The following is a 48,697-nucleotide window of genomic DNA, read 5'->3' as shown; positions in this document are numbered from 1 at the left end:
CCGGATATTTCTCGGAGGCTTTTTGCTTGGGCTATTTGGCAAAAAAGCATGGAAACAAAATGATCCCAGCACTTGAAGCCCTTCGAGTTTCTTTCTGCGTCGTGCTTGGAGACTAAACGGGCAAACTGGTTACGGTCAAAAAAACCTACGATTTGACTGAAAAGGCTGGAATGACGTACCATTGATATGCTCCTTGTTTGGCGAGGTCTTTGTTTGCAAACTTAACCATGCCTTATAAGGAGCATCTTTTCAAATTCTCACCGGTTTACTTCCGGTCAAATCCTATTTTGGACAACAGTGACGTCCGTTCTTTTTTCGAGTAAGATCATTAAGGGCATGGTCCGCATCCAGCGAATTATGCCCTTTTATGTTTTGGTCTTCGCATCCCAATGTATCGTGAGTGATTCCAATATTTGGTGGCCTGCTGAGAGTCGACATGCTAAAAGTAAAGGATCAAGCATCGTAGAGTAAAAGCCTTTTTATAAATTCATATCTATACTTCGGCAAGCTTTTCGCCGTCTATAAATCCTTAGCACATCTTAGTTTGAGGCAATCACATTTCCTTGAGTGGCTCATTTCCATCCCTTCTCATCGGATGGCGTATTCTTTCGTATTGTGGTTACGTTTTATTCTTGGTGAGAGGGCCCTTCGATGCGGTTTTGCCTTGAAAAAGACGTGGCTCGTCGAAAAGGAAAAATCGATATGCGCCGTTCTCCTTCGCTTATGCGTTTCATATTTGGGTTGGTCATTATCATAGTGGCCCCCGCCGATTTGCGCGGGGAGGAACCCGTCGGCACCTATAATTTCGAATTCGTGGCAGCCCCCATGGTCGTGTCCAACCCCAATTTCGGCAACGGGGGCGGAGCCACCCTTATGGGCCTCTTTGATCTGGCTCCGAAAGATGAGAACGTGCAGTCGTCGTCCCTGGGGTTGACGGGCCTCTATACAGATCGCGGGAGCCACTTGCTGGCCCTCGGGGGAAACCTGCTGCCAAACGACAGGTGGCGCATCAAGACAGCTGTTGCCGACATCGGAGTGAAAAGCGAGTTGAATGTGGATGAACTGCCGGAGCGGGCGGATTTTACGACAACTGTCCGTGCGTTTCACCTGAATGTGCTGCATCGTTTCGGTGAGCACTTTTTTGTCGGGATGCGGGGGGTGGTCAAAGACATCGGCTACTCTCCGGACAACGAGTCTGGGAATCAGTACCTTGAAGCGGTTAACGCCACCGATAACCTCAGCGCCTCCCTGGGGCCTGTGTTCTCGTACGACACCCGGGACAATCGGTTTTTTCCTTATGAAGGGGTCTACGCCGAGGCCGCTCTCATGACCAACCCGACACAACTGGGCAATGACGAGTCGTACGGCGTGTTGGACGGATTCATCAACGGGTACAACCAATATCGGCCCGGGCATGTCATTGCCTGGCGTGCGTACGGCCGTTTTACACCAAGCGACACACCCTATTCGGATTTGTCGACCCTTGGGCGAAAAGCTGACCTTCGCGGCTATATTGCCGGTGAGAATATCGCCCAGCATCTGATCAGCACTCAGGTGGAGTATCGCTGGCAGTGGAGACCAAAGTGGGCCGTGGTGGGGTTTGTGGGGGAGGCGGTGCTTTTTGACCCAGGGGACCTGAGCCGGGACAGTTTTTATTCCAGCGCAGGGACAGGGCTGCGTTATCTGCTGAGCGAAGAGCGGCGGCTTAATTTTCGGGTTGATTATGCCGTGGGCGAAGATTATTCGGACGGGCTCTACGTCGGGATTTCAGAAGCGTTTTAAGACCGCCCCAAAACAAAGCACAGAGCGCCGCCTTCCATGGCTTTTTTGGGTGAAAAAGCAGTCTCCGGAGCTAAGGTGGGCCACCGTGGAAGCTCGTAGCTCACAGACAGAGTGCGTAATATTTTGCCATGGAACCACTCATTTTTTCTTTTAGATATGGTATAATCGGGGCCTTGAAATGAGGGGCGGGATGATCACGGAATCATGATTTTTCGATGCTTTGTCGGGCTCCTCATTTTTGTTGTTGCAGGGCGGTCGGCGTGCCCATCCCGGGAATGCTTTCCGCACCATGGTCACCCCAAGAAGAGGAGCCACAAGACCATGTCACGATATTTTATCGATTGCCGCAACCATCCGAGCGATACGAAGTGTTCAGTCGCCCTTGCGGCAGACACCAAAGAAGAGCTGCTCGAAGCCGTTGTGCAGCACGGAACACAGTGCCACGGCTATCAGGATACACCGGAGTTCAGGGAGAAAATCATGAGAGAGTTCAAAGAAGGGTCCCCTCCGATAAAGGTGTGAACCACAAACGGTGCCGGTTTTCCTTTTGCTGCGATTATCCATTGGGTTGGTTGGCAGTGGGGAGCCGGGGAACAGCGTAACCATCACGGAAGGGAGATCCCTTTCACAGGATAAACCAAGGGGGGCGTGGTCTGGATTGGGCCACGGCCCCCGCTTGTTTTTCGGGCTGTTCTTTTGCACAGGGAGTGGCCTGAAGGAGGCTCGGCAGATGACTATTCTAAGTTGGGTGACCATGGTTGTCATGGCGCAATCGGCAGGAGACGTTATCCGGCTTCCCCGACCGGATACTGCGGGCGGGGCCACCCTGGCCATGAGCCTTGCCAGCCGACGTTCTGTCCGCTCCTTTGGCGAAGAGCCGCTCACCGTGGCTCAGATCGGCCAGTTGCTCTGGGCTGCTCAGGGCATGACGGATGCGGTAAAGGGCCTGCGCACCGCCCCGTCGTCCGGGGCGTTGTACCCTTTGGAAACCTTTGTTGTCCTGCCGGAAGGGGCCTACCGGTACAACCCGCAGCACCATGAACTGTCCCTGAAGATACAGGGGGATCTGCGACACGCCCTCCAAAAAGCTGCCCTGAACCAGAGGGCCGTGGGGGATGCCCCGGCCGTGGTTGTGTTTGCCGCCGTGTATGAACGGGTGGCGGTTAAATACAAAGGAAGGGCCACTCGTTATGTGGACATGGAGGCCGGGCATGCCTGCCAGAATCTTTTGCTGCAGGCAGCGGCGCTTAAGTTGGGGGCCGTTCCCGTGGGGGCCTTCCATGACGACCGCATCGGAGAGCTCCTCAAACTGCCGAAGGAAGCAAGCCCCCTTTATCTTGTTCCCGTAGGATACCCGAAGCGATAAACGAAACACCGTGGCTTGTGTGGGCAAAGTGCATTTACGTTAAGTTTTTACGATGTTTTGGCTGAGGGCCGTGGTTGCACAGAAAAGTCAAGAACACAATTTTACGAAAAATGCCGCTGTGCTTTAACCCGAGGAACGAGGGTTAAAGCACAGCGGCAATAAGCTTTCAAGGTGGCTCACCTTGCCGCCGGAGGCTTGTTTTTAACAGTCTGTAATAATACCTTGTTGCTCTGATTTGGTCGTTTTTTTATGAAATATCCGGGTTGAGGCTCTTCCCGAACGGAATACCCAGCTTTTTCATTTTGTTTCTCAAGGTGCTGGGGTTGACGCCCAGAAGGGCAGCGGCTCCGTTGTCGCCTTTGACCCTTCCACCGGTAGCCTCAAGGGCTCTGTGGATCTGATGACGGATGGCATCGTCCAGGTTGAGGGAGGTGTCTCCGGGAAGCGGTGGGGGCGTTGCGGGAGCGGTCGGTTCCGGTGAGTCGAGGTCGGGAAACCGCAACGGGGTTCCGGCAGGGGAGGTGATGTGGAGGATCAGGGCCCGTTCGATGAGGTTTTCAAGTTCCCGCACATTGCCGGGCCAGTCGTGTCGGGACAGGTCCGCCAGGGCCCCGGGGGCAGGAACCGGAACGGGGTGGATGTTCATCTCCTTTGCCTTTCGCTCGATGAAATAGGCGGTGAGTTCAGGCAGGTCCACGGGCCTGTCGCGAAGGGCCGGGATCAGGATGGGGAAGACATTGAGCCTGAACCAGAGGTCCTGTCGGAATTCTCCCCGTTCAACCATCTCTTCCAAGTCCCTGTTGGTGGCCGCGATGATCCGGATGTCCAGGGCAATGGGGGCCGTACCGCCTACTCGTTCGATCTCGCGGGATTGCAGGACCCGAAGGAGGCGTACCTGTGCCTGTGGGGGCAACTCTCCGATTTCATCCAGGAATATCGTTCCCGTGTCAGCCCGCTCAAACCGCCCCCTTTTTTTCTGGAGCGCCCCGGTGAAGGCCCCGCGTTCGTGCCCAAACAGTTCGCTGTCGATGAGCTCGTCCGGGATGGCCCCGCAGTTGACTTTGATAAAGGGCTTGTTTGCCCGGGGGGAGGCGCAGTGGATGGCGTTTGCGATGACCTCCTTGCCGACCCCGGTTTCTCCCAGGAGCAGCACCTGGGAGGAGAGGGGGGCGACCTGCCGAACCATCTCCGTTACGTGTTTGAGTCCTTGACGGCTTCCTATGATTTTATCACCGGCCAGGTGGTGGAGTTCACGGGTCAGGTATCGGTTGTCGTCGGCCAGCATTTCCGTGAGCCTGACCACTTCCCGGTGCTTGAGGGTGTTTGAAAAGGCCATGGCAAAGGGGTCGTGCAGGAGGGTCAGGAGCCGGGAGTGTTCGGGCTCGTAGCGATCAAACCCTTCTGCAAAGATAAAGACCACCCCCAGCCTGACCTCATCCACAATGGGGTGAAGCAGCAGCAGGGAGATCTCCGGTTTGCCCATGGCTTTCCAGACGAGGTCTGCGACAACCTGTTGGTTGGGGACGTTGAGGATAAGGGCAGGGCCGGGCGTCGGGGGAAAATTTTCAATGAATGATATGGCCTCCGGTGTGAGCTTTACCGGGTCAAAGGAGAGGATTCGGTTGTTGTCGAGATCGGAGACAATGGCGATGTTCCCGACCTCTTTTTTCTCAGGGTCGTAGGTGTTCATGGCGATGCCGTTGATGGGCATGTGGTCCTTGAGATAGTGAAAACACCGATCCAGTGCCGTGTGGATGTCCAGGCTTCCGCAGATCCTGTTGGTGGCCTCCCCAAAGAAGGTCATGTCATATAAATCCATCTGTCTCTCCCCTTAGTGCTCGTTTTTTCGATGAAGCACTACATCTCTTATACGATTCCGTTTCGTCGTTCAAATGCAATGTTGCGATGTGCTTTGTTGGAACGAAGCCACGGCTATTTCCCACCCGTTTCCTTTGCGGTTCGAAGGTGCCGTATCAGGGCTTTTTTTGTCTGAGGTGGCATATCAGGCACCTTAAGGGCGTCGTATGCGACACACTATCCGAGGATTTTTTTCAATGGCTTGAATTTATGGCTGAAAGAATATTGGCATGCTCTGTGGAACATAATCGGTGTGAGGCATCCATGGGTCACGCCTCGCAACGGGTCGAAGCCCCGACAGAAAAATTGTTCGGCAAAGGGGGCCTTTGTGGAGAAAATCGAAAAAGGAGCGATGCCAATGGGTTCAGTACATCAGAACAGAACGGATGCAACAGCGGTGCCCATGGCCCGGGGTCAGGCCTCGGGGTGGGTTACCTTAAGCATTGTCTGTACGGTTCAGTTTTTGACGCCTTTTATGATGTCCGCGGTGGGGGTGGCTCTTCCCGTTCTCGGTGGGGAATTCGGTGCAAGCGGTGTGCAGTTGGGGCTGGTGGAGACGGTGTTCATCCTTGCTGTCTCCCTGTTCCTTCTGCCTTGCGGGCGCCTGGGGGATATCTACGGTCGCAGGCGGGTGTTTGTTTTGGGTATCCTCCTGTTTACCTCTGCTACCCTGGCAGCGTCCCTGGCAGGTGAGGTGGCGTTGTTTATCCTGTTTCGTTTTATCCAGGGCAGCGGTGCCGCCATGATTACAGGCACGAGCCTGGCCATTCTCTCCTCGGTGTTTCCGCCTGAGAAGAGGGCCAAGGCCATGGGGGCGGTGGTGGGCTGCGTCTACCTCGGGGTGTCTGCGGGACCTGTGGTGGGGGGCTTTCTCATCACGCACCTGGGCTGGCGATGGATCTTTTATGTGGGGGCAGGGGCCGGGAGTGTGGCATGGCTCCTCACCGTTTTAAAGCTTAAGGGCGAGTGGGCGGAGGCTTCGGGGACGCGGTTCGATACCACGGGCAGCTTTTTGTATATGGGGGCCTTGTTCCTGCTGATCGTGGGCGTGGTGAACCAGGCCGCCGGTCTTCGGTTCCAGGCCATGGCAGCCCTGGGCATTACCGGGTTGGTTCTGTTTTTTCTCTATGAATACAAAAAGGAGGCACCCCTTCTGGATGTCCGCCTGCTGCTCTCCCGGCGCGTGTTTGCCTTCAGCAACCTGGCGACCCTCATCAACTACGCCGCCTCCTTTGGCCTCACCTTTTTTTTCAGCCTCTACCTTCAAGTCGTTAAAGGCGTCGCTCCGCACACCGCAGGGCTGATCCTTGTGAACCAGCCCCTGCTCCAGGCGGCCCTGTCTCCGGTGGCCGGGGCCCTGGCCACGCGGGTTCAGACGGCGACCCTTGCCACCACGGGCATGGTGATCTGCGTTGCGGGCCTGGCCCTTGCCGCCACCGTGGATGGCGACACCGGCTTCGGGAGGATCGTTGCCGTCCTTGCCGTCATGGGGGTCGGCTTTGCCCTGTTTTCCACCCCCAACATGCTGACGGTCATGGGGAGCGTGGAGCCCGTACATTACGGCCTGGCATCGAGTCTGGTCTCCACCATGCGCACCCTGGGCATGCTCGTGAGCATGACGGTTGCCACACTGGTTGTTTCAGGTCACCTGGGGGACAGGGCCGTCGAGCAGGCCACCCGGGAGTCGTTCCTGCTTGCCATGCACGATGCGTTTCTGGTGTTCGCAGCCTTGAGCATTCTGGGGATCCTCCTTTCCATGGCGCGACTGAACAGCCCCGCCCACTGTGTTGTTGAAACGCCCTCGGCGTGATGGCGGCGTTTACATGTCGATGGTGATGCCCACATAAAAGGTGTTGCACGTCCCGCCGAAGCTGTAGTCGGGATTGACGCCCGTGGGCTCGGTTTTCGTGACCTCCCGGTCGTCGAAGATCTGATGCTGGTAGGCGGCGTAAAAATTGATGTCGCGTTTCATGCGGCCGAAGCTTGGAAGGCGGTAGCTTGTCCCCACGGAGAGGATGTGCTTGTCGTTGTCGAGGAAGTTGATGGTGTCGGTGAGGCCTTCGTCCGGGATAAAGCTGGGCTCGAAGCAGTATCCTCCCTGAAAAGCCAGCCGTCGGGTGAGGCGGTATTCGATGCCCAGTTTGGGAACGACGATGTCGTCCAGCTCGGGGAGCACGTCCCCGAAGTTTTCTTCGTGGTTGAGGGAGACTTCAAACCCGGACCACTTCTGGAGCTCCGCCTCAAGGGAGACAATGAGCCTGTCACTGAGGGCGTAGGAGGTGCCAAAGGTGTAGATGTCCGGCTGAAAGTAATCCAGCAGGGCCAGCCTCAGGTTGAGAAGGACATTGCCCGTTTCGAGGACGGCCACGGTCTGCAGGGGGGAGATGTCGAGCTTGGACTTCTGCCTGTAGGAAAAACCGAGCTCCAGCCCCTCAAGGGCGTCGAATTTTTTTCCGGGGCTGATGTAAAAACCGGCCACCACCGTGGGTTCCAGGGAGATGTCCATGATGGCGTTGTCCACGGGGATCTGTTCATCCTCGGTGATCTGGAGGTCGGACAGGTCGATGGTGCCGGAACCGCCGAAGGAGATGTTGAGCCCCAGGCCCAGGCCGAAGAGGTCTTCCATGAACCCGAATCCCGCCCCAGTCATAATCAACGCCCGCTGGGCTTCCCGTCCGTACCGCATGAAGTTGTGGGTGCGCGGGTCGATGTCGTTGATCTTGACTACGGTGAGATCATCGTTGATGCCCATGGAGAGGCCCATACGGGCCGACGAGATGCATTCCGGCATCTCATAGATGATGTTGAGGTCCATGGCCATGCCCATGACATAGGTTCCGAAGTCGAGGTCGTCGGCACCGTGGGTGGGCAGGGGGCTTCCCGTGTCCGGGTCGAAGCGGTTGATGTTGAGGTCAAAGGACGGCACCGTGTGGAGGTAGTTCACCGAGAGCTGGTTGATGCCGCTTTTTTCACCGGTCTCGGCGGCTCGTTCGATGCGGGCGAGGGTTCGCCCCAAACCGGCCATGTTGTAGTAGACTGCAGACCAGTCGTCCACATGGGCGGTCATGGCGTTGCCCATGGCCATGCCCCGTGGAGAAAAACCGTACGTGGTGCCGAAGCTGCTCCCAAAGGCGGACCGGCTGAAGGTGATCATCAACAGAATCGTTCCCATGCATGCAATCAGTTTTTTCATTGTCGCTCCAGAGTCGTTGTAAGGGTGGGGTGGAATTAAAAAGCAAGGGCATGCCTCCGGTGGCCGTGCCGGGGGCCAAACTTTTGCCAATTTAGATGCCTTGGGTTTGACAAACAGGTTTTGATAACGGTTTTGGCTTGTTTGAAAGCAGAAGATAATAAAGACGTTACGGCAACGTATCCTGCTGCTTCGAGGTGTGTGGATCAGCCCGCGCAAACCATCCGCTTTTCTACCGGGCGAAGCCCGAGTCGAAGGCCCTTGCGCTTAGGCCCGAGGAACGAGGGACGAAGCGCAAGGGCAATCAGCTTTCGAGGTGGCTCACCTCGCCGCCGGAGGCCGTTTTTTCACCAAAACCTGCTCCTATTCGTTTACCTGAAGGCCATATTTTTCATACACATCCCACAGGAGCGTGACGTCCCGGGCCAGGTCCACTGCATGGGCCAGGTCGCCCAAAAGAGAGGCCAGGGTGGACCAGAGGGGATCGTGCTCCGTGATGACGGGTTTGCCCAAGAAGGCGTACAGGTCAGTGAGGACCTTGTCCCAGCCCGAGGGGATGGTGACATCGTCCACAAGGCACTCCACCAGCCCCTTTTCCTTGAGCAGGTCGGCAAGGATCACCAGAAAGGCGTGGTAGGTTGTTCCGGTGTCGTCGTCCAAAATGGCGTGGATCTCGGGGAACCTGTGTTTGAGGAGGTTGTAGAGATCGTCGAATCCTTCGTCGCCCTGGTGGACCCATTGGTCCTTTTCGGCATCGTAGCGTGCAAACAGGCGCCCCAGGGCGTAGAGGGTCCCGGTCAGCTGGAAGCTGTCGCAGGGGGTGGGCTTTGCCATGACGGAGTCAAGGAGCCCCAGAAGGTTGTCGGTGATGCTGTGGGGGCTGCTGGGGTGGAGGATCCCTTCCAGCAGGTGGACGGTGTCGTAGAGTTCATCCCAGTCCGCGTCGGTGAGTTTGTCGTCCGGGTAGTCGGCCAGGCCCCGGCCCTCCTCTTCCTCTGTTTCGTCCTCCCCCACAATGAGGTCGATGCCCCAGTCCAGGAGAAGGTCCTCTTCCCGAAGGTGGGTCGGGGCATCTAAGTCCCCCTGGGCAAAGAGCCAGGACGGAAAGACAATGGGAATGTTTTTGGTTTCGTTCAATGCCGTGGCCGGTGCTTTGGTCATGCGGACGGCGCTGACGATCTGCTCCAGGCCGAAAAGGATATCCCGCCTCGGGCCCCATTGCTCGCAGGCGGCGTTTGTTTCGTCGGCGCATGCGGGAGAGGAGGCGTCGTCAAAGGCGGGATCGCCCAGGCGCTGGAGAAAGGCAAAAAGCCCGGTGAGGAGGCGAGAGCGGGCAGGTCCGTTATCCAGATCGTATTCTGTCATCCGGGCAAGGAGCCCATCGCACCGCAGAGGCGTGCCGTCCGGGTTTATCTCTCCGTAAGGGTCGCTGTCCGTGAGCAGGGTGATGAGGGTTTGTACCTTTGCCGGGCGGTAGTAACCGCGCTCTTCTTCGCTTCCGTACCATGTGGCCATGGGCTGATCGTCGTAAAAGTCCGCACTGGGATAAAGAAAATCACGGCCTTCAATAAGTCGCGGTTTCCAGCATTCACGCGGCCACTGGCCGGCGTTTTTCTGGTAGTAGAACAGGGGTTTCAGCAGGTAGGCCATCATGTCGAAGAAGGAGAGCATCCCGCCCCGTGTGGACTCGTACCCCACCTCGGTGTGGCGGTGCAGGCTGCCCCACAGGGCCTGGAGGATCACCAGCACCGCGTTGCGGTTTTGCCAGATCTCGTCGCCCACCTCGAACTCCCGGGAGCCCACCAGGGCGTCGGTGACCGGGTTGCCCTCCGCATCGGTGCCGTGGCAGATCAGGGGCGCCCGGGGAAAGCCCATGCGGTAGATAACCGGTGAGTTGTGGGGAAAGATGGCGTTGAAGGCCACCCCGCAGTCGATGGTGTCGTTGTAGACCGACTCTTCGGTGACGGCGATGCTCCCGATGAGCCCCTCGCTGATCACCCGGATGCACATGCGGTAGTCCCCGGGCAGCTCGGATGGGCCGTCTGCTCGTTTTTTGGCCCACATCTGGTTGTCCAGGTATTTGCGCCCGTTCATGAACCCTGTGTACCCGTTGGCCTCCATCACCTGAAAGATAAAGGCCGCTTCAGATCCCAGGACGGTGACGTGAATGGGCATGACCAACACGAATTTTCGCTCGGCAAAAAAGAACTGGTAGTTTCGGAAGAGGGCCTCTTCATGGCTGGCGCACTCACGCACGGGGTCGTTGTCGCCGATGAGCTCGTTTACGATGAGGGACCCCGCCTCCTCACCCGATTGCACCTCGGGCATGGCAAGGTTCCCCGAGGCGTCGTAGCCCACGGTGTAGTAGGTGCCGCCCAGTTTCCCCAGGTAGTAGTCGGAACGCCACGCGTCCTTGTAATGCTCCATGCGATGGATGTAGCCGGTTACAGTGGATGAGGCGCCCCCGAAAAAATCGATGACGCCTTGTCCCGACACATCGGTGATGTCAATGCGGCCGACGTCGGGGTCGGGGCTGGCACCGAGGATCTCGATGCCGGTTCCAAAGGGGCGGACCGTGAGCCCTTGGCCACGCAGTCGCTCTATGATCATGTGAGCGGTCCAGGTCCGGGAGGGGCTTTCAAAGGCAACAGGCACGGGCGGGGCGTTGTCCACGGCTATGGATACGGTGGCGTCCCCGGAGACCCGAAACGCTTCCACGGCGACGTCGACGTCGTCTAAAAGCCCCGCACTATGTTTAAAGTAAGCCCCCAGGGGGTTGTAGGCGGCGTTGTCCAGGTGGATGGGGCCGCAGTCGCTGACAATATGAAGGTATTCCCCGTCGCCCTCGTTGTGGGGAAAGCAGACAGCTTCGCCAAAGGCCTCGTTGATCATGGAGACAATGTCGTCCCGGAAGTATTTCTGGTTTTTATCGAAGTCTATGGTGGCCCTGCGGTCGGGGCCCAGCAGGATCTCCAGTTTTCTTCCCGTCCAGATGCTGTTGTCCACGCCGTCTTTCAGGTCGATGTCCGAGGTGAAGAGGGCGTGGGTGGGAACACCGTACTGCACGGCAAGGCTTGCCTGCTCTTCCATGGCCTGGCCTTCAAACTGGGCAGGGTAGAGGTACTCCCAGGTGGCCGGGTCAGCAGAGGGTTTGTTGATCCAGGCATACACAAGGCCCCCGGGGGTGTGGGTGATCTGCCAGGTTCGGTTGCGGAAGGTGACGGTTTGCGGGGCCTTCGGGGCATAGTAGTAGGGGCCTTCCGCGTGCCATGCCGCGCGAACCGAGGCGCTCATGGTGTTGAGGGCGATGTTGTCGTCTTCCACTCCGGTGGCTCCGTAGGGGCGATAACCGTTGAGAACCGGGGTGCCGTCTTCCTCCAGCCTGGGACTGCCCCCTTGTGGAGAGCCCATGTCCCCCGGGGTTCCCGCCACCATGAGGCCGATGGGGTAGTTCTGGTCGTAGCGGAAACGATAATCGTCCATCTCCGGCCCGTCCGCATAAAAGGGCGCACGCCCACGGAACATGTACTTGTAATCCTTGGATTGCAGGGCGATGTCGTACATGCCCATGCCCAGGGTTTTGTGGGTGGTCATGGCAAAGAGGGTGTCGTTGACGGTGAGGGTGCCGCACCCTTTTCCGTGACCGTGGTTGAAGTTGGGGTTGCCGCTGTCCGTTATTTCCCCTGTTTTGCCCCCGTCGTCGTATCCTGTGTGGGCCCCCAGGGCCGCGAAGAACATCAGGTTCTCAAGGAACGAGGTGTGAAAGGCCTCGGGGTCGGTGAGGCGATCCCTGCCCCAGAGGTCGTGTCGTAGCATGTCGTAGAGAGACTCTTCGATGCGAGCGTTCGGGATGTCCCACTGCATGGTATGGAAGTTTTGGGAGAGGATCCCGAGGGGGTAGGGGGTGTTGCCGAACACATCAGAAATCATGCCCATCTCCCTGTCGGCTCGCAGGAAATATTGCATGAGATAGGGGAACACCTCCCGCAGGCCCAGGCCGATTTCCGCATCGGAGTAGATCTCCCCGTCATGCCGGTGATACGTGGCGTCGGCCTCGTACACTTCGCCCCCCAGGGTGAGGCGATCCTCCATGCCGCAGAGTAGGTCCCGGATCATCCGGGGGGTGTCGATGCCCGGGTCAAAAATCTCCCCCAACCCGTTGATCATTTGGTGGATCGAAAGGCGCGCCTGCTCGTCGCTCATGACTTCGTCAAGGCCCATGAGCAGGGCGTGGACCCCGGCCACGACATTGCCCAGCCCCATGTTTTCGTGGACCAGCGGGTCGATTTCCCGGCTGTTGAGGAGGGTGCCGTCGGCATCCTTCCACATGGGGTAGTCGGACCTGATGAGGAGTTTTCCCATGATCCGTGAAAAATCATGGAAGTCCTCGTCGAAGTCCGGATCGGTGAGGGTGTCGACCATGTCCCGGAGATCGTCGAGAAACTCTTCCGGGGTGTCGGTATCCCACCAGTAGCACAGGATGCTGGCGAGCATCTGGTTGGTATACCCTTCGTCCCGGAGAGGGACGTCCGTTGCAAGATCGTCCAGGTAGGCGTAAAAGGCCCGCGTGTAATCGGTGGCTTGCGCTCCCGAATAAAAGGTCTCCAGCCCTTCGACGGCCCTGTGGTCGGGGGAGGGGGCCATGAGGACCCCGAGGAGCCCCCGTGTGTCTTTGCCGCACATGTCGGGCATGAGGGACGGGTTCACGGTCAAAAGGTCGTCGACCCCTGAGGCAAAGGTGACGAAGGCCTCGGGGTTGTCGTTCACCGTGTCGGCAAAGAGGTCGTTGACCATCTCTCCGTCGATGGCATCCCATGCCTCCTCAAGGGCGCCTTCGCCCTCGAAGATATCCATGAGGGTAAAGCCGGATGCCTCGTTCTTCTGGATGTTTACCCCTTCCATTTCATCTTCGGTACCACAGCCCGCGGCCCACAGGAGAAACAGGGCCCCTGCCACGGCAAACCACCGATTTGTTCGCATGCGGATGGCTCCTCATGATTTTGTGTTTGTTTGTAAGAACGATGTTTTCTGTATAGATGAGTCGTTTATATGTGGCGGGAGGTTACAAACATTCAGGTGGCGTGGAACATTTTCGGGATGGGAGAGGCAGGGGAAAGGGTACTACTCAGCCAATGCCTCCGGCAGCACTGCCGGAGGCTAAGCTTTTAAAAAAACATAAACAGGTCTTGATAGCCCTTCTTGAATGGCGTTTGGACTTTGGTTATCGCTTGGGCCGCGAGCTTCAAAAAAATCGAAAAAGATCGAACGAAACGGAGCGCCGCACTCCGGTGCGGCTTTTTAGTCCGTCGTTACCTGTGCCGCACAGGAGTGCGGCGCTCCAGGAGACAAGGGAGGTCGGGGGAGGATGTAAATACGCCGATGGCCCAAACGCATCCGCAACCTGCTTTCAAGGTGGCTCAGGGCCATGAAAAGAATAAAATAGACACGCATTGGCCCGTGCAACAGCACTCACCGATCAAACGGCCAACATGAGATAGTGTATGATTCTTTTTCGGCCGAGCCCTCACCTTGCCGCCGGAGGCCTTTTTTAGTTAAAGGCGTTGGGGTCGGCCACCACGTGGTACCTGGGGTCTTCGATTTTTTCCAGGATGATGGACCGGTATTTGGCGTCGGCTTTGTTGAGGAGCTTTTTGCAGTCCGTGCTCAGGTGCTTGAGGCGGACCTGTTTGCCCGCCTTGTCGTATTTTTCAACGATTCCGGAGATGGCCTCGATGCCCGAGTAATCCGATACCCGGGATTCGATGAAATCGATCTCTACCTGGTCGGGGTCGTTTTTGATGTCAAACTTGGAGACAAACATCTTGGTGGAGCCGAAGAAGAGGGGGCCCCAGATTTCATACACCTTGGTGCCGTCTTCTTTTATGCGTTTCCTGGCCCGGATTCTCAAGGCGCTTTCCCAGGAGAAGACCAGGGCGGACATGATGATGCCCACAAAGACGGCCACGGCCAGGTCGAACATCACCGTAAGCACCGACACCGAGATGAGCACCAGGGCATCTGATTTGGGGATTTTATGCATGATGCGAAGGCTTGACCAGGCAAAGGTGCCGATGACCACCATGAACATGATGCCGGTGAGGGCTGCAATGGGTACCTGCTCAATGTAGGCCGACCCGAAGAGGATGAAACAGAGCAGGGCAAGGGCCGCCGTGATGCCGGAGAGTCGACCCCTGCCGCCGGCGTTTACGTTGATGATGGACTGGCCGATCATGGCGCATCCCCCCATGCCTCCGAACAGGGCGGTGACGATGTTTGCCGCGCCCTGGGCCACGCATTCCCGGTTGCTGTTGCCCCTGGATTCCGTGATTTCGTCCAGGAGGTTGAGGGTGAGAAGGGACTCGATGAGACCGATGCCGGCCAGGATGATGGCATAGGGGAGAATAAAGCGCAGGGTCTCCATGTTCCGGGGGATGAGGCTGAAGAGCTGGGTCTGGAAGACGGGAAGTCCACCCTTGAGGCCCTCGCCGCCGCCGTCGCGGATAAAGGAGCCCACGGTGGCCACATCCAGATCCAGGGAGATGGTGATGGCGGTGATCACCAGGATGGCGGTAAGGGCCGCCGGGATCTTTCGGGTGATCTTGGGCAGGAGGACCATGATGGCCATGGTGGCCATCACCAGGGCTGCCATGGTGATGAGGTCCTGACCCCGCATCCAGTGGGCCACACCGGCATCAGCGGTCTTGAACATGTTGAGCTGGGAGAGGAAAATCACGATGGCCAGGCCGTTGACAAAGCCGAGCATCACCGGGTGGGGGATGAGGCGGATGAATTTTCCCAGCTTGAAGGCCCCTGCCGCCACCTGGATCAGTCCCATGAGGATGACCGTGGCAAAGAGGTAGTTCAGCCCCATGTTGGCCACGGGGTGCGCCATGGCAAGGCCCATGGCGTTGCCCTCCCTGACAAGGGAGACCATGACCACGGCCAGGGCGCCTGTTGCCCCTGAGATCATGCCCGGCCGACCGCCGAAAATGGAGGTGACAAGGCCCACCATAAAGGCGGCATAGAGCCCCACCAGGGGATCGACTCCGGCCACAAAGGAAAAAGCCACCGCTTCGGGTACCAGGGCCAGGGCCACGGTGAGTCCGGAGGTGACGTCGTTTTTTACGCTGCTCGTGCTTCGTTTGATCAGGTCAACCATCAATCTCTCTTTAATCTTATGCAATCTTAACCATAGCGGAACAAAAAAACGGGCACGGCCCTCCCGGTGAGGACCATGCCCGTGGTGATCGTTTGTTTTTTTCGGAAAAGAGCCTGGTTATTTATGGGTTGAGGGGAGAAAAAGCAAGGGAAAAGCGCTGTGGCGCTGATTGAAATAACGACATGTGTCTAACGGCCTGATATTAAAGATGTTGAAACAATAAATCGGACTGATGGATTTCTTCAGTCTTAGGGTGTTTTAATCAAGGAGATGAGTGTTTGCACCGGAAACATCAATGCCGGCGTCAGCCATTTTGCGCAGCATGCGCCTGACGTGTGGGCCGTGCCAGTAGAGCCTTTGGCAGGACGGGCAAGAGGAAAAGGCCGAGACGTATCGGCAGGTTTCCGGCTTCAGGCGGTGGGAAACGGTCTCTTTTTCGATGGGCTTAAGGGGGCAGTTGCAGAGAAAACAGCGTGAGAAAAAGGCATAGGGGCCGTTAATGCCGAAGACGGAAAGGACCTCTTTGAGCTGCCGATAGGGATCGCTCTCCCGGATGTAGCGGCCAAAAAGGATTTGCTTGCGTTTCAACAGCCCCAGGTCTCGGGTGAGAAGGATGAGGTGCTCGGCCTCGCAGCGGGCGGCAAGGTCGAAATCCGTTGTTCCGCGGGTATGCAGGGCATCCACGCCAACGGCGCGCAGGAGGCCCGCGAGCCTTCCTACGTTGTCGTCCACGAGAAAGCGGATTTTGTCCCAGGCCTCGGGCCGCAACACGGTGGGCCGGGTGACGTCAAAGGGCGAGTTAACGGGATGGACGTCGACGCGGCAGTCATGCACCGGTACATGGTTGAACCCCACCTCCATCCCGTCTGCAAGAAGGCGGCCCACCTCGGTGTGGGGCAGGCCAAGGGATTCCAGGATGTCCTTGATGGAGGCCCGCCTGTCCCGCACCAGGCAAAGATCCGCCTTCCGGTTTTTACGCGCGAAAAACCAGCCGATCTCTCCATGGACAACAAGGTGGATTTCGAAAGGGGGCATCATGGTGCCTGTTCCGGTTGGCCCGAAGGGTGAGAAAATCGAGCAGAAAACCGTGAATTACATTTTGTATTTTGAAATGTCTAATTTTTTCACAGTAACAACCTGTAATGATGTTCTATTATTGCATACGGGTCGTTCTCTCATGAAATATCCGGGTTAGGGCGTGAGTTTACGAATCACCGCCTCGTGTTCGGGCCATTGGGAGAGGAGGTCGTCTCGTTCGGCCATTTCAAAGTCTTCGAATTCAAAGCCGGGATGGGTGGTGCAGCCCACCAGGGCGTGGCCGTCTCCCTCAAGGGAGGCGCCGAACCAGCATCCTGCCTTCACAAGGGCCTGAAAGGTTTCGCCCCGAGCGATGTCGGAGCCTAAGCGAATGTCTTCCAGGGTGCCGTCGGGGTGAATGACGTGGACGGTGAGGGGCGTTCCTTCGTAAAAGTGCCAGAGTTCGTCGGCCTTGATGCGGTGCATCCGGGAGATGTCCCGGCCTTCCAGGAGAAAGTAGATGGCGGCCCCCGTGCTGCGCCGCCCCGGAAAGGACGGGTTTTCGGCCATGGCGTCAAAGCAAAGGCCCGATTTATAGGTTTCCCGGTAGTAGCCCCCTTCGGGGTGGGGGGTGAGATCCAGGGCGGCAATCAGTTCGTGAACGCGTGGTTCCATGCAGGGCTCCTTCTAACCCGGATATTTCATGAGAAAACGACCAAGTTAAAGTAATGATGTGTGATTATAGTGGATTACTGAATAGGGTTCAGCTATTTAAAAAATGCAAAATGTAATACACGGTTTTCTGCTCGATTTTCTCACCCTTCGGGCGAGCCGGGTGCACTCATCTGCTGCGTTATCAGAGCTTTGAGGTAAACCACTACATCTGCAGCTCTGATGCCTTGCATATAAGCGCACCCGACTCGTGAAACATCCGGGCTAAGGCAAGGGATGGCGAGGCGCCCGGGAAGATGGCGACTGTCGAGGGCGGTGCGGGTGCCTCATGGTTTGGTACGCCCGTGTGGTTATACTCTTGAGGCAGCCCGGGGTTCAACCGCAAAGTGCGGGTGAGAGAAAGGCGCCATGGGGGGGGCATATGCAGGGGAAACCCATCACATGAAATGGTTTCAATTGCCTCCGGCGGCCCTGCCGGGGGCCAACCTTTTGAAAAGTTTGACAAACAGGTCTTTAAAAAAAATTTTAAATGAATGCCGTTTTAAAGGCGGATGTGATTTGACCCGAGGGACGAGGGTCAAAGCGCATCCGCAACCTGCTTTCAAGGTGGCACACCTTGCCGCCGGAGGCGTTTTTTAAGCCCTTCATTCAAGGTTGATGTGCTGCGTGGCATTGCCCGCAGGTGATGGGGCCGGATTTAACGGAGAGGTGGCAGCTTTTGCATCGGTTGTGAAAGGCGGCCTCGGTTTTGGGGACGCCCTTGGCTGCGTTATCGTGGCACTCCCGGCAGGCCGTCTCTTCCGAGCTTTCGTCCGGGAGAAGCTCTCCCTCGTCATCAAAGAGGTGGTGGCAGAGGGCGCAGGACTCCTCAAGGTCGGCGGTTTCGTTGTGGGTGTCGTGATCGAACCGGGAGAGGGGGCGGGTGCGTGGGGCGTCCATGCTCTCTTCCAGGACAGAGGCAAAGGCCCCTCCGGTGACGGCAAGGGCCAGGGTGAGTGCCAGCAGGCAGGTCCGGGTAAATCGGGTCATCTTCAGATCTCCATGGTTTCGTAGATGATATCGCTGAGGAATTTGATCTTCATATCGATGCCGAAGTGGTGAATGATGTCCTCCAGGCCTCCGTGGCAGTTGTGGCAGGGGGTGATGACGGTGTCGGCACCTTTTGCCTTTGCCGCCATGAGTTGCTCGGCTTTCACTCGGTTGCCCAGGACCCGTTCGTTTTTGAAGTTGGGGCCGCAGTTGATGACCCCGCCCCCTGCACCGCAGCAGAAGTTGTGTTCGCGGTTGGGCTCCATTTCGATGAGGGTGGTACAGCACATGCGGGTCACCTCACGGGCGATCTCGTGGAGCCCTCTGCCCCGGACGATGTTGCACGGGTCGTGGAAGGTGACGGGCGTGTCCAGTTTTTTTTTGATGGTGATTCGTTTGTCGGTGAGGATCTCGTGGTAGAACTCCACGGCGTGCACCACGGGGACCGGCGGGGTTTTCCAGCCCAGGTAGCGGTTGCCGGTGTCGTAGACGCTGCGGAAGGCATGGCCGCATTCGCCCATGACGATCCGGTTGACTTTGAGGCGCATGGCCGTGTCGAAGTGGGCTTTCTTGAGCCTGCCCATCATCTCGTAATCCCCGGTGTACATGCACATGTCGCTGTTGTCCCAGCCCCGGGTGCCCGGATAGGTCCAGCTGATGCCCGCCCTGTCCATGATCACCGCCGCCTGGTAGATGAGCTGAGCGCGGAATTTGGGCTCCGGGCCGATGACCGAGTACATGATCTCCGCCCCTTCGCGTTCCACGGGAATGGTCAGGTCGGGCAACTCTTCCCTTGCCTCTTCTTCCTGCCAGTAGAGGCTGTCCAGCCATTCGTCGTTTTTGATCCACATCTGGTTGAAGGTGGCTGAGTGGCTGTTGGCCGTGTCCTGGATGTAGTGGGGTACTACCCCGCAGAGAAAACAGATGCGCCGGACCATGGCGATGAGGTAGGCGATGTCCACGCCCAGGGGGCAGTAGAGGGTGCATCGGCGGCAGAGGTTGCAGTGGGTGAAGGCAACGATGGCCGCTTCTTTAAGAATTTCTGGGGTTATTTTTCTGCTTCGGGTCAGGGCCAGCAGACTCTTTTTGACTTTGCCTGCCGGGGAGTAGGCGGGGTCTTTGTCCCGGGAGAGGTAGTAGTGGCAGCTGTCGCTGCAGAGCCCGCAGTGAACGCAAGTGGAAAGGTAGGCCTCCAGGCGCGGGCTCGCCTCCTTGTGGATGACGGTGTGGATGATCTCCCTGACTTTTTTCTCATCGAAGCGGGCCAGGCCGGATTCGATGCCGTCGTCCATGATTGTCAACAGGCGTTGGGTCGTCTCGGTCATGTTACCAGTCCTTTGCCATGCGCACCCCGCCGAACTCGGATCCGGCGTAGCCGCGGGTGATCAGCATGTAGAAGATGTGGCTGAGTCGGGTGAAGGGGATGGCGGCGATGATGAGGTTGCCTGCCGTCATGTGGATGAGGGACGCCCAGAGGAATCCCGGCCATTGAAAGCGGGCCCAGAGGCCGGAGAGCACCAGGGCAATCAGTGAGGCCAGGAGCATGTGGTCTGCAGGCGTTGTGATGTACCGCACCGCCCGCATAAAGAGGCGGCGGCCGAGGAAGAAAAGAAGGGCGCAAAGGCCGATGGCAGCCAGGATGTCCGAAACCCGGTCCGGATAGCGTGGAAGGCGGAAAAAACCGCTGTCCGAAAGGAGCACCCCGTGGGCCGAATAGAAAAAGGGGAGGGTAAGGATGGCTCCGTGGAAGGCCGTGGTGGCAACGGTCATCACCGGGTGTGTTCGGGTGGTTCGGCTGACGTAGGGAATCAGGTGAAAGAGGATGGATCGACCGGCGTATTTCCATGAGTAAAAGGCGAAAAACGCTTTGTCTTTTTGTGCCGCGCGCTTGAAAAAAAGAATGAGCTTGAGGGCGGTTCCGCCCAGGCAGACCATGAGCGCCGCTTTAAATCCGATGCCGGTCATGAAAGCGTACAGGGTGTAATGCATGGCGATCACTCCGATTTTATGTAAGGGCGATGAACTCCCGTGTGTAGCGATAGTCGGGGCCTTTTTTTTCAATCCCGCAGAGCATCAGGTGCTTGCTGTCCGGGGTGAAGGCCGGAGGCGCCATCCAGATGTAGGGGCGTTTGATCTCCATGCCGTCTAAGATAACGGAAAAGAGACCGCCCCGCTTGACCTTGGCGGCGATATGGTTTCCGTGGTGGCTGAAGATGGGGTCCCAGGCGGTCTCAAAGCCGTTGCCCATGGGGTGGTCGTCCACCAGTACCACGGCTTTTCCTTTGTGGAGTCCGCAGCAGCCGAGGCGACTTCCGCAGGGGCTGAAGACGGGTTTTGAGAGGTAACCGTCCACCTGTGTTTTCCAGGGGGTACCATCCTGGGCTATGGCCCATTTGCCGAAATCCGGGGCGATGACGGCGGCAACACGCTCCCCGCCGGGGGAGAAGGCCACCTCCCACAACTGATAATAGGCATTCGGCCAGGCAGGTTCGCCATCACAGGCCAGTATCCACCCTTTGGGCCCTTTCACCGGCGCCCATACAGAGGTCCCTTCCGGGTGGACCACCGGGGCCCAGACCGCAGGCCAGGAGGCACCCCAGCATTGATCATCGACGGCGATGGTGTAGTCGTATTGTGTGAGGCGTGTATCCACTGCCGCTACGGTACCGTCGCTGGAAAGGGATGGGCTGAAGGCACCCACATAGCGACCGGACCAGGCTCCTTGGTCCGTGCCCAGGGTGAAGCACCCGGACAGGAACGTGTCTAAGTCTCCCTCGGCGATGGGGGTGGTCTGGACCACGGCGACGGACCTTGTTCCTGTGGCGGCAAGGGTGAGGCCGAAGGTGTTCTCGTAGGAATCGGGCCAGGGGGTATCGTCGATGACCGGGGTGTAGCGCCTTTGGTCCTGGGTTTCACAGGCCGTGGTGTCCTGGTCGGTGACCATGAGGTTCCAGGCAATTTCGGTGGTGAGTTCCCAGGGCGTTGAGGCTGCAATGGCTGTCCAGCCCTCATCTCCCTGGCAGAGGAAGGTAAAGTCGCGGGGCCCTGAGGGCCGAAGGTCTGTAATGGAGATAAAAGGGTCTGAGATGTGGGGCTCTGTTTCATCGAACCCCAGGGTGTAGAGGCGGCACTCTTCCGGAGAGATGCCCATGGGAACGGCAAGCCGGGTCCCGTCCCGGGAGGCGACGGCTTTCCAGAAGGGAAATCGATCTGCAGGAATATCGGGGGGGCAGGGGATCGCGAAACTTAAGGAATCGGTGGGGCTGTCAAAGGGGTCTGGTGTTACTCCACGGGGTGTTGACATCAACGTGCTCCTTTCCAAAGGGGTGGTCAGGAATCGCAGGCAGATAAAGACACTGGTCGCAGTCATGGCGTTGTGGCACCGGTGGGCTCGTTGTTCTGCTTATCATACATTTTCAGATTAAAAATTCAACACTTGTTGTTTTAAAAAAGTAGAAAACGGCGGGCCTTTTTTCTTTGTACTTCACGTGTGAGACCCAAGGTGAAAGGCTTTCGGGTGTGCCTTTTGCCTTGTGCGTAAACATTGTTTGTGTAATAGATTTACTGTTCGGTATACGGTGGAAGCGTTTGTCTGGACGGCTTTACTGACCCCGCACCCCTGGAGATGACCATGACTCCCTCCATACGCATCATTGTATTGACCCTGATACCCCTTGTGCTGACGGCTTGCGGCAGCAGCGGCGGATCCTCATCGTCTCCGGAATCCGTCGTGAACCAGGACAAGGTGGCCCTTGAATCACCTGCCCACGGAGCCACGCTTCTCAACAAAGACTTCGCCCTGGCCTGGAGCCCCAGCAAATCGAAGGGCGAGTCCCAGTGGGGCGTCACGGTGTATACCGACGTTGAAGGGACAAACCAGGCCGTGATGACCCTCACCACCAGGGCACGGTCCTATCGCCCCTTGCAGCTGGCTGATAACACAACCTACACGTGGACGGTGGAGGCACTTGACGAGAATGGGGAGACCGTTGCCAAGTCCGATACCTGGTCGTTCCACACCTTCCCCACCCGGATGCTTCCTTTTGAGGGTGCCCTGGACCTTCACAGCTATCCCAACGAGTTTACGGCATTTGACGGCGCTGTCTACTTTTCGGCGTATTCGCCGGAGCACGGACGAGAGCTGTGGCGGAAACAAGGGGATACACCGGCCGAGCAGGTTGCCGATATCCATGACGGGGACGGGGACAGCGCCCCGGGGGAGTTGACGGTGTGTGGCGACTGCCTCTATTTTTCGGCCGATGACGGGACAAACGGCAGGGCGTTGTGGGTGATGAGGCCCGATCAGCCTCCTCGCATGGCTGGACCCGAAGCGCCTGTTCCCGATGGTGATGACGATGAAGCTGACGAAGGTGACGAGGCGGTTCCGGGGCGGGACCCTGCCGGGTTGACGGCGGTGGGCGAGGTTCTCTATTTTTCAGCCAACGGTACCGTGGACGGAGACATCACCCTGTGGGTACAGGGGGACGATGTGAACGCTGCTGTGGAGGTAGCCCGTGACGGAGGCGAAGGGGCGCTTCAGCACCCCGAGATCGGTGTGGCATACAACGGTCAGCTCTATGTCTCAGCATTCGCCCCCGATGCCGGGCGAGAACTCTGGCGCGTGGAGGGTGAAAGCGCCGGGTTGCTCGATGTAAACATGGGGGAAGCCTCCGGGACTCCCAAAGGTCTGACGGTGTACAGTGGGCGCCTTTTTTTCCGTGCCACCCGTGCAGGGCAAGGGTCGGAGTTGTGGGTGGTGGACGGGGACACCGGTCCTGCCCTGTTCATGGAGATTGCTCCGGGAGAATCTTCCAGTGCACCCGGTGGGTTTACCGTCTCCGATGACCTCCTGTTTTTTGCTGCGTTTACCCGGGAACACGGCCGGGAGCTCTGGCGATGTGACGGCACCCCGGAGGGTACCTGGCGCGTGAAGGACATCTTGACGGATCCAGGGCTGGGGAGTCAGGTCGCACACCTGACAGGGGCCGGTGGCGTGCTCTATTTTACTGCAAAAACCGCGGATGAAGGGTTTGAACTCTGGAAGAGCGACGGTACCGAAGCAGGCACCGTTCTTGTTCGGGATATCCTGCCCGGGACGTCGGGCAGTGCCATTGATGAGATGGTCCCGTTTCGCGACGGGGTTATGTTCAGTGCCGACGGAGGGGAGGCTGGCACAGAGCTCTGGTACAGCGGGGGGGATGCCAACACGACCTTCAGGCTCAAGGATATCCGGCTTGGTGAAAAGGGGAGCTACCCCCATGGCCTGAAAGCCTATGACGACACCCTGTGGCTGCGCGCCGATGACGGAATCCGTGGCATTGAGCTCTGGCAGAGCGACGGCACCGATGAAGGGACCCGTCTGACGGATAACATAAACCCCTATGTGGATCCAGACGTGGACCGTGCCGTGCGGGTGGGGGGCTATGTCGTCATGGTCGCCACCTCCGGAGAGTACGGCCGGGAACTTTTTACGTTCAATACCAACGGCGGTGTGGAGGTTCTGGCCGATATCTTCCCGGGGTATGAGGGCAGTCACCCCGAGGGCCTCTTTGTCCATGGGGATCGCCTCTTTTTTTCGGCCGAAGACAAGGAAAACGGGCGATCCCTCTGGGTGTCCCGGGGAACCCTGGACGCCACAGGTCTCCTGAAGGCCAGTGACGGGGAACCGGTTTCTTGCCCGAGGTTGTTTACCGTGTGCCATGACACGGTCTATTTTCTCGCCGTCGCCGACAATGTGTGGCAGCTCTGGGAGACATCCGGTTCCATTACCGGTACCAAGGCCGTTACCGACGAAAACAATCAGATTGTGGTGGTTGGGCCCCATGTCGAAGGCCTGGACCCGGACCCCGGTCTTGCCCTTGCCGCGGGGGGAGACCGTGTTTATTTCAGGGGCGGGAGTGACCTCTGGACGCGGAACATCGATGGTGAGATAGCTCAAATAACCGGAGTCCAAAACCCATCAGATTTTTTTCCCGTTGGAGGGTCCCTTCTTTTTGCAGCAGAGACCCCAGACGAATCAGGTCCTGCAAGCCTTCGGCTGCTGCCTGCAGGATCAAACCAGGCCGACGCTCCCCTGGAGTGCGCTAACCGCATCCTCACCACGCCAAAGGATTTCCATCGCACGGGTGATATGATCTATTTCTCAGCCGTCCCCGAGGGCGACACGGTGCGCCGGCTCTTTCGCTTTACCGTCTCAGGCAGCACCAGCATCGTGTCTTTTCCCACAGATGCGCAGGGTCGTGGCCTGTCAGACCCCGAGGCGTTGTGCGGTGAGGGTGGGGTGCTGTGGCTTTCAGCGGACTCCCAAGGGACTCGGGGTGTATGGCAGATTGCGGCCGGAAGCCTGACGGCAAAGTCTCTTTCATCTGTGGCAAACGGACAGGTTGCTGGAATTCCAGCTTATCTTCGTACGGTGGGTGACGCTCTGTATTTTCTGTCGGACCATCCCGTGAACGGGGACCGATGCCTATACAAGGCCCATGGGGGCGCTGTTTCACCGGTGCTTGATTTTAACGATCGCCCTTTACTTAAAGCCAAAAATCCCTTTGTGCTGAGCGGCTTCCTATTCCTTACGGCGATGAACCCCGATGTGACGTCAGTAGAAGTTTTTCAGGGGTTTTGGGTGACGTCACCCTGATTGGTTTTGTAATAATACAAGCGAGTAAAAGGCTCCCTGTAAGGTTTTCCTTACAGGGAGCCTTTTTTCGTTTCCGGGTGCACAAAAAAAAGTGTTGTCAAACGACTTATTACGAGATAGGGGTAGTTTTAGAAATATAGAAATATGATTCAATGCAAAATCGGTTGTGCCCCGTTTTTGTGGCAACAACAAATCAACCCGGGCGCAGCAGATCGCCATGCACGTGAGTCGTTAGTTGAGTTAAAAAAGTCAATGATCCTCTCTGCTTCAAGCCGTTGGGTCCGGCCGGTCACTAAGTAAATTTGGAAACTTTCCAGCTTTGGCCGTCGGTTGCTCGGAATCTCAGGGTCGATTCGGCCGAGGAAACACGTATGAACAACGATAAGGGGTTTACCCTTCTGGAATTGATGGTGGCCGTGGGGCTCATAACGATCCTTGTGGGCATAGCTGCGCCGGAGTTCAAGCAATGGACCGCGTCCCAAAGACTCTCGGCATCCGTCCGGAGCATTCATTCAGCCTTTCAGCTGGCTCGGCTGGAGGCGATCAAGGGAGGGGGCAATGTGGTTGTCGCTTTTTCCGAGGGTACGGGGTCTGGCGGGACCTATTCTGCCTTTGTGGATGAAGACGGAGACCGGGACCGGGACACCGGGGAAAAGATCATCGCCTCCGGGAGCCTCTCGAATCAAGTCACCATCGGCAGTGCTCGCTTTGATCTGGGTGGGACAGGAACCAAGGACAAACTGAAAACCCACTTTGACAGCCGAGGGCTCACCACCGGACGAAACGGTGAAGTGCGATTGACGAACGTTTACGGCAAAGCGGTGCGCGTGGTTCTCAACAGTGCCGGCAGCAGCCGGGTTGACATGATGTAAGGATGTGCAAGATGAACGCGATGACCTGCCGGAAGGGGTTTACACTTCTCGAATTACTTGTGGCCATGGCGATTTCCGTGATTATCGTGGCAGCGGCGTATTTTTTTTACAACACTCAGGTTCAAACCAAGATGACCCAGGAACGGGTCCTCGACATTCAGCAGAACCTGAGGGCGTCTATGGTCATGGTGGGGGCTGATATCCGCATGGCAGGCTACGACCCCGAAGGGACGACCGATGCGGGAATCACAGTTGCAACGGCCTCCACGCTGACCTTCACCACCTCGGTTGAGGCCGAGGCCAACGGCCTGGACGACGATGGAGACAGTACCACAGATGAAGCGGACGAAGCGTCACAGCCCATGACCCTCGAGACTATTACGTATACCTTGAACGATGAAGACGGGGACGGCGATTTGGATTTGGTGCGTGTGGTCGGAACGAGCCGGGTTGTTGTGGGCGAAAACATGGAGGCCCTGGAGTTCAATTATGTGCTTGACGACGGAAGCACCGTTTCCGTTCCAACGGATCGAACCCGTGTCATTGCCGTGCGCATGGCGCTTTTGGCGCGCAGCCGTACCGAGGATTCGGGCTTCTCCAACAGTGTGACGTACAGGGGCTATACCAGTGCGTGGGGGCCATACAACGACGGGTATCGGCGTCGCCTTCTGAGGCGAACGGTGCGCTGCAGAAATCGGGGGATAGACCAATGACGAAACCGGTGCGCTGCACTTCCATTGGACACGACGAGGCGGGCATGACCCTCATTGAGGTGATGGTGGCTTCTGTGATTCTGCTGGTGGGGCTCTTGGGGCTTGCCCTGATGCAGGTTCATGCCATGAAGGCAAATGCGAGTGCACGTTCCATGACGGAAGCCGCGAATTTTGCAAGTGACCGCGTAGAACAGATCATGAGCGCCGTGTGGACGGAAGAGACCGTTGACAGCGTCCTGTCGGAGAACGACCCGGATACGCCGGAGGATATACACACCGCTACGTCCGACGGGTATACGGTTAACTGGGTCGTCAGGGATGCTTCCGATAAGCAGAGCAAGACCGTGAACCTTTCGGTCCTCTGGACGGAAGAAGGGAAAACACACCGGGTATCTCAAGTGGTGGTGAGGACAATGCATTGAAACCGATTGGCATCGACAGGCCTTTGCGCGGGAAAGGAGGATGCATGACGCTGGACAGGAAACGGGGCGTTCCCACCTCGGGAGAGGAGGGCAGTGCCCTGCTTGTGGTTCTGGTGCTTCTTGTGCTGGTGACCGTAATTTGCATTTCGGCCATGAACAACTCTGTTACGGAATTGAAGATCGCCGGCAACGACAGGGTGAACAAACGCAATTTCTACAATGCGGAAGCGGGTCTCTTTGACGCCGTGGCCATGTTTGACCGGATCTATGCCAACGAGGCGGACTCGGAGGGGAACCGGCTTTACCTGAAGGATTCCACCCATCTCCCTTTGAGGGACCGTGATCCGAGGAACACCGGGGTCGAGTTTGCCTCTCCGGTGACAAACGATGCCGGGATTCCCGTGGCCTGGATCGAGGTGCGTGCCATTGTGCTTCTGGCCAACAAGCAGGGAAGCTCGTTGTCGGTGTCTGCAGACGACATTCCCTCTCTGGCCCACATCGGCCCGGCTCCCAAGGGGTCTGAAAAGGGCGTGTACCGTACGCGACGGTATGCCGTCACCGCCACCGCCATTGATCCCACGGTCTACAGTGCCGCCAATCCCAAGGCGTCGCTGACGGGCGTGGTTCTTCAGTGCGGCGTGGATATGCAGGAAGAGCTGGTTAAAGTGGAACATTTGCAGGGAATATGATCCCACGGAGGAAACAATGAAATTCAGGCATGCTCTTGTGTTGTGTTGGCTGGCTCTTACCTGCCCCCTGACCGCCCTGGCCGATGATGTCGCCATCTATGGCACCCAGTCCGTGACCATTGAGCCCAACGTGCTGATCATTTTTGACACGTCGGGAAGTATGTCTGAAACCGTCGAAGGCAGTGCCCCCTCCGACGGCGTCAGCGATACGTATGACCCGGACACGGTCTACTCGGGTTCGCACCCGACCAGGGCCGTGTATTACAAGTCCGGTTCTCGCTGGAAGTTGTACAGCAATGATGTGGACGACATCGGTAACGACGCCATCGAGGCAACCCTGTTGAGCGTCGGGTACGCAGAGGTGACCATGCGCTCGGGCCGGCGAACGTGGAGAACATGGATGCGCATCGGTAACTACAGGAATTTTCTGAGTCGTCCTGTGGCATCGGACAGAACCCGATTGGAGATCGCCCAGGATGTGGTCAGGGAACTCCTCGCCGAGACGACGGGGGTCCGATTCGGTCTGATGAAGCTGAACAGCTGCAACGGCGGACGCCTTATCTCTCCCTGCGGTACGGCAAACTCTATCATCTCCTCCAAAGTTGACGAGCTCACTGCCAATGGCGGCACCCCCCTTGCCGAAGCCCTTGCCGAGGCCGGGCTCTATTTCGCAGGAAAGACAGGCTACTTTAGTCACACGAGTTCAAATTACGTCAGCCCCATCGAGTACTCCTGTCAGAAGAACTACGTGATCCTTTTTACCGATGGAGAGGCCACCTGCGACGAATCCAGCCTCCTCTACGGAAACAACAAATACATGGGCAAGACCATCGGGGACTACGACAACGACGACCGGGATCTCAACGCCGACGGAAGTGTCCACCGCTATCCATCAGACGATTCGTCTAACGGCACTACCGATTTCCTGGATGATGTGGCCATGTTCCTTTACAACGAGGACCTGGTGAGTTCTATGGGGACGGGAACCTCTTTTGCCAAGCAGAACATCATCACCCACACCATCGGGTTTACCCTGGATCACGACCTGCTCAACCGGGCGGCCATCGACGGAGGAGGAACCTACCATACGGCCTCCAGGGCTTCGGATTTGAAAGAAGCTTTTCAGCAGATCATGAGCACCATCGCCGAGGAATCGTCCACCTTCGTGGCCCCGGTGGTTCCCGTCAACCGAGAGTATCGAACGGCCGAGGCTGATTCCATTTATCTTGCCTTTTTCAAGCCCGTCCAGGCGGGAGACTGGAAGGGCAACCTGAAGAAGTACACACTCTCCGAGTCGGGTGATGTACTGGATGCCCTTGGCAACAACGCCGTCAATACCGACGGCACCATGAAGGAGAACAGCAAATCCCTCTGGACAGAAGCGACCAGCGACGGTGCCGATGTATTGAAAGGAGGGGCAGGTGAAAGAATTCTGGAACAGACCACACGTAATTATTATACCTATACGGGGGGCAGTGAGAAGAATCTGACGGGCACGGTCAATCGGTTTGACGCATCCAATGCCGATTTGCTGGGGCTTGGGGTGACCACCGACTCCATTGCCGCGGTGAAAGAGGGGGTTGGAGGGTGGCCTATCGGCTCCGTTATTCATTCTGAACCGGTGGTGGTGCACTACTCCACCAACTCGTCAGTGATCTATTTTGGTTCCAACGACGGGTTGTTCCGGGCCATCGACGATGCCACGGGTGAAGAACTTTGGGCTTTTGTCCCTCCGGGGCAGCTGGATCGGCTGGACCGGCTTTCGGACAACAATTACGATTACTACGTGGACGGGTCTCCTTCCGTCTCCTACGGCAACCTTATGAGCGGTACCACCCTGTTCTCACCGGATACCCTTCTGGTGGGGGAACGTAGGGGCGGGTACAGGTATTACGCCCTGGACATCTCATCGTCTGTTGAGCCCAGATGGAAATACGAGGTGACAACGGCAGGAGGCGAGGCCCTGGGTCAGACCTGGGGGCGACCGGCCTATTGCCGTATCAAGCTGAGTTCCACCACAGATACCAAGGTGTTTGTTCTGCCCGGGGGCTACAATCAGATCAAACAGGAGGCGAGTTCCGGAGTCGGCACCGTCCCGGAAATGGGCCGGGCTCTGTTTGCCGTGAAAGCGTCCGACGGCAGCTTTACCGGGCTCAAGGTCAACCACGGTAACTTCAGCAAGATGACACACAGTATCGTGGATCTGTATACCGTGGACACGGATGCCGACGGCATCACCACCCGCGTCTATGCCGGGGATATGGCAGGGCAGGTGTTCGTGGTGGCCGACGATGTGCTGGATACCGTAAGGGATGGGAGCCGCGTGGTGGAAGCCAAGGACCCGGACGGTGCCTGGGCGTATCGGAACCGCCTGTTTTCGTGTAATTCCGGAAAACTTTTCTACGCCCCGGTACCGGCTGAGGTGTCTGGGGTGGAGACCCTCTATTTCGGCACCGGGAATCGGGCCAACCCCCTGGGGACCGAATCCAACCGATTCTATGCGGTCCGAAATACCCTGTGGGACAGCGACTTGACGGACAGCGACCTGGTCAATGTGACCGATGAGTCCGCTTCGTACGCAGATGTCTTGAAGACCAAAAAAGGGTGGTATTTCAACCTTCCCAATACCAACGAAAAAGTGGTTTCCAGGGCCCTTGTCAATTCGGGGGTGGTGTACTTCACGACCTATACTCCGACCTCGGAAAGCAGCTCTGATTCAGACGCGGATCCGTGCGCTGGGGCCGGGGCCCGCGGGGTCGGACGCCTTTACGCCGTTAGCGCCTTTGACGGCAAGGCCGTAACCGATTGGGGCGGGTCCACGAAGAGTCGGTCCACTGTGCTTCCGGGGAACCTCCCCATCGCCAAACCCATATTCAACGGAACGAAGATCCAGGTGGGGCCCATGAGCTGGGACGCTGCCAAAGATGATCGGGTTGATTATTTTTATTGGAAACAAACTCTTTAGGAGACATCATGGTGCTGAAACAAATTGGAGTTGTTCTCCTGGCGGCGGTACTTGCAACTGCCGGTGAGGCCGCCGTTGCCTGGGCCGGAGATTCCCGTACCCTTGTTCTTGAGGTGCCTGCTTCAATGGATCCAGGGACCGGCTCCAGGGTCTATGACGACAGGCGGGTGGTGGAAAAAAAGTCGGAAGTGATGGAGGTTGCGGCCGACGGCACGTGGATGCTCATTGGTGAGTCCACCTTTGTGATCGGGTCCTGGTTCCATGACGGCACCCGTACCAAGACGAAGCTCCTCGATGCGTCGGGCAATGCGGCGAAGTTATCACACTTCAAACGTCGGGACCGTGTCTATGTCAAGGGTGTGGCTCGTAAGGACGGCACTCTTTTTGCGTATGTGATCCAAAAGCGATAAGGCTTTTTGCCTCTTCAATCATGGGGGGGCGCGGGGACCCGGGCAATGGACGGGCCGGGGCTTTTTCGTCATGCCCCCGTGGGGTTGCCTTGCCGGGACGTATGGTCGGTGCTATAAAGGATGCTCTAATACGCACGAGACACCACCTGTTCCGTTGGTCAGAAGGCTGACGGGATGGGTTTTCGACCATGACGACAGATGGGAGCCCCACCAGAATGTACTCCGAACGTTTCACGAAGCTGACCCCCTATGTTCCCGGCGAACAGCCCCAGGACCGCAGTTACATCAAGCTCAATACCAACGAAAACCCCTATGCCCCGGCACCGGGTGTGGCCGAGGCGCTCCGATCCTATGATGTGGAGAACCTCCGTCGATATCCCGATCCCAATGCAGACGCCCTGTGCCGTCTCATCGCAGAGACCCACGGTATCAAGCGGGAGCAGGTGATGGTGGGCAACGGGTCCGATGAGATCCTCTCTTTTGTCTTTTTCGCCTTCTTTGATTCGTCCCGGGGGCCCCTTCTTTTTCCTGAGCATACCTACAGTTTTTACCCCGTGTACTGCGACTACTACGGCATCGATTACAAAAAGGTGGCCCTGGATGAGGATTACCTCGTCAACATCGATCGTTTCCTGGCGGAGACGGGGTGCGGGCTTATTTTTCCCAACCCCAACGCCCCCACAGGGATGCTTCTCTCCCTGGATGAGGTGACGCGCCTTATGGAGCGCTGGCCCGAGGATCGCGTGGTGGTGGTGGATGAGGCCTACATCGACTTCGGGGGCGAAAGTGCCGTTGCCCTCATCGACCGGTTCCCCAATCTCCTGGTGGTGCGGACCTACTCCAAGAGCTACTCCCTTGCCGGAAGCCGCCTGGGGTGGGCCATGGGGAGCGAGGAGCTGATTCGGGCCCTTTATGCAGTGAAGGACTCCTTCAACTCCTATCCCGTGGACACCCTTACCCAGAAAGCGGGCATGGCCGCCATGGCGGACCGGGAGTGGTTTGACAAAACACGCAGCATGGTCATGGCCGAGCGGGAACGTGTCTCCGAGGCCCTCTCCGCCAAGGGGTGGAAGGTGCTGCCCTCTGAAGCCAACTTTGTCTTTGCAGGGGCCCCGGACCGCGACGGAAAAGCCGTCTACGAAGGCCTCAAAGCCCAGGGCGTGCTGGTGCGTTTCTTTAACAAAGAGGGACTGACCCCCTTTGTGCGCATTACCATCGGCACGGCCGAGGAGAACACGGCCCTTCTCCATGCTGTGGATTCCTTGTAGGCGTGCGTAAGGATGGCCTCTTCCGCCATCCTGCTGGGCAGGTTACGGTTCACCCCCCCCCGGGGAGGGCCGTGGAATCGATTTGCCTTCCCGCCTCACCTTTCAAAAAACCTTCCCATTCAGCTGATAGAAAGCTGCCGCAACTATTCAGGTTACGTTTGCCTCCGGCTGTCCAGCCGGGGGCAAAGCGTTTGACAAACAGGTTTGGATTCATGTTGTGAGAATTTTCGCGAATGCTTTCACCTCGGGAAACGAAGGGAAAGCATTCGCAACCTGGGGGCAGCTTGAAACCTGGCGGCGAAGGCATGGCCGGTATGGCGAAACGATTCACATCAGGTTTTTTGCGTGACAGCTAATATGGTGCACCCGTTCCCGTATGGGAGACGGGTTTTTTATTGGGTGTCATCACCAAGGGTTCAGGCCTAGGTTTCAGGACTTCCACACCGGGGATGTGGCAGGTCCGTAGATCCCTGTCCCGGATATTTCATGAGAAAACAAGCAGTCAAGATAAAAACTATATGATTTCAGAATGCTATAACGGAAAAATAGCTATTTTGAAAATGTAAAATGTAAATCAGGGTTTGCTGTTTGATTTTCTCACCCTTCAGGCGAGCCGGGTGCAGTCATCTGCTGCGTTATCAGAGCTTTGAGGTAAAAAACTACATCTGCAGCTCTGATGCCTTGCACATGAGCCCACCCGACTCGTGAAATATCCGGGCTATTGGCATTGCATTTCTTTATGGTGTTTTCTGCGCCTCTCCGGTTTTTTCCCAAAACGTCATGTTTGTCATTTTATTCCTGGGGCCCTTCAGCCTTCGCCGGATTCCTTCCTTGATGATCTATGCGCGGGCAAGAAATAAGGCATTGCCCCGGTCCGCCTGTCTGATGCCCCTGAGTTTATCTCCCATTTTTTTTCTCTTTTTTTCTAACTGCGGAGAAGCAGGATATATGCGGCTCTTGATTCATTTACTGAATGAGACACTGTTTAAATAACCCCTCGCAACGTCTTCTGAGTAAAAAACATATTGTCAAACAAGTTGTTTGACTATAATAATGGTTTTAGAATTGTCGAATGGACGTATGGGGTTTTGAGCTATGACAAGGAACAAAGTTTCTCTCAAGGTAACATCCTTTAGCGCTTAGTTTTCAGGCGTTTCGTGTGAAAATCTGTTTTTATAATTGAAATAAATATAAGGCATGCCGTGTGAATACTTTCGGAATGGAGAGGCGTTTATAATGAATTCATGCAGATTAATCAAACATGAGGAAACAACTGCTGGCGGAACCACGGGTTTTACTTTATTGGAGCTGATGGTCACCGTGGCGATTGTTTCTATTCTTGCTGCTTTGGCTGCACCGCAGTTCGCTGCATGGGTTGAAACCAGCCGGTTGAAAAACGGCAGCGCCGATGTTCGCTCGGCGCTGGTGCTGGCCCGCTCCACGGCCATCGCGAAAAATGCATCTGTTGTCGTGGCGTTTACAACCGGGAGCAACAGTGGGTACACGGTGTTTGTCGATAACGGAAACCTGGTTCAAGATTCAGGCGAGGACGTGGTGAAGCAGGGGAAGATGCCGTCCGGCATTACCGTCGCCGATACGGAATTGCCCGATGAAAAGGCCTGTTTCAACGCCCGAGGGTTTCCTGCCGATTCGGGAATCATCTCCGTTACCAACAAAGAGGGCGTCAAGATCCATAATGTGGTCCTTGCCGCAGCCGGGGGGGTGAAAATTGAAGCGGGGTCATAAATTGAGATCGCGGTGTCCCCAAGCCGCAGCAAGTCCCACGATGAACACGGGGCTTACGCTGCTGGAACTTCTCATTGCGCTGGTCATTGGCTCTGTGGTGATCTCGGCGGTCTATGCCGTTTATATCAGTCAATTGCACTCGGTAAATACCCAGGACAAAATTGTCGCCATGCGTCAGAACTGGCGGGCCGGGCACTATGTCCTGGGCAGGGAGCTGATGAAGGCAGGGTACTGCAGCGATATCGTCAGTGAATTTCAGCCCGGTTTTACGCGGGCAACCAAGGGGGCGTTGACCTTTACCTATGTTGAAGAAGGTACGGATAACCTGGTCTCCGTGGCGTTTGATCTCGTTGCAGACGACGGGGTAAAGCGCATTGTCCGCACCGTTTCAGGGGTCGCAGCACCCATTGCCGACGATATTGAAACCCTGCAGTTTATCTATGAACTGAAAAGCGGGAGCACCACCTGGGCACCTGAGGCAAAGCACCTGAATGATATTCGAAGCATCCGGGTAACCATTGTTGCGAGGACGGAAAGTTCCGTGGAAGGCTACCCGACGCCCACAGCCTTTGCCCTTCCTTTTCCGGACGATCATACGGAAAACACCCTGAATTTCTCTTCTGACGGGGTCTATCGGCAACTGGTCACGGGGGTCTTCAATTGCCGGAATATGTAAAGACAAATAGAAAGGTGATGCGATCAATGATGGAGACGATATCGTGTCGGCCCACAAACGTGAGTTCTCATGGCTCCTCATGGGCTGCTGACGGGTTTACCCTTATCGAAGTAGTGGTTGCACTGCTTATTCTCGCGGTGGGTATCCTGGGAGCGGCATCCATGCAGATTACTGCCATCAAAGGCAACGGGACGGCCTATAAAATCACCGAGGCCTCCATGGTCGCCTCCGAGCGCGCCGAACAGATGCTGGCCCTTGACTTCGGCTCAGCCGATCTTGCGGACGGCTCAGAAAAAGTTGATGGGTTTGGGGTGACATGGGTTGTCGTTTCCCCGGCAGCCGACCCCGACAGGCGGGATATCACGGTGACCGTTGCGTGGAAAGAGGGAGACAGGGACCACTCCTTCGATTATCGGTTTTTAAAGGCCCGGGGCATTTGACCACTCTATAAGCCAATGTGTGTCTGTGCCATCAAGCACATGGACCATTTATTTAAATCGGGAGAATTCGATGCGTCGCAGGTATGCCCATGGGGAAGGTGAGGAGGGATCGGTCCTCCTCATTGCATTGGTCGTTCTTTTTCTGGTTGCTCTGCTGGGGGTCAATGCGTTGACAACAACCCAGACCGAACTCAAGATTTCCGGCAACGATCAAAGCTACACCCGGAATTTTTACCGGGCGGAGTCTGCCATCAAGGAAGCCGCCCTGGACCTTGAACATGCAGATGACGTCGATCCGGCCACGGCCGGGTTGTCGTGGCTCTCCGACGGAACCGATGAGGAGACGCGCTTTAAGCCGGAACAGGACGCGTGGCAGACCTCCGGGTCGGATACCAACGCCGCGGTGTCCACATTCTATACGGACGGAAAAACTTCATTCTGCGCCTTGCGCATGGGGGTGGCTTCTGGCTCCAGTCTGGAAATGACCTCCCCGCTCAAATGGGAATACGTGATTTACGGACGTTCCGTGCTCTCCTCCGGCAAGGTCGAGATGGCGGCGGGCTATTGTAAAAAGATGAATTGACGGAGGGGATGCATGGGGCTCGCTGATATTTGGAAGGCTTGCAGGAAGATGGCTCAACGATGGTGTTTGCCGGTTGTTTTGGGGTGCCTGTTCATTTGTGTGATGGGGGGGAGCGCATCGGTGGAGGCTGAAACGGGTTTTGCCGATGTCATCGCCCATGCCCACGATCTGGGCACGTTGACCGATGCGGGTATCGTGAGGGATGGGGTTCTTGAACGTTGTGAGACCATTTGGGGGCAAAAGTGTTTTGACAAGGATTACTTCACGTTTTCCGTCAATACCCCCGGAACGGTCACGATATATGCTAAGGCCCCGGATTTCAATCCGAATCTGGAGACCGTGGGGTATCTCTATAGTACGGACGACGATGATTTGATGCTGGAGAGTGACAATACCGGTGGAAAGAAGGGTAACTTTCGGATTGAATGGTATTTGGATACTGCCGGATCGTATTATACCATGCTTCGCGGGGTAAAAAAGAGAAAGAATATCGGTGCGTACCGGCTGGTTCTGGAGTTTGAACCGGATGAGCCGACGCATTATTGGGACGGCGATGGAGACGGATGGGGTGACCCGAACATCACCACGGCTTCCCCAGTCGGTGGCGGGTGGGTGACTCAGTCCGGTGATTGCAATGACACGAACCCCGCGATCCATCCGGGTGCCGAGGACAATCAGTGCGACAGCATGGATAATGACTGTGACGGCCTCACAGACGAAGACGCCCCGAATTCGGCCAAGGTCCTCTACTATGACGACATGGATGGGGATGGGTATGGTAACCCTAAGAACTCTCACCTCGAATGCACCATACCTGATGGTGCTGTGTGGGTGACCAACGACGGTGATTGCGATGATTCGGATTCATCCGTCAACCCCGATGCCATCGATATCTGCGGGGATGGTGTCGATCAGGACTGCTCCAGCGCGGACAGGGTTTGTGGAACCAGCACGGTGTGCGTGGACATCGCCGATGCCCCGTTGACGACCCAGGTTGCGGCGGCACCCCCGCTGGTGATGTTTCTCTTAGACGACTCGGGGAGCATGGATTTTGATATTCTCTGCGATACCGGTTCCTTCAAGTTTATGAATAAAGGAGACGCCAAGAGTTCCGGGTATATCCTAGGTGACAATAATGTGGCCCGTGTCGACTCGTGGGCTCACGATGTGAGTACATGCTGGAAAACGCAGTGGTCGGGGTACAATAAAGTCTATTACAACCCGGAGGTGACCTACAAGCCCTGGCCCCTCTACACCAACGCCAATCCCCAGAGTACGAGAAAACATCCCTATTTTAATTATGGAACCCGTGACATGGATGCTGCCGGCGATTTCGCCGTGATTTATGGTGTGGATTTGAGTTATGCCCACTATTATCAGACATCCGGTGACAAGGTGTATCTCGTTAATCTGAGCGGGGGCGCGGCAGAGTACTATGAGGTGACGGACTCTGGGGACGAGCACTATTACGAGGTAGCGTCGTTGACGCTTCTCGACTCCGTGCCTTCGGCCATCGCCGTTACCGATTACCAGGCCGCCCTTCAGAACATGGCCAACTGGTATCAGTACAGCCGAAACCGGGAACTTGCCGCCAAGTCGGCGGTAGCCCAGGTGATCAGCGAGGTCAGCGGGGTCAAGGTGGGGCTTTATGCCATCAACAACGGGTCGGTGTCCGGGGTAAAATCGATTCATGTCGATGGAACTGACCTGACCGATACCCTGCTGCAAAAGCTCTATGCCATAGACTCCGAAGGGGGCACCCACCTGAGAAACGCCTTTTATAACATCGGGGCGTATTACGACAAGGCCTCAGGAGACGGAGGTATAGGGACGTCACCTTTTGACTCTGAAGAAAATGGCGGGACGTGCCAGAAAGCATTCACCATCGTGATGACCGATGGGTACTACAATGGGGATTTTGACTATTCTGTGGGTAACGCAGATAAAAATTCCACATCCGATACGTCCACCTGGGACGGGGTGCCGTATGCCGACGAATCGTCTGATACCCTTGCCGACATCGCCATGCATTTTTACGAGAGGGACCTGCGCACCGACCTGGCTGATAACGTGCCGACTACCGTTAAGGATACCGCACAGCATCAGCACATGGTGACCTATACGGTGGCCTTCGGGGTTTCGGGGACCTTGAAAGACAGTAATTACGACTGTCCGAAGGACTGTCCGGGTATGAAGGATGAACTGGCATGGCCCGCTCCCACATCGGACAAGACTAAAATTGATGATTTGTTCCATGCAGCGGTCAACGGCCGGGGAAAATTCATGACAGCCGGGAACAGCGAGGCCCTTGCCAATGCCCTGGTGAGTGTGATCGGTGATATCCAGAACCAGGTCATGAGCGGGGCGAGCGTGAGCATGAACTCCCAGGAACTGAAACAGGATACCAAGTTGTACCAGGGGTATTTTGATTCGTCGAACTGGACCGGGAACCTGAAAGCCTTTGACCTGGGAACGGATTCAGCCGGGAAGCTGACCACCACCAAGGCCTGGGATGCCCAGGAGGTGATGGCGGCCAAGTCCCTGACCTGGTGGGACTCATCGCGATGCATCCTCACCAATGGGGAGAGCGGCAGCACGGCGTTTCGGTACGGCAACCTGTCCGATGCCCAGAAGGAGAGCCTTTCCCAGGGCATTTTGGATTTTGTCCGGGGCGACTCCAGCGGGGAAAAGGCCAAAGGTGGAACATATCGCGACCGGGACGGGCTTGTGCTGGGTGATATCGTGAATTCGTCGCCGACGTATGAAAACGGCGTGGTCTACGTGGGGGCAAATGATGGCATGCTCCACGCCTTTGATTCTGCCGACGGCAACGAACTCTTTGCCTACATACCGTCCTTTGTCACCGAGAACCTGGGCTACCTCGCCGATTCCGAGTACACCCACACCTATTTTGTGGACAACACCGTTCAAATCCGAACCATTAAAAACGGCATCTCCGCAAAGACCTGGCTGGTGGGTGGACTGGGCAAAGGGGGCAGGGGGTATTATGGCATGGACATCACCAACCCCACCAAGATTTCAGAGCACCAGATCCCCACAATCTGGGAGTATCCGGCCTATGGAAACACGGACCCTGACATGGGATTCAGCTACAGCGCGCCTGCCATCGTCAAGGCCAACACCGGTCAGTACATCATTCTGGTCGGCAACGGATACGACAGCCTGAACGGAAAGGCCGTTTTGTATGCATTAAATATGGATGGGTCTCAGCTTGTCCCCATTGACACCAACGAGGGCAGCGCTGTGCCCGCCGATGAAAAATGCAATGGCCTGAGTTCTCCGGTGCCCATTGATACGGACTTTAACGGCACCGTGGATATCGTCTATGCAGGGGATATGCTGGGAAACCTGTGGAAGTTCGATCTTTCGTCCTCAAGTGCCGGGGCCTGGCATGTTGCCTACGACGGTCACCCCCTGTTTACCGCAAAAAACAAGGATGGCGAGATACAGCCCATTTTAGGAAAACCGGCCGTCATGTCCCATTGTGACAGAAACCGCAAAGGGGTCATGGTTATTTTCGGGACCGGTCGTTACCTTGCCAATGAAGATCCCTCCAATACGGACATTCAAAGCATCTACGGCATCTGGGACTGGGCGGATGAGTGGGAATCTCCGGAGTCCCGATACCTGGGAGCATTGCAGCAGCCCACAAGCAACGCCGCCGAGCGGACCCTTTCGCATTTTACAGACGCCACCTTATTAAAGCAGTCCGTGACATCACCTGCTTCGTCTGCCTTGCTCCACTCTACCTCCCACGCCATTGACTGGCTGGTCCCCGAAGAGTGGGTGAAAGCGGGTGCTTACGAGGGCGGGACCCATGTGGGGTGGTACCTGGACCTGCCGTTGACCGGTGAGCGCGTGGTGACCAAGACCCAGTTGCTCGACGGCAAAGCCATCGTGGCCTCCATCGTTCCCAAGCTCTCCCCCTGCACGGCTGGGGGCGGGTCCGTGTTTTACACGCTCAATGCCTGCGATGGGTCTCAGCCGGACGAACCCTTTTTTGATTCCGATGGCGACGGGGATGTGGACGATGACGACGGCACGCTTTCGGGCAGGCGGTTTAAAGATGATATCTATTACTCCCCTGCGATTCTGAACCGCAAGGGGAGTGCCACGGACGTCCTTATCTATGGAGAGGATGACGGGGCCGGCACCGCGCAGTCCATGGCCATCGAAAAAGAGGTTCTGGGGCTTTATTACTGGCGGTTTGTCGAGTGATATTGCTTGGCTTTTATGGGGCCTCGACGGGGAAGCAGAGGCCCCATGCCGTCACCAATGCAGAGGATTTTTAAAAGAGGATATGATCATGAAGAAATCGGTCGCTTACGTCATGGCCTTGGCGTTTTTTATTGTAGGGTTTTATTCGAACGGTTTTTTTTCTCCGGGGCTGGCCTGGGCTCGGAAGTCACAGGGTGAGAACGTCATGGCCTACGTTAAAAGTGTGCGTGGCGGATGGTACACAGGGAAAATTGATCACATCGATGCCTGGATTGTCACCATGGGTGATGTGAACCACTCCTTTGCCAAGGATGTCCTTTTTGTGTCAAAGGACGGATTTAAGATTTCCAGGCGAAATTTTCATAAAGGGGAAAGGGTGAAAATGCTTTTGGACTCACATTTTGAATGTTCTATTTTGCTTAAGATTTAATCCGTCTCTCTGGCGCCTGCCACCAGGGGCACCCTGTAAACGTCAATCATCGGGGTGTCTTTACTGTGGTGGGCTCTCTCCCCGCCTTTCCTCAACGACAAATCCCTGCGTTTCATGCCAGTTGCCCACCGACCCCATCGCCATAAGTGTCGTTTCCGTAAAGTCGCGTTCCTTACTATAGGTCGCCGATGGTTGGTGCCTTGCAGTTCGTCGGTCCACGGACCAGAGAAATCCGGGGGATACCAACAAAAGAAAAAGGGCCTCCACCGGTTTCCCGGGAAGACCCTTTTCCTTTTTCGCTTCTCTATGGGGATAGAAGAAGGTGGTTCGGTGTTCTGAGATGTGTATGAAAATCAGGAGGGGATAGTTCGATCACTGCGGGATGGGGACCCCGCAAGGTCTCGAAGCCCGGTCCGCGGAATGGGGACTCCGCGGGCCGGACGCTCCTGGGTTTTCCTTTTTGGGTTGAGGCTATACCGCCTCGGTGGCGTCGAAGATCTCCTTGTCGAACTCGCCTTCGCTCTTGGCAACGATCAGGGAAGTCATGGCGTCGCCGGTGACGTTGACACTGGTACGTGCCATGTCGAGGATTCGGTCGATACCCGCGATGAGGGCGATCCCTTCCATGGGCAGGCCGATGGAGGAGAGGGTCACCGAGAGCATGATGAGACCCGCGCCGGGTACGCCTGCCGTTCCGATGGAGGCCAGGGTGGAGGCGAGGATCAGGGTGATGTAGTTGGACATGGTCAGGTCGATGCCGCTGGCCTGGGCCACGAAGAGAGCGGCCACGCCCTGGTAGATGGCGGTACCGTCCATGTTGACCGTGGCGCCCATGGGAAGCACGAAGCTTGAGACGCTCTTGGAAACTCCCAGGTTCTCCTGGGTGCAGCGGATGGTCACGGGAAGGGTGCCGGAGCTGCTCGTGGTGGTAAAGGCCACGGCCTGGGCGTCAACGATGCCCTTGAAGAATTTGGCAGGGCTCAGGCGTGCAACAAGACCGACGCCGGAACCGTAGACAAAAATAACATGGACAATGGCGCCGATGTAGACGGCCAGGATCACCTTGAGAAGGGGCAGCAGCGTGGATGCGCCGTACTGTCCCACCACATAGGCCATCAATGCGAAAACGCCGTAGGGGGCGAATTCCATGACAATGGCGGTGAGGGTGTACATGATCTCTGCCACGGATTCGCAGAGTTTCTTGAAGGGCTCAGCTTTCTCGCCGGTGATGTTGATGGCGATGCCCAGGAAGATGGCAAAACAGATGACCTGGAGCACATGGCCGCTGGAGAGAGCGCCCAGGGGGTTCTTGGGAACGATGGACACCAGGGTGTCGATGAAGGGCGGCGCCTGCTTGGCGGAGACGGCCTTTCCCATGTCGATCATCATCCCCGCGCCGGGCTGGAGGATGGTGCTCACCAGAAGGCCGATGCAGACGGCAAAGGCTGTGGTGACAAGGTAGATGGCCAGGGTCTTCATGCCGATGCGACCCAGCTGCTTGCTGTCCTTGAGGCTGGTCATGCCAACGATAAGGGACGAGAAGATAAGCGGGATGATAAGCATCTTGATGGCGTTGATAAAGAGCGTGCCGATGGGTTTTACCAGTGCCGCTTTTTCCTGAAAGATGAGTCCGGCCACAATACCTAAGCCCAGACCGATCATAATTTTCATCCAAAGTTTCATATGTCCCCCTTCTCAATTCGAGTTACGTGTTTCTGGCGACCCCCGGAAAGCAATGACGCGTCAGTTCATGATTGAGCGCTTTCTAAATCCGTTCGATTTTTTAAGGGCAGCATTCCATCCATAATTACCGGTGAATACGGAAACGCAAATAAACCGCAGCACCGGTGCTGAGTCAGCTTTTTATAGAGCAAGGTCAGTGCCAAGATCTAACTATTTTCATAACAATCTGATTGAATAAGCTAAATATCCTGCATGCCGAGGGGAAAACGCAAAGGATGACCATATAACCAAAGGAATAGCTTGGGCGGGGAATTGCGGAAAAGCTCAAAAAATAAGGCGTTCGTTGCGGCTATAACGAAGGTTATGGATATAATTTTAGTTATAGCCCTTTGGTTTCGTTTTAGCTTAAAAAGGAACATCCGCTGGTTTCGTCAAGGGGGCAATAGGGACGTATAATCAGTCAAGCAAGACCGATGTGCTGAGAATTTGTTTTGTTAAGTTAGGAAATACACGGTGATTACCTGCGAAAAATGGCTTTCAAGGGGCCCCTCCCTTACTGCAGAAGAAACCCGATTAAAGATGCCTCTGGAGGCCAAACGGTAGCCTGATTTGGGGCGATCCCATGAAAATCTTCGCGGATGCTTTCTCCCCGAGGAACGAGGGGGGAAAGCATCCGCAACCTGGGTTCCCGGAGCCTAATTCTTCTCAGCCCTCCTGCTTTTCCCTGAGGTGCTTCATGCGTTTGCTCAGGGCGGGCTGAGAAATTCCCAGGATTCGAGCGGCGATGCTCTGGTTTCCTTCGGCCCGGGCCATGGCCTCCATGACCAGGAGCTGGGACGCTTCCGACAGGCTGGGCAGGGGCTCTATGCCTGAAAAGGGGTTGCCGCCCGATCCTTGCGAGGTAGTCGGTATCTCGAGATGCGCGGTGGTGTGGCCTTCCATGGCGTCTTTAAAGGAGGCCATGGAGAGGGTTCCTCCCTGGTGTCGTGCCACGGCGTCGAAGACCATGGATTTGAGTTCCCGGATGTTGCCCGGAAAGTGGTAGGTGGCCAAAAGAACCGGAAGCTCCTGGGGGTAGGCGGGTTTCTTTTTGCCGGTCTCTTCGGCGGCCATGGCAAGGAAGGTGTCCAGCAGGACGGGGATGTCGTCTTTTCGCTCCCGCAAGGGGGGCATGTGGATATGGTGGGTTTGGAGACGGTAGAAGAGGTCTTTTCGGAAGCGCCGTTCTTTGCCTTCTTTTCCTTTGATGGTGAGGTCCTGATGGGTGGAGCAGACCACCCGGGCGTTTATTTTTTCGGAATGGTCGCTTCCCACCGGGTAGTAGTCGCCGTCCTGGAGAAGGCGAAGCAGCTTGACCTGGGAGGGGGCGGACAGGTCGCCTATTTCATCGAGAAAGAGGGTGCCCCCCGAGGCCTTTTCCACCATGCCGGCCCGCCGCGAGTCGGCGCCGGTGAAGGCCCCCCGCACGTGACCGAAGAGGGTATCGGAAAAAATGGTGTCGTCCAGGCCGGCCACGTTGACGGCCACCATGGGCCCGGGCGGGTTACAGACCCGGTGGATGGCCCGGGCGATGAGCTCCTTGCCCGTACCGCTTTCCCCGGTGATGAGGACCGGCTGGCGGGAGCTTGCAAGGGATTCGATGTAGCTGAAGATGGAGACCATGTACCTGTTGGCCGTGGCAATGTGGCTGAAGGCTTCGGGGTGGCTGGGCGCCTTGCTGATGGTGGAGCGGATGGCCCTGTTTTCCCGTTTCAGCTCCCAGAGATTGACGGCGTTTCTCACTGTGGCCACGATGCGCTCTTCGGCGCCGGTCTTGACGATGTAATCGCTGGCGCCCATCTTCATGCACCGGACGGCAAGATTCACCTGGTTCATGCCGCTGACCACAACAATAACCGTGTCCGGGGACTCTTCCCGGATTACGGAGATGAGCTCTTCCCCCGGCATGTCGGGCATCATGAGGTCCAGAAGGACTATGCCGATCTCTTCCTCGGCCAGGAGGTCCCGCACCTTGCGTCCGTCGCTGAGCTTGCGCAGGTTGGCGAAGCCGGCACGCTCTAAAAGGAGTCCCAGGCTGCGGAGCCACGAGGGCTCGTCATCGATGAGGAGAATGGGGAAATCGTTGGTGACGTCGCCGGTCATGGGTTACTCCTTTGTCAGGACGGGTAGCTGAAGGGTGGCGGTGGTGCCTTGGCCCGGTTTGGATTCGAAGGTGAGTTTGCCTTGGTGGTTTCTTACAATACCTGCAGAGACCGACAATCCGAGGCCGGTGCCGCCCGCCGAGCGTTTGGTGGTGAAAAAAGGGTCCGTGAGATGGTCCAGGTGCTCGGGGTCGATGCCCGTGCCCTGGTCTGTCACCGACAGGGTGACGATGCCCTGGCGGGCATCCGTGGCGGTCTGCAGGCGGATGGCCGACTCGGGGTTGTCCAGGGCCTGGCAGGCGTTGAGCAGCAGGTTGACCACCACCTGCTCGATGCGCTGGGGGTTGGCCAGGATGGGCGGGATGCCTTCCCGAAGTTCCACGCCGAGGTGACGGGTCGCCTTCTCCACGGCGGGGCGGACAAGCCTTAAGGCATTGACGGCAATGGCGTTGATGTCTGTCTCTTCCTTTTCATCGTCGCTCTGCCTGGAAAAGTCACGAAGGTCTTCCACAATGGTTTTGATGTGCCGTGCCGCGTCATTGGTTTCATCTAAGATCAGGGGGATTTCATCGCGCATGCGGGAATAGGGCAGGCCCGCCACCTTGAAGTCACCGTGGTCTCTGTAGTGTTTTTCCAGGACGGGGTGCATCTCTTTGAAGGCGGCCACCAGCAGGGGGATATTAAGCAGGAGCAGACCGTTGGGGTTGTTGAGCTCGTGGGCGATGCCGGAGACCAGAAAGCCCAAAGAGGCCATTTTATCGGCTTGAAGCAGCTGTTTCTGACGGGTCTCCAGTTGCCGGGTGCGAAGGGCCACTTCCCGTTTGAGGGTGCGGGACCAGAGGACGTTTCCAACCACCACAAGGGCCATGAAGGTAAAGAGAAGGCTGGCGGCGATAATCAGCTTTCGGGTGGGGATTCCCGGGGACAGGACACCGAGCCAGCGATTGTGGATCCCCCGGAGGCGACCGGTTTTTTTCAAAATAGCCAGGCCTTCGCTTATTTGTGACATCAGCTCCGTGTTGTCTTTTACGGTGGCGTAGCAGTAGAGCTGAACGGCAACGGGGTTTCCGCGTTTTCGGATGTTGGTGAGTTTGTGCTCGCGGATATAGTAGAGGCCGGGCAGGTTGGCCACGATGGCGTGGTCATAGGTCCCGGACGCAACCATGCGCAGGGCGTCGGTCTGGTAGGGGACAGGCACCGGGGTGACCCTGAGATCGCTCTGCCTGAGGGTCTCGTGCATGATGCCGTCGTGTTGGACGAGGACCTTTTTCCCCGCAAGGTGGGACAGGCTGCTGACGCCTATGGTCTCTTCCCTGGTAAAGATGGAGTGGTGAATCAGGGTGTAGGCCTGGGAGAATTCGTACCGGCCTGCGCGCTCTTTGGAGTAGGAGATGCCCTGCATCACATCCACCTCTCCTTTTTTAAAGGCCTCCATGATCTCTTCCCAGGGGCCGAGGCGGATCTCGATCTCCATGCCCATCACCTCGGCAAGTGCCCGGGTAAGCTCAACGGTGAACCCGGTGGGGTCTCCATTCTTATCCAGGAATTCGTAGGGCGGGTACTGGGCGTCTCCCCCGAAGACGATGCGTTTCGGGGGAGCTGCAAGGGCCGTGGTTCCAGCGGCCAGCAAGGCAAGGCATAAGATAAGAAAGAGACCGCGTCGGGCCATCAGCTCTCCTCTCGTCTCCCTGTGAGGTAACCGGCATCGCTGACGGATTCGAGGGTAACAGGCACCAGCTGGTTCATGAGGCTGTCGTCCCCTTGGAACTGCACGGGGATGTACTGTGAGGTGACTCCTTTCAGCAGGCCCGTGTGATGATCCCGCTCCCGTTCAACCAGTACGTCGGCACGGGTTCCCAGGGCGGCTTCCATGAACCGTTTTTTTGCGGCATCGCCGATGGCACGTACCCGTGCGGTGCGGTGTTTCATGGTCTCTCCGTCAATGCGGCCGTCAAAGGAGGCCGCAGGGGTTCGTTCCCGGGGTGAGAAGGGGAAGACGTGGAGATAGGCCAGGGGAAGGGATTCAAGGAACGCGCAGGTGTTTTCGAACTGCTTCTCGGTCTCGCCGGGAAAGCCGATGATGACATCCGCGCCGATGGCCGTTTCAGGAGAGAGGTCGTGGATCCGGGTTACCAGCTCTTTGAAGCGTGCGGTGGTATAGGGCCGTTTCATGCGGGAGAGCACGGTGTCGTCGCCGCTTTGAAGGGGGATGTGGACATGGTCACAGAAGAACGAGGAGCCGGTGATGAGGTCGATGACCTCGTCGGTGATCTCCATGGGCTCCATGGAGCTCAGGCGAATTCGTTTTACCGGTTTCTCCTCTTCCATCTGCTTGAGGAGGGCGTAAAAGCTGGTGGCAGGGGTGAGGTCCAGACCGTAGCAGCCGATGTGGATACCGGTGAGCACCACTTCCTGGAAGCCCCGGGCACCCAAGGAGGCCAGGCGGGCCAGGGCCTCGGCCATGGGCATGCTGCGGGATCTTCCCCGCGTATGGGGAACGATGCAGTAGGAGCAGAAGGCGTTGCATCCGTCTTGGACCTTCAGCAAGGGGCGGGTACGTGTGCCTAACGCGTCCACGTCGATGCCCTTGAACTCGGTCTCCCGGCAGCTCTTGTTCCGGTCTTCGGAGAAGTGGGCCTCGCCCTTTTCGTGCAGGGCGATGACCAGTTCGGGGAGCCGGTGTTTTTCCGTGTGGCTGATGACGGCATCCACGCCTTCGATCTTTTCGATCTCTTCGGCTTCGGTCTGGGCGTAGCACCCGGTGACCACCATTTTGGCCGACGGGTTTTTCCGGATGGTCTGGCGGATGTGGTGCCGTGATTCTACCGAGGCCTTGCCGGTGACGGTGCAGGTGTTGATGATGCAGACGTCGGCGTCTGCGGGCTGTTTTGTTTCCTGCCAGCCCCGGGAGGTGAGGGCCATGCCCACGGCGTCGGATTCGAACCGGTTTACCTTGCAGCCCAGGGTGTTGATGAAATAGCGTGGCATAATATATCGACCTGTGATGTGCGCCATGACTCCATGGCGATGAGGGTGCTGTGTTAAAAAAAACGAGACGCCTTCGGTTGCTTGCTCGTTGGGCGTCGTCAGTCGTATGCAATGAAATATGTAAAAAAGGCTAACGGCCTGTCACTGTTCAGCTTATATCTCCGGTGGCCCTGCCGGGGGGTAAACGTTTGCCTGATTCTATAAAGACGGGCTTAACAAACAGGTTTTAAATATTTTTTTTGAATAAATTCCGTTTTAAAGGCGGATGTGATTTGACCCGAGAAACGAGGGGCAAAACGCATCCGCTACCTGCTTTCAAGGTGGCACACCTTGCCGCCGGAGGCAGTTTTTGAGAGTTAGGCTATCCTCAACGGGAGATCCATCCCCCGCCCAGCACCTCGTCCCCTGTATAAAAGGCGGCCCCCTGGCCCGGTGTCACCGCGGACTGCGGGGCGTCGAAGGTGACGGTGGCGTTCTCTCCTGTCGGGTCCAGCTCAATGCGGCAGGGGCTCCCTTTGTGGCTGTAGCGGATTTTGCAGACGGCATCAAAGGAGGTGCCGGCGGGGGGGCGGATCCAGTTGAGACGGGTCACCGTGCAGGCGTCGGACAACAGGGCCTCTTTTCTTCCCACCACCAGGCGGTTCGCCTCGGGTTCCAGGGCCAGGACGTAGTACGGGTAAGGGCCCGGGCAGTTGATGCCCCGCCGCTGGCCCACGGTAAAGCCGTGGAGGCCCAGGTGTCGCCCGACCTCGGTGCCGTCTTCCGTCACAATGGGGCCCGGTTCCATGACAAAGCCGGGGCGGGACAGGAGAAAGGCTTTGTAGTCGCCGTCCTGGATAAAACAGATGTCCTGGCTTTCTCCCTTGGCAAAGGAGGTGAGCCCCTTTTGGGCGGCTTCTTTCTTGATTTCCTCCTTGCGCAGGCCTCCTAAGGGAAACACGGCCTTTGCAAGGCGCTCAGGCGGCACCATGGCCAGGAAATAGGATTGGTCCTTGAAAGGGTCTTCTCCTTTTACGAGGTGAAGGCCGTCTGCTTCGTCGATGCGGGTACGGACATAATGTCCCGTGGCAAGGTCCCGGGCGCCCAGGGATTCGGCCACATCCAGAAGGTAGCCGAATTTTACCGTCGGGTTGCAGAGAAGGCAGGGGTTGGGGGTGAGCCCGTCCCTGTACGCCTTTTCAAAATGGGAGACCACCTCTGCCTCGAATCGATTCCGGATGTCGATGATGTGGATGGGGATGTCGAGCTGCTCCGCCACATGGTTCATGGTGGGAATGGCCACCCGGCAGCTCTCCGAGTGGAGGGTGAGCCATGGCGACGGGCTCGTGTCGCCTTTGGGCTGCCCTTTGTGCTCATAGCCGGTGATAAAATGGATGCCAATCACCTTGTGGCCTGCATTTTTGAGAAGCCAGGCCGCATACAGGGAGTCGATGCCGCCGCTTACCGCGACGGCCGTGGTGTGACTGTTCATCAGAAAAAATTCTTGTCCTTGGGATTGGCCTTCATGGCGTGGGACGGGCAGGTGGGAACACAGAGTTCACAGGCACTGCATTTTTCGAGGTCGAAGATCACTTCCATGGAGGGGCGTTCAATGGAAAGGGCCCCGGTGGGGCAGACCGCGGTACAGGCACCGCAGTGGGTACAGCGTGCCTCATCCCGGGTTACCTCCTGATCCGATCGGCTCACCTTGATGCCCTTGCTCTTGAGGTACTCCAATCCGCTT

General features: G+C 57.0%; 36 protein-coding genes (1 of these 36 running past the window's edge). 19 read left to right on the top strand and 17 right to left on the bottom strand.

The annotated features are described in order from the left end of the window. Positions 1-182 (bottom strand): DUF4372 domain-containing protein (locus BLQ12_RS23185; RefSeq protein WP_139164077.1); only part of this gene is annotated, 182 nt, incomplete at its 3' end. A gap of 643 nt (positions 183-825) precedes the next feature. Between BLQ12_RS23185 and BLQ12_RS23180 the strand changes: the two genes are divergently transcribed. The 3 genes from BLQ12_RS23180 (at position 826) to BLQ12_RS23170 (ending at position 3,148) form a co-directional block, all read left to right on the top strand. Then, positions 826-1,782, top strand: coding sequence for a BamA/TamA family outer membrane protein (locus tag BLQ12_RS23180; RefSeq protein ID WP_175470025.1), 957 nt, complete (start codon positions 826-828; stop codon positions 1,780-1,782). A 321-nt stretch (positions 1,783-2,103) separates the two neighbouring features. Further along, positions 2,104-2,304 carry a DUF1059 domain-containing protein gene (locus BLQ12_RS23175; RefSeq protein ID WP_092214629.1) on the top strand — a complete coding sequence of 67 codons (201 nt, stop codon included), beginning with the start codon at positions 2,104-2,106 and terminating at the stop codon, positions 2,302-2,304. Positions 2,305-2,512: 208 nt separating this feature from the next. Continuing rightward, on the top strand, positions 2,513-3,148 hold the full coding sequence (locus tag BLQ12_RS23170) for a SagB/ThcOx family dehydrogenase (RefSeq protein ID WP_217640386.1): 636 nt from the start codon (positions 2,513-2,515) through the stop codon (positions 3,146-3,148). Between the two features lie 247 nt (positions 3,149-3,395). On the opposite strand, the gene BLQ12_RS23165 is transcribed toward BLQ12_RS23170, so the two are convergent. After that, entirely contained in the window at positions 3,396-4,967 is a 1,572-nt protein-coding gene (locus BLQ12_RS23165; RefSeq protein ID WP_092214625.1) for a sigma-54 interaction domain-containing protein, read from the bottom strand. A 396-nt stretch (positions 4,968-5,363) separates the two neighbouring features. Between BLQ12_RS23165 and BLQ12_RS23160 the strand changes: the two genes are divergently transcribed. Further along, positions 5,364-6,815, top strand: coding sequence for an MFS transporter (locus BLQ12_RS23160; protein WP_254782101.1), 1,452 nt, complete (start codon positions 5,364-5,366; stop codon positions 6,813-6,815). 9 nt (positions 6,816-6,824) lie between these two features. Here BLQ12_RS23160 and BLQ12_RS23155 read toward each other — a convergent pair whose 3' ends face one another. The 5 genes from BLQ12_RS23155 to BLQ12_RS23135 all read right to left on the bottom strand — a co-directional run bounded on the left by BLQ12_RS23155 (position 6,825) and on the right by BLQ12_RS23135 (position 17,046). Beyond that, positions 6,825-8,198 (bottom strand): OmpP1/FadL family transporter, encoded by a 1,374-nt coding sequence (locus BLQ12_RS23155; protein ID WP_092214623.1) that lies wholly within the window; start codon positions 8,196-8,198, stop codon positions 6,825-6,827. Positions 8,199-8,558: 360 nt separating this feature from the next. Beyond that, positions 8,559-13,175 (bottom strand): hypothetical protein, encoded by a 4,617-nt coding sequence (locus BLQ12_RS23150; RefSeq protein ID WP_092214621.1) that lies wholly within the window; start codon positions 13,173-13,175, stop codon positions 8,559-8,561. A gap of 568 nt (positions 13,176-13,743) precedes the next feature. After that, positions 13,744-15,354, bottom strand: coding sequence for a SulP family inorganic anion transporter (locus tag BLQ12_RS23145; RefSeq protein WP_092214619.1), 1,611 nt, complete (start codon positions 15,352-15,354; stop codon positions 13,744-13,746). Positions 15,355-15,612: 258 nt separating this feature from the next. Then, a complete protein-coding gene (locus BLQ12_RS23140; RefSeq protein ID WP_092214617.1) occupies positions 15,613-16,392 on the bottom strand; it encodes a Mut7-C RNAse domain-containing protein in 780 nt (259 codons plus the stop codon). 153 nt (positions 16,393-16,545) lie between these two features. Further along, positions 16,546-17,046, bottom strand: coding sequence for a cupin domain-containing protein (locus BLQ12_RS23135; protein ID WP_092214615.1), 501 nt, complete (start codon positions 17,044-17,046; stop codon positions 16,546-16,548). 438 nt (positions 17,047-17,484) lie between these two features. On the opposite strand from BLQ12_RS23135, the gene BLQ12_RS27140 reads away from it, so the two are divergent. Beyond that, positions 17,485-17,682 carry a hypothetical protein gene (locus BLQ12_RS27140; protein WP_139164076.1) on the top strand — a complete coding sequence of 66 codons (198 nt, stop codon included), beginning with the start codon at positions 17,485-17,487 and terminating at the stop codon, positions 17,680-17,682. Between the two features lie 9 nt (positions 17,683-17,691). Here the strand turns inward: BLQ12_RS27140 and BLQ12_RS23130 are convergent, their stop codons facing one another. From BLQ12_RS23130 to BLQ12_RS23115, 4 genes are read right to left on the bottom strand one after another with little or no spacing between them, the layout of a single operon-like run. Continuing rightward, positions 17,692-18,072, bottom strand: a complete 381-nt coding sequence (locus BLQ12_RS23130; protein WP_092214613.1) for a cytochrome c3 family protein — start codon at positions 18,070-18,072, stop codon at positions 17,692-17,694. A gap of 2 nt (positions 18,073-18,074) precedes the next feature. Next, entirely contained in the window at positions 18,075-19,397 is a 1,323-nt protein-coding gene (tmcB, locus tag BLQ12_RS23125) for an electron transfer complex ferredoxin TmcB (protein ID WP_092214611.1), read from the bottom strand. A 1-nt stretch (position 19,398) separates the two neighbouring features. Further along, entirely contained in the window at positions 19,399-20,061 is a 663-nt protein-coding gene (locus BLQ12_RS23120) for a hypothetical protein (protein WP_092214609.1), read from the bottom strand. 16 nt (positions 20,062-20,077) lie between these two features. Then, positions 20,078-21,376 (bottom strand): hypothetical protein, encoded by a 1,299-nt coding sequence (locus BLQ12_RS23115; protein ID WP_092214607.1) that lies wholly within the window; start codon positions 21,374-21,376, stop codon positions 20,078-20,080. A gap of 327 nt (positions 21,377-21,703) precedes the next feature. Here BLQ12_RS23115 and BLQ12_RS23110 point away from each other — a divergent pair, with 327 nt between their 5' ends. The 14 genes from BLQ12_RS23110 to BLQ12_RS23045 all read left to right on the top strand — a co-directional run bounded on the left by BLQ12_RS23110 (position 21,704) and on the right by BLQ12_RS23045 (position 40,162). Then, the gene (locus BLQ12_RS23110; RefSeq protein WP_175470024.1) at positions 21,704-24,709 is read left to right on the top strand and encodes an ELWxxDGT repeat protein; all 3,006 of its coding nucleotides are present in this window, start codon (positions 21,704-21,706) and stop codon (positions 24,707-24,709) included. Between the two features lie 371 nt (positions 24,710-25,080). Further along, complete coding sequence (locus tag BLQ12_RS23105; RefSeq protein ID WP_092214604.1) at positions 25,081-25,581, top strand: GspH/FimT family pseudopilin; 501 nt, start codon at positions 25,081-25,083, stop codon at positions 25,579-25,581. 11 nt (positions 25,582-25,592) lie between these two features. Beyond that, entirely contained in the window at positions 25,593-26,294 is a 702-nt protein-coding gene (locus BLQ12_RS23100) for a PilW family protein (protein WP_175470023.1), read from the top strand. Continuing rightward, a complete protein-coding gene (locus tag BLQ12_RS23095; protein ID WP_092214601.1) occupies positions 26,291-26,716 on the top strand; it encodes a type IV pilus modification PilV family protein in 426 nt (141 codons plus the stop codon). Before BLQ12_RS23100 ends, BLQ12_RS23095 begins: the two co-directional genes overlap by 4 nt. Positions 26,717-26,760: 44 nt before the next feature. After that, the gene (locus tag BLQ12_RS23090) at positions 26,761-27,405 is read left to right on the top strand and encodes a PilX N-terminal domain-containing pilus assembly protein (protein ID WP_092214599.1); all 645 of its coding nucleotides are present in this window, start codon (positions 26,761-26,763) and stop codon (positions 27,403-27,405) included. Between the two features lie 16 nt (positions 27,406-27,421). Continuing rightward, positions 27,422-30,370 (top strand): VWA domain-containing protein, encoded by a 2,949-nt coding sequence (locus tag BLQ12_RS23085; protein WP_092214587.1) that lies wholly within the window; start codon positions 27,422-27,424, stop codon positions 30,368-30,370. A gap of 8 nt (positions 30,371-30,378) precedes the next feature. After that, positions 30,379-30,780, top strand: coding sequence for a hypothetical protein (locus tag BLQ12_RS23080; protein WP_092214585.1), 402 nt, complete (start codon positions 30,379-30,381; stop codon positions 30,778-30,780). Between the two features lie 215 nt (positions 30,781-30,995). Further along, positions 30,996-32,048 (top strand): histidinol-phosphate transaminase, encoded by a 1,053-nt coding sequence (gene hisC, locus BLQ12_RS23075; protein ID WP_092214583.1) that lies wholly within the window; start codon positions 30,996-30,998, stop codon positions 32,046-32,048. A 1,236-nt stretch (positions 32,049-33,284) separates the two neighbouring features. Further along, on the top strand, positions 33,285-33,794 hold the full coding sequence (locus tag BLQ12_RS23070) for a GspH/FimT family pseudopilin (protein WP_175470026.1): 510 nt from the start codon (positions 33,285-33,287) through the stop codon (positions 33,792-33,794). Positions 33,795-33,834: 40 nt separating this feature from the next. Further along, positions 33,835-34,470 carry a PilW family protein gene (locus BLQ12_RS23065; protein WP_092214580.1) on the top strand — a complete coding sequence of 212 codons (636 nt, stop codon included), beginning with the start codon at positions 33,835-33,837 and terminating at the stop codon, positions 34,468-34,470. 17 nt (positions 34,471-34,487) lie between these two features. Next, positions 34,488-34,910 carry a type IV pilus modification protein PilV gene (gene pilV, locus BLQ12_RS23060; protein WP_092214579.1) on the top strand — a complete coding sequence of 141 codons (423 nt, stop codon included), beginning with the start codon at positions 34,488-34,490 and terminating at the stop codon, positions 34,908-34,910. Positions 34,911-34,980: 70 nt separating this feature from the next. Beyond that, complete coding sequence (locus tag BLQ12_RS23055; RefSeq protein ID WP_092214577.1) at positions 34,981-35,493, top strand: PilX N-terminal domain-containing pilus assembly protein; 513 nt, start codon at positions 34,981-34,983, stop codon at positions 35,491-35,493. Positions 35,494-35,613: 120 nt separating this feature from the next. Beyond that, entirely contained in the window at positions 35,614-39,732 is a 4,119-nt protein-coding gene (locus BLQ12_RS23050; RefSeq protein ID WP_175470021.1) for a PilC/PilY family type IV pilus protein, read from the top strand. An 88-nt stretch (positions 39,733-39,820) separates the two neighbouring features. Next, complete coding sequence (locus BLQ12_RS23045; RefSeq protein WP_139164075.1) at positions 39,821-40,162, top strand: hypothetical protein; 342 nt, start codon at positions 39,821-39,823, stop codon at positions 40,160-40,162. 471 nt (positions 40,163-40,633) lie between these two features. Here BLQ12_RS23045 and BLQ12_RS23040 read toward each other — a convergent pair whose 3' ends face one another. The 6 genes from BLQ12_RS23040 to BLQ12_RS23015 form a co-directional block, all read right to left on the bottom strand. Continuing rightward, positions 40,634-41,833 carry a dicarboxylate/amino acid:cation symporter gene (locus BLQ12_RS23040; RefSeq protein WP_217640384.1) on the bottom strand — a complete coding sequence of 400 codons (1,200 nt, stop codon included), beginning with the start codon at positions 41,831-41,833 and terminating at the stop codon, positions 40,634-40,636. A 717-nt stretch (positions 41,834-42,550) separates the two neighbouring features. Then, complete coding sequence (locus BLQ12_RS23035) at positions 42,551-43,987, bottom strand: sigma-54-dependent transcriptional regulator (protein ID WP_092214570.1); 1,437 nt, start codon at positions 43,985-43,987, stop codon at positions 42,551-42,553. Between the two features lie 3 nt (positions 43,988-43,990). Continuing rightward, positions 43,991-45,655, bottom strand: coding sequence for a transporter substrate-binding domain-containing protein (locus tag BLQ12_RS23030; RefSeq protein ID WP_092214569.1), 1,665 nt, complete (start codon positions 45,653-45,655; stop codon positions 43,991-43,993). Next, a complete protein-coding gene (mtaB, locus tag BLQ12_RS23025; RefSeq protein ID WP_175470020.1) occupies positions 45,655-46,974 on the bottom strand; it encodes a tRNA (N(6)-L-threonylcarbamoyladenosine(37)-C(2))-methylthiotransferase MtaB in 1,320 nt (439 codons plus the stop codon). Before mtaB ends, BLQ12_RS23030 begins: the two co-directional genes overlap by 1 nt. A gap of 367 nt (positions 46,975-47,341) precedes the next feature. After that, the gene (gene mnmA / locus BLQ12_RS23020; RefSeq protein WP_092214564.1) at positions 47,342-48,445 is read right to left on the bottom strand and encodes a tRNA 2-thiouridine(34) synthase MnmA; all 1,104 of its coding nucleotides are present in this window, start codon (positions 48,443-48,445) and stop codon (positions 47,342-47,344) included. After that, positions 48,445-48,697, bottom strand: the 3' portion of a protein-coding gene (locus BLQ12_RS23015; RefSeq protein WP_092214562.1) for an NIL domain-containing protein. It continues 173 nt past the right edge of the window; 253 of the gene's 426 nt are visible here — the last part of the coding sequence; its start codon lies off the right edge, out of view; the stop codon is at positions 48,445-48,447. The genes mnmA and BLQ12_RS23015 overlap by 1 nt, the downstream gene beginning before the upstream one ends.

Origin of the sequence: Desulfoluna spongiiphila, from assembly GCF_900101345.1 — a bacterium.
In the GTDB taxonomy this organism is placed as follows: Bacteria; Desulfobacterota; Desulfobacteria; order Desulfobacterales; family Desulfolunaceae; genus Desulfoluna; species Desulfoluna spongiiphila.
This window is presented reverse-complemented; position numbering and strand designations above follow the sequence as displayed.

Excerpts from the sequence above, each read along its gene's own strand:
- BLQ12_RS23085 (WP_092214587.1), top strand. The coding sequence starts at position 27,422 with ATGAAATTCAGGCATGCTCTTGTGTTGTGTTGGCTGGCTCTTACCTGC.
- BLQ12_RS23145 (WP_092214619.1), bottom strand. The coding sequence starts at position 15,354 with ATGGTTGACCTGATCAAACGAAGCACGAGCAGCGTAAAAAACGACGTC.
- BLQ12_RS23160 (WP_254782101.1), top strand. The coding sequence starts at position 5,364 with ATGGGTTCAGTACATCAGAACAGAACGGATGCAACAGCGGTGCCCATG.
- BLQ12_RS23150 (WP_092214621.1), bottom strand. The coding sequence starts at position 13,175 with ATGCGAACAAATCGGTGGTTTGCCGTGGCAGGGGCCCTGTTTCTCCTG.
- BLQ12_RS23140 (WP_092214617.1), bottom strand. The coding sequence starts at position 16,392 with ATGATGCCCCCTTTCGAAATCCACCTTGTTGTCCATGGAGAGATCGGC.
- BLQ12_RS23105 (WP_092214604.1), top strand. The coding sequence starts at position 25,081 with ATGAACAACGATAAGGGGTTTACCCTTCTGGAATTGATGGTGGCCGTG.
- BLQ12_RS23035 (WP_092214570.1), bottom strand. The coding sequence starts at position 43,987 with ATGACCGGCGACGTCACCAACGATTTCCCCATTCTCCTCATCGATGAC.
- pilV (WP_092214579.1), top strand. The coding sequence starts at position 34,488 with ATGCGATCAATGATGGAGACGATATCGTGTCGGCCCACAAACGTGAGT.
- BLQ12_RS23165 (WP_092214625.1), bottom strand. The coding sequence starts at position 4,967 with ATGGATTTATATGACATGACCTTCTTTGGGGAGGCCACCAACAGGATC.
- BLQ12_RS23120 (WP_092214609.1), bottom strand. The coding sequence starts at position 20,061 with ATGCATTACACCCTGTACGCTTTCATGACCGGCATCGGATTTAAAGCG.
- BLQ12_RS23080 (WP_092214585.1), top strand. The coding sequence starts at position 30,379 with ATGGTGCTGAAACAAATTGGAGTTGTTCTCCTGGCGGCGGTACTTGCA.
- BLQ12_RS23040 (WP_217640384.1), bottom strand. The coding sequence starts at position 41,833 with ATGAAAATTATGATCGGTCTGGGCTTAGGTATTGTGGCCGGACTCATC.
- BLQ12_RS23155 (WP_092214623.1), bottom strand. The coding sequence starts at position 8,198 with ATGAAAAAACTGATTGCATGCATGGGAACGATTCTGTTGATGATCACC.
- tmcB (WP_092214611.1), bottom strand. The coding sequence starts at position 19,397 with ATGACCGAGACGACCCAACGCCTGTTGACAATCATGGACGACGGCATC.
- mnmA (WP_092214564.1), bottom strand. The coding sequence starts at position 48,445 with ATGAACAGTCACACCACGGCCGTCGCGGTAAGCGGCGGCATCGACTCC.
- hisC (WP_092214583.1), top strand. The coding sequence starts at position 30,996 with ATGTACTCCGAACGTTTCACGAAGCTGACCCCCTATGTTCCCGGCGAA.
- BLQ12_RS23130 (WP_092214613.1), bottom strand. The coding sequence starts at position 18,072 with ATGACCCGATTTACCCGGACCTGCCTGCTGGCACTCACCCTGGCCCTT.
- BLQ12_RS23090 (WP_092214599.1), top strand. The coding sequence starts at position 26,761 with ATGACGCTGGACAGGAAACGGGGCGTTCCCACCTCGGGAGAGGAGGGC.
- BLQ12_RS23100 (WP_175470023.1), top strand. The coding sequence starts at position 25,593 with ATGAACGCGATGACCTGCCGGAAGGGGTTTACACTTCTCGAATTACTT.
- BLQ12_RS23045 (WP_139164075.1), top strand. The coding sequence starts at position 39,821 with ATGAAGAAATCGGTCGCTTACGTCATGGCCTTGGCGTTTTTTATTGTA.
- BLQ12_RS23115 (WP_092214607.1), bottom strand. The coding sequence starts at position 21,376 with ATGTCAACACCCCGTGGAGTAACACCAGACCCCTTTGACAGCCCCACC.
- BLQ12_RS23170 (WP_217640386.1), top strand. The coding sequence starts at position 2,513 with ATGACTATTCTAAGTTGGGTGACCATGGTTGTCATGGCGCAATCGGCA.
- BLQ12_RS23135 (WP_092214615.1), bottom strand. The coding sequence starts at position 17,046 with ATGGAACCACGCGTTCACGAACTGATTGCCGCCCTGGATCTCACCCCC.
- BLQ12_RS23110 (WP_175470024.1), top strand. The coding sequence starts at position 21,704 with ATGACTCCCTCCATACGCATCATTGTATTGACCCTGATACCCCTTGTG.
- mtaB (WP_175470020.1), bottom strand. The coding sequence starts at position 46,974 with ATGCCACGCTATTTCATCAACACCCTGGGCTGCAAGGTAAACCGGTTC.
- BLQ12_RS23055 (WP_092214577.1), top strand. The coding sequence starts at position 34,981 with ATGCGTCGCAGGTATGCCCATGGGGAAGGTGAGGAGGGATCGGTCCTC.
- BLQ12_RS23030 (WP_092214569.1), bottom strand. The coding sequence starts at position 45,655 with ATGGCCCGACGCGGTCTCTTTCTTATCTTATGCCTTGCCTTGCTGGCC.
- BLQ12_RS23065 (WP_092214580.1), top strand. The coding sequence starts at position 33,835 with ATGAACACGGGGCTTACGCTGCTGGAACTTCTCATTGCGCTGGTCATT.
- BLQ12_RS27140 (WP_139164076.1), top strand. The coding sequence starts at position 17,485 with ATGAAATGGTTTCAATTGCCTCCGGCGGCCCTGCCGGGGGCCAACCTT.
- BLQ12_RS23175 (WP_092214629.1), top strand. The coding sequence starts at position 2,104 with ATGTCACGATATTTTATCGATTGCCGCAACCATCCGAGCGATACGAAG.
- BLQ12_RS23095 (WP_092214601.1), top strand. The coding sequence starts at position 26,291 with ATGACGAAACCGGTGCGCTGCACTTCCATTGGACACGACGAGGCGGGC.
- BLQ12_RS23180 (WP_175470025.1), top strand. The coding sequence starts at position 826 with ATGGTCGTGTCCAACCCCAATTTCGGCAACGGGGGCGGAGCCACCCTT.
- BLQ12_RS23070 (WP_175470026.1), top strand. The coding sequence starts at position 33,285 with ATGAATTCATGCAGATTAATCAAACATGAGGAAACAACTGCTGGCGGA.